The 56,600-nt window shown below is 66.3% G+C and carries 52 protein-coding genes (1 of these 52 only partly in view); 32 read left to right on the top strand and 20 right to left on the bottom strand.

Annotated elements, in window-relative coordinates:
- The first annotated feature begins 68 nt into the window (after nucleotides 1-68).
- The 5 genes from JTE92_RS10100 (at nucleotide 69) to JTE92_RS10080 (ending at nucleotide 4,462) form a co-directional block, all read left to right on the top strand.
- Nucleotides 69-944, top strand: a complete 876-nt coding sequence (locus tag JTE92_RS10100; RefSeq protein ID WP_116386908.1) for an HpcH/HpaI aldolase/citrate lyase family protein — start codon at nucleotides 69-71, stop codon at nucleotides 942-944.
- 25 nt (nucleotides 945-969) lie between these two features.
- Nucleotides 970-1,431, top strand: a complete 462-nt coding sequence (locus JTE92_RS10095; protein WP_042877232.1) for a MaoC family dehydratase — start codon at nucleotides 970-972, stop codon at nucleotides 1,429-1,431.
- 24 nt (nucleotides 1,432-1,455) lie between these two features.
- A complete protein-coding gene (locus JTE92_RS10090; protein ID WP_063237239.1) occupies nucleotides 1,456-2,622 on the top strand; it encodes an acyl-CoA dehydrogenase family protein in 1,167 nt (388 codons plus the stop codon).
- 141 nt (nucleotides 2,623-2,763) lie between these two features.
- Complete coding sequence (locus JTE92_RS10085) at nucleotides 2,764-3,447, top strand: nitroreductase (protein WP_063237238.1); 684 nt, start codon at nucleotides 2,764-2,766, stop codon at nucleotides 3,445-3,447.
- Between the two features lie 211 nt (nucleotides 3,448-3,658).
- Nucleotides 3,659-4,462, top strand: coding sequence for an IclR family transcriptional regulator (locus JTE92_RS10080; protein WP_063237237.1), 804 nt, complete (start codon nucleotides 3,659-3,661; stop codon nucleotides 4,460-4,462).
- A 16-nt stretch (nucleotides 4,463-4,478) separates the two neighbouring features.
- Here JTE92_RS10080 and JTE92_RS10075 read toward each other — a convergent pair whose 3' ends face one another.
- A complete protein-coding gene (locus JTE92_RS10075; RefSeq protein ID WP_063237344.1) occupies nucleotides 4,479-5,252 on the bottom strand; it encodes an IclR family transcriptional regulator in 774 nt (257 codons plus the stop codon).
- A gap of 316 nt (nucleotides 5,253-5,568) precedes the next feature.
- Between JTE92_RS10075 and JTE92_RS10070 the strand changes: the two genes are divergently transcribed.
- The gene (locus JTE92_RS10070; protein ID WP_063237236.1) at nucleotides 5,569-9,609 is read left to right on the top strand and encodes a DUF748 domain-containing protein; all 4,041 of its coding nucleotides are present in this window, start codon (nucleotides 5,569-5,571) and stop codon (nucleotides 9,607-9,609) included.
- A 93-nt stretch (nucleotides 9,610-9,702) separates the two neighbouring features.
- Nucleotides 9,703-9,900 (top strand): rubredoxin, encoded by a 198-nt coding sequence (locus JTE92_RS10065; protein WP_029047538.1) that lies wholly within the window; start codon nucleotides 9,703-9,705, stop codon nucleotides 9,898-9,900.
- 34 nt (nucleotides 9,901-9,934) lie between these two features.
- Here the strand turns inward: JTE92_RS10065 and JTE92_RS10060 are convergent, their stop codons facing one another.
- Together JTE92_RS10060 and JTE92_RS10055 are read right to left on the bottom strand one after the other, a co-directional pair.
- Nucleotides 9,935-10,102, bottom strand: a complete 168-nt coding sequence (locus JTE92_RS10060; RefSeq protein ID WP_169834797.1) for a hypothetical protein — start codon at nucleotides 10,100-10,102, stop codon at nucleotides 9,935-9,937.
- Between the two features lie 70 nt (nucleotides 10,103-10,172).
- The gene (locus JTE92_RS10055; protein ID WP_063237235.1) at nucleotides 10,173-10,352 is read right to left on the bottom strand and encodes a hypothetical protein; all 180 of its coding nucleotides are present in this window, start codon (nucleotides 10,350-10,352) and stop codon (nucleotides 10,173-10,175) included.
- A 286-nt stretch (nucleotides 10,353-10,638) separates the two neighbouring features.
- On the opposite strand from JTE92_RS10055, the gene JTE92_RS10050 reads away from it, so the two are divergent.
- The 6 genes from JTE92_RS10050 (at nucleotide 10,639) to JTE92_RS10025 (ending at nucleotide 16,338) form a co-directional block, all read left to right on the top strand.
- A complete protein-coding gene (locus tag JTE92_RS10050; RefSeq protein ID WP_063237234.1) occupies nucleotides 10,639-11,142 on the top strand; it encodes a hypothetical protein in 504 nt (167 codons plus the stop codon).
- 316 nt (nucleotides 11,143-11,458) lie between these two features.
- Nucleotides 11,459-12,796: a cytochrome c oxidase subunit II gene (locus JTE92_RS10045; protein ID WP_063237233.1), complete on the top strand. Its 1,338-nt coding sequence runs from the start codon at nucleotides 11,459-11,461 to the stop codon at nucleotides 12,794-12,796.
- 10 nt (nucleotides 12,797-12,806) lie between these two features.
- Nucleotides 12,807-14,564, top strand: a complete 1,758-nt coding sequence (gene ctaD / locus JTE92_RS10040) for a cytochrome c oxidase subunit I (protein ID WP_063237232.1) — start codon at nucleotides 12,807-12,809, stop codon at nucleotides 14,562-14,564.
- Nucleotides 14,561-15,208: a cytochrome c oxidase subunit 3 family protein gene (locus JTE92_RS10035; protein ID WP_063237231.1), complete on the top strand. Its 648-nt coding sequence runs from the start codon at nucleotides 14,561-14,563 to the stop codon at nucleotides 15,206-15,208. The genes ctaD and JTE92_RS10035 overlap by 4 nt, the downstream gene beginning before the upstream one ends.
- Nucleotides 15,209-15,241: 33 nt before the next feature.
- Entirely contained in the window at nucleotides 15,242-15,943 is a 702-nt protein-coding gene (locus JTE92_RS10030; RefSeq protein ID WP_063237230.1) for a heme-copper oxidase subunit III family protein, read from the top strand.
- Nucleotides 15,944-15,951: 8 nt separating this feature from the next.
- On the top strand, nucleotides 15,952-16,338 hold the full coding sequence (locus JTE92_RS10025; protein ID WP_063237229.1) for a cytochrome C oxidase subunit IV family protein: 387 nt from the start codon (nucleotides 15,952-15,954) through the stop codon (nucleotides 16,336-16,338).
- Between the two features lie 77 nt (nucleotides 16,339-16,415).
- Here JTE92_RS10025 and JTE92_RS10020 read toward each other — a convergent pair whose 3' ends face one another.
- Nucleotides 16,416-17,855, bottom strand: a complete 1,440-nt coding sequence (locus JTE92_RS10020; protein WP_063237228.1) for an NAD-dependent succinate-semialdehyde dehydrogenase — start codon at nucleotides 17,853-17,855, stop codon at nucleotides 16,416-16,418.
- A gap of 816 nt (nucleotides 17,856-18,671) precedes the next feature.
- Between JTE92_RS10020 and JTE92_RS10015 the strand changes: the two genes are divergently transcribed.
- From JTE92_RS10015 to JTE92_RS10005, 3 genes are all read left to right on the top strand, one after another.
- Entirely contained in the window at nucleotides 18,672-19,133 is a 462-nt protein-coding gene (locus JTE92_RS10015; protein WP_063237227.1) for a tripartite tricarboxylate transporter TctB family protein, read from the top strand.
- A 13-nt stretch (nucleotides 19,134-19,146) separates the two neighbouring features.
- A complete protein-coding gene (locus tag JTE92_RS10010; RefSeq protein ID WP_063237226.1) occupies nucleotides 19,147-20,649 on the top strand; it encodes a tripartite tricarboxylate transporter permease in 1,503 nt (500 codons plus the stop codon).
- 217 nt (nucleotides 20,650-20,866) lie between these two features.
- Entirely contained in the window at nucleotides 20,867-21,175 is a 309-nt protein-coding gene (locus JTE92_RS10005) for a helix-turn-helix transcriptional regulator (RefSeq protein WP_063237225.1), read from the top strand.
- A gap of 20 nt (nucleotides 21,176-21,195) precedes the next feature.
- Here the strand turns inward: JTE92_RS10005 and JTE92_RS10000 are convergent, their stop codons facing one another.
- Nucleotides 21,196-21,564 carry a VOC family protein gene (locus tag JTE92_RS10000; protein ID WP_063237224.1) on the bottom strand — a complete coding sequence of 123 codons (369 nt, stop codon included), beginning with the start codon at nucleotides 21,562-21,564 and terminating at the stop codon, nucleotides 21,196-21,198.
- A gap of 227 nt (nucleotides 21,565-21,791) precedes the next feature.
- Nucleotides 21,792-22,571 carry a DUF4397 domain-containing protein gene (locus JTE92_RS09995; RefSeq protein WP_063237223.1) on the bottom strand — a complete coding sequence of 260 codons (780 nt, stop codon included), beginning with the start codon at nucleotides 22,569-22,571 and terminating at the stop codon, nucleotides 21,792-21,794.
- A gap of 632 nt (nucleotides 22,572-23,203) precedes the next feature.
- Between JTE92_RS09995 and JTE92_RS09990 the strand changes: the two genes are divergently transcribed.
- The 3 genes from JTE92_RS09990 to JTE92_RS09980 all read left to right on the top strand — a co-directional run bounded on the left by JTE92_RS09990 (nucleotide 23,204) and on the right by JTE92_RS09980 (nucleotide 28,069).
- Nucleotides 23,204-24,448: a putative bifunctional diguanylate cyclase/phosphodiesterase gene (locus JTE92_RS09990; protein WP_063237222.1), complete on the top strand. Its 1,245-nt coding sequence runs from the start codon at nucleotides 23,204-23,206 to the stop codon at nucleotides 24,446-24,448.
- A 256-nt stretch (nucleotides 24,449-24,704) separates the two neighbouring features.
- Entirely contained in the window at nucleotides 24,705-27,416 is a 2,712-nt protein-coding gene (locus JTE92_RS09985) for a DUF6600 domain-containing protein (protein ID WP_232353423.1), read from the top strand.
- Between the two features lie 71 nt (nucleotides 27,417-27,487).
- A complete protein-coding gene (locus JTE92_RS09980; protein WP_063237220.1) occupies nucleotides 27,488-28,069 on the top strand; it encodes a J domain-containing protein in 582 nt (193 codons plus the stop codon).
- 135 nt (nucleotides 28,070-28,204) lie between these two features.
- Here the strand turns inward: JTE92_RS09980 and JTE92_RS09975 are convergent, their stop codons facing one another.
- The 12 genes from JTE92_RS09975 to JTE92_RS09920 form a co-directional block, all read right to left on the bottom strand.
- Entirely contained in the window at nucleotides 28,205-29,386 is a 1,182-nt protein-coding gene (locus tag JTE92_RS09975; protein WP_063237219.1) for an ABC transporter substrate-binding protein, read from the bottom strand.
- A gap of 210 nt (nucleotides 29,387-29,596) precedes the next feature.
- Nucleotides 29,597-30,304 (bottom strand): ABC transporter ATP-binding protein, encoded by a 708-nt coding sequence (locus JTE92_RS09970; RefSeq protein WP_063237216.1) that lies wholly within the window; start codon nucleotides 30,302-30,304, stop codon nucleotides 29,597-29,599.
- Nucleotides 30,291-31,055: an ABC transporter ATP-binding protein gene (locus JTE92_RS09965; protein ID WP_063237215.1), complete on the bottom strand. Its 765-nt coding sequence runs from the start codon at nucleotides 31,053-31,055 to the stop codon at nucleotides 30,291-30,293. The genes JTE92_RS09970 and JTE92_RS09965 overlap by 14 nt, the downstream gene beginning before the upstream one ends.
- Nucleotides 31,048-32,085 carry a branched-chain amino acid ABC transporter permease gene (locus tag JTE92_RS09960; protein ID WP_063237214.1) on the bottom strand — a complete coding sequence of 346 codons (1,038 nt, stop codon included), beginning with the start codon at nucleotides 32,083-32,085 and terminating at the stop codon, nucleotides 31,048-31,050. Before JTE92_RS09960 ends, JTE92_RS09965 begins: the two co-directional genes overlap by 8 nt.
- Before the next feature lie 13 nt (nucleotides 32,086-32,098).
- Nucleotides 32,099-32,962 carry a branched-chain amino acid ABC transporter permease gene (locus JTE92_RS09955; RefSeq protein ID WP_063237213.1) on the bottom strand — a complete coding sequence of 288 codons (864 nt, stop codon included), beginning with the start codon at nucleotides 32,960-32,962 and terminating at the stop codon, nucleotides 32,099-32,101.
- A 118-nt stretch (nucleotides 32,963-33,080) separates the two neighbouring features.
- Nucleotides 33,081-33,218 carry a hypothetical protein gene (locus JTE92_RS09950; protein WP_157096905.1) on the bottom strand — a complete coding sequence of 46 codons (138 nt, stop codon included), beginning with the start codon at nucleotides 33,216-33,218 and terminating at the stop codon, nucleotides 33,081-33,083.
- Between the two features lie 298 nt (nucleotides 33,219-33,516).
- Nucleotides 33,517-34,509, bottom strand: a complete 993-nt coding sequence (locus tag JTE92_RS09945; protein ID WP_063237218.1) for a tripartite tricarboxylate transporter substrate binding protein — start codon at nucleotides 34,507-34,509, stop codon at nucleotides 33,517-33,519.
- A gap of 100 nt (nucleotides 34,510-34,609) precedes the next feature.
- Nucleotides 34,610-38,179: an indolepyruvate ferredoxin oxidoreductase family protein gene (locus JTE92_RS09940; protein ID WP_063237212.1), complete on the bottom strand. Its 3,570-nt coding sequence runs from the start codon at nucleotides 38,177-38,179 to the stop codon at nucleotides 34,610-34,612.
- Nucleotides 38,180-38,272: 93 nt separating this feature from the next.
- Nucleotides 38,273-39,316: an Ldh family oxidoreductase gene (locus JTE92_RS09935; RefSeq protein WP_063237211.1), complete on the bottom strand. Its 1,044-nt coding sequence runs from the start codon at nucleotides 39,314-39,316 to the stop codon at nucleotides 38,273-38,275.
- Complete coding sequence (locus JTE92_RS09930; protein WP_063237210.1) at nucleotides 39,313-40,017, bottom strand: GntR family transcriptional regulator; 705 nt, start codon at nucleotides 40,015-40,017, stop codon at nucleotides 39,313-39,315. Before JTE92_RS09930 ends, JTE92_RS09935 begins: the two co-directional genes overlap by 4 nt.
- A 6-nt stretch (nucleotides 40,018-40,023) precedes the next feature.
- Nucleotides 40,024-41,187, bottom strand: a complete 1,164-nt coding sequence (locus JTE92_RS09925) for a UxaA family hydrolase (protein ID WP_063237209.1) — start codon at nucleotides 41,185-41,187, stop codon at nucleotides 40,024-40,026.
- Between the two features lie 6 nt (nucleotides 41,188-41,193).
- Nucleotides 41,194-41,484 carry a UxaA family hydrolase gene (locus tag JTE92_RS09920; protein WP_063237208.1) on the bottom strand — a complete coding sequence of 97 codons (291 nt, stop codon included), beginning with the start codon at nucleotides 41,482-41,484 and terminating at the stop codon, nucleotides 41,194-41,196.
- Between the two features lie 218 nt (nucleotides 41,485-41,702).
- Between JTE92_RS09920 and JTE92_RS09915 the strand changes: the two genes are divergently transcribed.
- From JTE92_RS09915 to JTE92_RS09885, 7 genes are all read left to right on the top strand, one after another.
- Nucleotides 41,703-42,164, top strand: a complete 462-nt coding sequence (locus JTE92_RS09915; protein ID WP_063237207.1) for a hypothetical protein — start codon at nucleotides 41,703-41,705, stop codon at nucleotides 42,162-42,164.
- Nucleotides 42,154-42,519 carry a hypothetical protein gene (locus JTE92_RS09910; RefSeq protein WP_063237206.1) on the top strand — a complete coding sequence of 122 codons (366 nt, stop codon included), beginning with the start codon at nucleotides 42,154-42,156 and terminating at the stop codon, nucleotides 42,517-42,519. Before JTE92_RS09915 ends, JTE92_RS09910 begins: the two co-directional genes overlap by 11 nt.
- Nucleotides 42,520-42,610: 91 nt before the next feature.
- Complete coding sequence (locus tag JTE92_RS09905) at nucleotides 42,611-43,582, top strand: zinc-binding dehydrogenase (RefSeq protein WP_063237205.1); 972 nt, start codon at nucleotides 42,611-42,613, stop codon at nucleotides 43,580-43,582.
- A 34-nt stretch (nucleotides 43,583-43,616) separates the two neighbouring features.
- Nucleotides 43,617-44,411, top strand: coding sequence for a TauD/TfdA dioxygenase family protein (locus JTE92_RS09900; RefSeq protein WP_063237204.1), 795 nt, complete (start codon nucleotides 43,617-43,619; stop codon nucleotides 44,409-44,411).
- A gap of 53 nt (nucleotides 44,412-44,464) precedes the next feature.
- A complete protein-coding gene (locus JTE92_RS09895) occupies nucleotides 44,465-45,583 on the top strand; it encodes a Re/Si-specific NAD(P)(+) transhydrogenase subunit alpha (RefSeq protein WP_063237217.1) in 1,119 nt (372 codons plus the stop codon).
- A 15-nt stretch (nucleotides 45,584-45,598) separates the two neighbouring features.
- On the top strand, nucleotides 45,599-45,949 hold the full coding sequence (locus tag JTE92_RS09890; RefSeq protein WP_063237203.1) for an NAD(P) transhydrogenase subunit alpha part 2: 351 nt from the start codon (nucleotides 45,599-45,601) through the stop codon (nucleotides 45,947-45,949).
- Entirely contained in the window at nucleotides 45,946-47,415 is a 1,470-nt protein-coding gene (locus tag JTE92_RS09885; RefSeq protein ID WP_116386910.1) for an NAD(P)(+) transhydrogenase (Re/Si-specific) subunit beta, read from the top strand. Before JTE92_RS09890 ends, JTE92_RS09885 begins: the two co-directional genes overlap by 4 nt.
- Nucleotides 47,416-47,436: 21 nt before the next feature.
- Here the strand turns inward: JTE92_RS09885 and JTE92_RS09880 are convergent, their stop codons facing one another.
- On the bottom strand, nucleotides 47,437-48,252 hold the full coding sequence (locus tag JTE92_RS09880; protein WP_063242123.1) for an undecaprenyl-diphosphate phosphatase: 816 nt from the start codon (nucleotides 48,250-48,252) through the stop codon (nucleotides 47,437-47,439).
- A gap of 63 nt (nucleotides 48,253-48,315) precedes the next feature.
- Entirely contained in the window at nucleotides 48,316-49,212 is an 897-nt protein-coding gene (gene galU, locus JTE92_RS09875) for a UTP--glucose-1-phosphate uridylyltransferase GalU (protein WP_063242122.1), read from the bottom strand.
- Between the two features lie 720 nt (nucleotides 49,213-49,932).
- On the opposite strand from galU, the gene JTE92_RS09870 reads away from it, so the two are divergent.
- The 6 genes in view from JTE92_RS09870 to JTE92_RS09845 are tightly spaced (at most 48 nt apart) and all read left to right on the top strand, a layout consistent with a single transcriptional unit that may run on beyond the window.
- On the top strand, nucleotides 49,933-51,072 hold the full coding sequence (locus JTE92_RS09870; RefSeq protein WP_063242121.1) for a polysaccharide biosynthesis/export family protein: 1,140 nt from the start codon (nucleotides 49,933-49,935) through the stop codon (nucleotides 51,070-51,072).
- Entirely contained in the window at nucleotides 51,069-51,506 is a 438-nt protein-coding gene (locus tag JTE92_RS09865) for a low molecular weight protein-tyrosine-phosphatase (RefSeq protein WP_063242120.1), read from the top strand. Before JTE92_RS09870 ends, JTE92_RS09865 begins: the two co-directional genes overlap by 4 nt.
- Before the next feature lie 21 nt (nucleotides 51,507-51,527).
- The gene (locus JTE92_RS09860; protein WP_063242119.1) at nucleotides 51,528-53,762 is read left to right on the top strand and encodes a polysaccharide biosynthesis tyrosine autokinase; all 2,235 of its coding nucleotides are present in this window, start codon (nucleotides 51,528-51,530) and stop codon (nucleotides 53,760-53,762) included.
- A gap of 48 nt (nucleotides 53,763-53,810) precedes the next feature.
- Nucleotides 53,811-54,890 carry a hypothetical protein gene (locus tag JTE92_RS09855; protein WP_063242118.1) on the top strand — a complete coding sequence of 360 codons (1,080 nt, stop codon included), beginning with the start codon at nucleotides 53,811-53,813 and terminating at the stop codon, nucleotides 54,888-54,890.
- Nucleotides 54,853-56,082, top strand: coding sequence for a polysaccharide pyruvyl transferase family protein (locus JTE92_RS09850; protein ID WP_063242117.1), 1,230 nt, complete (start codon nucleotides 54,853-54,855; stop codon nucleotides 56,080-56,082). The genes JTE92_RS09855 and JTE92_RS09850 overlap by 38 nt, the downstream gene beginning before the upstream one ends.
- Nucleotides 56,082-56,600, top strand: the start of a protein-coding gene (locus JTE92_RS09845) for a lipopolysaccharide biosynthesis protein (protein WP_063242116.1). 681 nt of this gene lie beyond the right edge of the window; only the first 519 of its 1,200 coding nucleotides appear in the window; the start codon lies at nucleotides 56,082-56,084; the stop codon falls past the right edge of the window. The genes JTE92_RS09850 and JTE92_RS09845 overlap by 1 nt, the downstream gene beginning before the upstream one ends.

The following is a 56,600-nucleotide window of genomic DNA, read 5'->3' as shown; positions in this document are numbered from 1 at the left end:
TTTCGCCGTTTATCTAACGGTTGTAAGGCAGTAATCGTTACCAGGAGACGAGGATGAGTGTAAGTGCCATGAAACCGATACGATCCATGATGTTCGTGCCGGGCAACAAGCCAGACTGGATCGTGAAATCGGTGGCAGCCAGAGCGGATGCGCTGATCCTGGACCTTGAGGACAGCGTGCCGCCGGCCCAGAAAGTCGAGGCGCGTGAGATCGTCAAGTCCAAGCTGGACTGGCTGGCTGGGCAGAAGCCGCGCATCTGGGTGCGCATCAATCGCAGCGCGCATCTGTACGACTACGAAGACATCCTGGCCATCGTCCATCCGGTGGTAGAGGGCATCATGATCTCCAAGCCTTGCGGCCCCGAGGACATTCATACTGTCTCGTCCATGCTGGCCGAGGCCGAATACCGCGCCGGCCTGCCGGTGGGCCACACCCGGGTGATCCCGCTGCTGGAGACCGCCCGCTCGCTGCAATACGCCTACGAGATTGCCCAGCACGAGCGCGTGCCCGCCATCGTCGGCGCCACGGCCAAGAACGCCGATGTGGCCCGTGCCCTCAAGACCGTCTGGTCGCTCGAAGGGCGCGAGACCTTGTACCTGAAGTCGCGCATCGTCATGGCCGCACGCGCCGCGGGCAAGCTGCCCATCGGCGGAGTCTGGCAGCAGGTGCATGACCTCGAAGGGCTCAAGATCTCATCCGCCAATGACCGCCAGCTGGGCATGAGTGGCGAGCTGGTGCTGCATCCCTCCAACGTCGACATCGTCAACACGACCTACAGTCCCACCGAGGAGGAAGTGGCGTTCTACCAGGGAATGATCGATGCGCTGGAAAAGGCCCAGGCCGAGGGTCGCGCCTCGTGCGTCTATGACGGCGAGCACATCGACATCGCGCATGTGAAGACGGCACGCGAAATCATCGAGCTCGCACAATCGTTCAACAACTGATAGCGACCATCCAAGGAGATAGAAAATGGCAGGCCTATACTTCGAAGAATTCAAGCCCGGCATGGTGATCGAGCACGCCATCCGCCGCACCGTCACCGAGACCGACAACGTCCTGTTCTCGGCCATGACCTACAACTGCGCACCGCTGCACATCGACGCCGAATACAGCAAGAATACGTTCTACGGCCAGCGCCTGGTCAACAGCATGTTCCTGCTGGCGCTGGTGGCTGGCATCACGGTGTACGAGACCACGCTGGGCACCACGCTGGGCAACCTCGGCTTCGGCGAGATTGCTTTCCCCAAGCCCACCTTCCACGGCGACACCATCCGCGTCGAGACCGAAATCATCGAAACCCGGATTTCCAAAAGCCGCACGGACTCCGGCATCGTCACCTTCAAGCACGTTGCCAAAAACCAGCGCGACGAAATCGTCTGCACTGCCGTGCGCACCGGCCTGATGATGCTGCGCCCCGCCGACAAGGCCTGATCCGACACCTGCTGGAGTAAAGCGATGGATTACCAACTCAGCGCCGATCAGCTCGCCATTATTGATGCGGCAGAAAAGATCTGTGCGGACTTTCCGCTCGAGTACTGGCGGAACAAGGACAAGAACCACGAGTTCCCGCACGAGTTTTTCGAGGCTGTTGCCAGTGGCGGCTGGCTCGGGATCTGCATGCCGGAGGAGTTCGGCGGCGCGAACCTTGGCGTGACGGAAGCCGCGCTCTTCCTGCGTACCGTGGCCGAGTGCGGCGGGCAGGCGGGCGCGTCCACTATCCACATGAACATCTTCGGCTTGCAGCCGGTCGTGCATTTCGGCACGGATGCGCAGAAGAAGGCCTGGCTGCCGCCCTTCGTCCGTGGTGAACACAAGGCGTGTTTCGCCGTCACCGAGCCGGACACGGGGCTTGATACCACCAAGCTCAAGGTCGTGGCGAAGAAGCAGCCCGATGGCAACTACCTGATCTCGGGCAAGAAGGTCTTCATTTCGACCGCGCAGGTCGCCGACCACATGCTGATTCTCGCGCGCACCACGCCGGTCGAGGAGGTCAGGAAGCACGGCGAAGGGCTGAGCCTGTTCTACACCAAGCTCGACCGCAACTATGTGGAGATTCGGGAGATCGACAAACTTGGCCGTGCCGCTGTCGATACCAACGAGTTGTTCATCGACGATCTGCCGGTTTCCAAGGACTCGCTGATCGGTGAAGAGGGCAAGGGCCTGAAGTATATCTTCCACGGCATGAATGCGGAGCGCGTTTTCGTCGCCGCCGAGCAGGTCGGTATCGGCCGCGCGGTGCTCAAGCTTGCCACGCAATATGCCAAGGACCGTGTCGTCTTCGGTCGACAGATTGGCAAGAACCAGGGTGTCCAGCATCCGCTGGCGCGCAACTGGGCGGAGCTAGAGGCTGCCAACCACATGCTGCTCGCCGCTGCCGATCTCTACGACAAAGGGATCTCCTGCGGCTCGGAGGCCAACGCGGCCAAGCTGCTGGCATCCGAGGCCTGCATGAACGCTTGCCAGACCTCGATCCTCACGCATGGCGGCTTCGGCTACGCGAAGGAATATCACGTGGAACGATTCATGCGCGAAGCCTGGATCGGCTACATTGCGCCCGTCACCCCGCAGCTTATCCTGTCGAACATCGCCGAGCGCAAGCTCGGGCTGCCGAAGTCTTATTGACCAGTTCGTGGCCCACAACGTGTTGGGCCTGCGCAAGTCGCCCTGATGGGCCACGCCACCCTTCTCGTGTTCGGGGAAGGTTGGCGAGCATCGCCGGGGCCGCCGCCCGGCACGAACTAACTCCTGGAAGGACTGGTCCTCATGACCGCACACCATGCCGATATTGACGCGCTACGGCGCTTGATCTTCGGGCGCGCCACGTGCCGCGCCTATTTGCGCGAGCGGGTGCCGGAGGACGTGATCCGCAGCATCGTCGACGCGGCGCGCGGCACCGCCTCGTGGTGCAACACGCAACCCTGGGATCTGGTGATTACTTCGGACGAGAGCACTGAAAAGTTCAGGAATGCGCTGATGGAGCAGGTGCGGCAGCACCCCGAACTGGACTCTGACTTTCCGTTTCCCGACGAATACCGGGGCGTCTACCTCGACCGTCGCCGCCAGGCCGGCTTTCAGCTCTATGAAGCGCTGGGGATTGGCCGCGGCGACAAGGAGCGGCGCGAAAGCCAGTCGTTCGAAAACTTCCGCCTGTTCGGTGCGCCGCATGTGGCGATCGTCACCGTGCCGGCGGAGCTGGGCGCGTATGGCGCTGTGGACGCGGGCGGCTTCGTCAGCGCCTTCCTGCTGTCAGCCCAGGCTCATGGCGTGGCCACCACGCCGCAGGCGGCCCTGGCCATGCAGTCCAGCTTCATCCGCAATTACTTTGCCATTCCGGAGGGACGCAAGGTGGTGTGCGGCATCTCCTTCGGCTACGCCGACAGGGCACACCCGGTGAATGGCTACCGCACCGAGCGAGCCCGGGTCGACGATATCCTGCGCCTGGTTTGAGGCGCGCGCCGAGCTCTCAGCGGGCGGGGGAGACTGGGCCGGCGTTAACCAGTGCCGGCCGCCCGGCACGCGGGGTGCTGGATCGCGGTTGGCGAATCGCCGCGTCGCGGAAGACAACTGGGCGCCTCGCCGCCAGCTGATTACGCTTGAGGCGTGACGGGAATAACGGCACGGTCCAATGAAGGCCGGGCCGGAAAAAATGGAGACAGCCATGGCAACCGTTCAAGCCGTGAAGCAATCGAACCGTGATCTCGACAAGGGTGACGTGCGGGTGGTGCCGCTGGCACGCGGCCTGGCCGTGCTGGCTGCATTCTGCGCTGAGCATCCGTGGCTGGGCAACCAGGAGATTGCCATGGAGACCGGTATTCCGGCGCCTACCGTGTCCCGGATGCTGCATTCCCTGGCAGCACTCGGCTATGTGCGCTACGACGAGAGCCGGCGCAAGTACCGGCTTGCGTCCGCCGCATTGACCCTAGGCTACGCGGCCGTCTCGGGCGACAGCGTGCAACGCGCCGCCCGCATCGAGATGCAGAAATTCGCCGACACCAGCGGTACCCATGTCATCCTGGGTGCGCGCGACCGGCTCGATGTCATTGTCAATGAATCGCAGGTTGGCAAGAACGTCTATCTCGACACGCACCTTGCCGCCGGGATCCGCGTGCCGATTGCTTCGTCCCCGATGGGCTGGGCGCTGCTCGCCGCATTGCCGGAACGGGAGCGTTTCTACCTCCAGAGCAACGTCGAGCGCAAGAGCGGCCGTGATTGGCCCGCGCTGCGCAGGCAGATGGCCGAGGGCATCTCACAACTCCACCAGTACGGCTTTTGCATGTCGCCTTGCGGTCGCGAGCTGGCTTCGGTTGCGGTACCTGTCAGCGTGCCGGGACATCCGTCAGTGGTGCTGGCCAGCGTTGGCCGCAGCGCGGGCATGAATCGCGCCAGGATGGAGCGGGAGTTGGGGCCGAGGCTCGCTGCGACGGCGCATGCCTTGGAGGAGCGCTTGAGCACGCATCACTGATGACGCGGATTGAGCGTCAGATCTGCGTATCAATATCCCGCAGCAGTTCGACAAGGTCGGCTGCTGCGGCCTTCAGCACAGGCGCGAGGCGTTCTGTGATGGCTGCCATGTCCGGCTCCAGCTCAACCGCGCCGCAGCTCAGCGACATCAGTGTGGCCGAACGTCCCACCGTGACAGGCAGGGCAATCCCGTAAGCATTGCGCTGATACTTGCCCAGGGAAGTACAGACCCCAAGCGTCTGCAGGTCCTGGAAGGCCGCAGCGATGCCGCGTTCGAGTTCGGCGATGCGCGCGCCGTCCGCGCGCTTGAGGGTTTCCAGGTATTCATGCCGGGCATCGGGGCGCAAGCCCCACAGCCAGGCGCGGCCGGTTGCCGTCCAACCCATCGGCAGCAGCGAGCCCACGCCGAGGCGCAGGGTCGCAATGCGCGAACTGGTTCGATGCGCGATATAGAGCATGTCGAGCTGATCGGGCACGGCAAGGGCAACCGACACATTGAGCTGGTTCGCCAGTTCCTGCAGGAAGGGATGCACGCGATCGGTGACCGGGTTGGTTTCCAGGTAGGTGTCCCCGATGTGGAGAGAAGCCGGGGCCAGCTCGAACTGCGTGCTGCCGGCAACGCGGCGCAGGAAGCCCAGCGCGATCAGGGTGGTGGTCAGCCGCGACACCGTCGCTTTTGGCAGACCGGTACGCTTGACGATCTCGCTGTTTGTGAGCGTCGTACGCTCGGCACGGAAGGCACGAAGCACATGAAGGCCCCGTTCCAAGGTCATCGTGATCTGTGCTGTCATGAATGGGTTCGCGTTGCGTGCGCTGTGTTTTCCATACCACTTGAACTGATAGTAGCGGCGGCAAACGCGCGGCTCAAATGCCGATTCGCGACCCGGCGATTGCCGGATCGCGATGTGGCGGATAACCCGCAGGCTCGCGGCAAAACGCTTCGCAAAGGCCATAAAGATGCCAGATCGGCATTTTTGGTGTTGACTGCGCAATCCCGATGTCTTTGCTTTGTCCGAAACCGTTGCCATAATGTCGGCAAAAAAGTGAAATCCGGGGCACAAAGAAGCGTGTAATGCCGGAGTATGGGGTCAGATCTCCTGGGACGACATGGAATTCAAGCAATCCATTCAGACAGCGGCCGCCACGCCGCGCGGCCGGCTGGCGACCCGCATTGCCGGCGGCGTGGTTGCCGCGCTCGCGGTGTTCGGGCTGGCGGGCTATTTTGGCGGACCGCCGCTGCTCAAATACCTGATCGAAAAGAACGCGACCGAAGCGCTCGGGCGCAAGGTCACGCTGGGCAAGGCGCATGTGCGGCCGTTCGAGCTGGCCGCCACGCTGTCTGACCTGACGATCTACGAGCGCGACGGCAAGACGCCTGCGCTGACCCTGGGCGAGGCCGAGGCCAATACTTCGCTGGCATCGCTGTGGCACCTGGCCCCGGTGGTGGACAACCTTCACGTCGACCGCCTTGCCGTGCGCGTGGCGCGCGGCGCCGACGGCCGCATGAGCATTGCGGATGTCCAGGAGAAGTTCGCGGCACTGCCGCCCAAGCCGGCCGATGCCAAGCCGGCGCGCTTTTCCGTCAACAATATTGCCGTGACCGGCAGCAGCATCAGCTATGACGACAAGCTGCTCGACACCAGTCTGCGCGTCGACCACCTGACGCTGACGCTGCCGTTCCTGTCCAACCTGCCGCATGATGTCGAGATTGTGACGCGGCCGACGCTCAGCGCGCAGGTCAACGGCACGCCGCTGGCGCTCGACGGTGAGGTGCTGCCCTTCGCCGATTCGCGCCAGACCCGGCTCAATGTCAACCTCGACGGGCTCGACGTGACGCGCTTCATGGCCTTCGCGCCGCTGCTGCGGGACGCCGAGGTCAAGTCCGGCAAGCTCGATACGCGCCTGACGGTGGCGTTCCGCCAGCAGAAGGACACGCAGGAAATACTGCTGATGGGCTCCGCCGTGCTGCGCGATGCCGATATCCGCACGCGCGCGGGCCAGCCGCTGCTGAAGAGCGGCCGGCTGGCGCTGGACATCGCCCGCATCGAGCCGCTGGCGCACCGGGCCCAGCTGCGCAGCGTGGAAATCGAAGGGCTGGGGGTGCAGGCCGTGCGGCGCGCCGACGGCACGCTGAACCTGGCGACGGCGTTCCTGCCGCAGGCGGCAAGCAAGTCGACCGACGGGGTGGCGCCAGCTCCGGCCCCGGCTCCGGCCGCGTCTGCGCCCGCCGCGCCTTCTTCCCCGCCTTCTTCCGCGCCTTCGTCCGCGCATTCGTCCGCGCCTTCCGCACAAGCCGCGCCGGCCGGCTCCGCGCCCAGGGAGCAGCCCTGGCGCTATGCGGTCGACCGCATCGTGGTGAAGCAGGCCAACTTCGGGTTTGAGGATGCGCTGGCGCCGTCGGGCCCGGGCAAGCTGGCGCTCGGCCCGCTTGACGCCGAGGTCAAGGGCTTTGCCGGCACCGAGGGCGACAAGCCGGCGCATATCGATGCCACCCTGACCGTGGCCGACGGCCAGACCCTGCACCATACCGGCGACCTGCTGCTGCGCGACGGCACGCTGGCCGGCACGCTCGAGACCACGGGACTGCGGCCGCAGGGGTTCGCCGCATGGTGGCCGCGCGAGCTGCGCAGCCAGTTCGGCGAGACCGCGGTCAATGCCGAGCTGCACTACCGCATGTCGTGGGCCGCCCCGCAGTTCCAGTTCGTGCTGGAAAAGTCCCGGGTGGAACTGGCGCCGCTCTATGTCGCCACGCGCGATCCGGTAGTGATGCCGGCCGCGCCCGCCGCCACGGCCGGCACTGGGAAGGACGCGTCGACACAGGCTCCGCAGCGCGCCAGCCGCCGTGCGCGCGAGCGCGCCGAGGCCGACCGTGCAGGCGCCAACCTGCCGCTGCTGCGTGCCGAGAAGCTGGTGCTCGACGATATCCAGCTCGATCTCGCTCGCCAGACCTTCGCGACCAGCCAGGTGACGCTGGCGCAGCCGCAGATCGCGACCACGCGCGACCATCGTGGCGAGCTGATCGAAATGGCGCGGCTGTGGGCCAGCGAATCGGCACAGCAGGCTCGCGCCACCCCGCGCAAGGCACCGGCCGCCGCAGCGAACGCCGCCCATGGCACCAATGGCAAGAACGGCAAGAACGGCAAGAACGGCAATGTTGCCGCAGGTGTCTGGCAAGCCAGGATCGGCAAGATCGCCATCGACGGCGGCAGCGCACGCGTGGCCGACTACCAGCCGGCCGAGGCCAACCGCGGCCGCCCCGTGGTGCACCAGTTCCGTAATATCGCGCTCAGCACCGGCGCCATTGCCTGGCCGCTGACGCCGGCGGCGGTGCCGGTGAAGCTGCATGCCGAATCCGGCCGCCGCGGCGTGATCGGCATCGACGGCACCGTCTTGCCCGCCATGCCGGCGAGCCGCCTGCAGCTGGACCTGCGCCAGGTCGAAATCGGGCCGCTGCAGCCGTACCTGGCCGACCGCCTCAACGCGGCGCTGCGCAGCGGCACGCTGACCGTCAAGGGCAAGCTCGACGTCGATGCCCCCACCGGCAAGCCGATCGCCGCGCACTTTGCCGGCAACGTGCTGGCCGGCAACGTGCGCACGGTCGACCGCGTCAGCGGCGAGGATTTCCTGCGCTGGCGCTCGCTCGCGCTGTCGGGCATCGACTTCGCGATGGACGAGAGCAAGGGGCCGATGCGTGTCAGCCTGGGCAATATCGCGCTGTCCGATTTCTACGCGCGCGTGATCCTGAACGCCAATGGCCGCCTGAACCTGCAGGACGTGATGGCCGGCGGCGCGGCCAGGGGCGAGGCGGCGCCGTCCACCAGCCTGACGCAGGCCAGCCCGGCCTCGGCGCCGGCAGCGCCGCCGGTGCAGGCCGGCGACACGCGCACCGCGCAGGTCGAGCAGAAGCCGGGCGGGCCCAAGCCGCAGATCCGCATCGGTGGCGTGTCGGTGAGCCAGGGCAACATCAATTTCTCGGACTTCTTCGTCAAGCCGAACTACACGGCCAACCTGACCGGCATGAAAGGCTCGGTGTCCAAGGTGTCGTCGGGCGATCCCGCGCCGGCCGACCTGGTGCTCGACGGCCGCATCGACGACGACGCGCCGGTCACCATCAGCGGCAAGATCAACCCGCTGGGCGAGCAGTTGTTCCTGGACATTGCCGCCAAGGCTTCGGGGGTCGAGCTGACGCGGCTGACGCCGTACGCCGCCAAGTACGCCGGCTACCCGATCACCAAGGGCAAGCTGACCGTCGACGTCGCCTACAAGATCGAGAACGGCAAGCTGGACGCGCGCAACCACCTGTTCCTCGACCAGCTCACCTTCGGCGAGCGCGTCGACAGCCCGGACGCCACCAAGCTGCCGGTGCTGCTGGCGGTGTCGCTGCTGAAGGACCGCAACGGCGTGATCGACGTGAACCTGCCCGTCTCCGGCTCGCTGTCGGACCCGGAGTTCAGCATCGGCGGCGTGATCGTGCGCGTGATCGTCAACCTGCTGACCAAGGCGATCACTTCGCCGTTCTCGCTGATCGCCTCGGCCTTCGGCGGCAGCGGCGAGGAACTCGGCTATGTCGAGTTCGCACCCGGCACGTCGACGCTGACGCCGGCGGCGAAGGACAAGATCGGCAAGCTCGGCCAGGCACTGAACGACCGGCCTTCGCTGCGGCTGGAAATCAGCGGCCGCATCGACCCGGCGACCGACGAGGCCGGCGCGCGCCGCACGTGGCTGGATGCGCGCGTGGCCGAGCAGAAGCGGCGCGACCTGCGCAACAGCGCGCAGGCCGGCACCGAGGCCGGCGATGACGAGTCGGGCGAGCAGGGCGCCGAGATCAAGGTGTCGAAGCAGGAGTACCCGAAGTACCTGGAAGAGGTCTACAAGCGCACCTCGATGAAGAAGCCGCGCAATTTCGTCGGCTTTGCCAAGTCCCTGCCCCCTGAGGAAATGGAGAAGCTGCTGATGGCCAACGCCACTGTCTCGGAGGCGGACCTGAGGCGGCTTGCCGAGCAGCGCGCGCTGGTGGTCAAGCAGTCGCTGGAGCGCGAAGGCAAGGTGCCGGAGAGCCGGCTGTTCCTGACCGCGCCCAGGCTCACCGCCGAGGGCATCAAGGACAAGGGGGCGCCGAACCGGGTGGACTTCTCGATCCGCCAGTAGCCCGATGGCCGGCGGCGCCCGTCACGGTGCCGCCGGCAAAAGACGGTATGATTCGGCCCGGACAATCCGTTACGACCGAATCAGGAGTGTGTTTTGCAGCAGGATCAACTGGAAGCCGCCGTCGCCTACAAGACCTGGGTGTGCGTGATCTGTGGCTGGGTGTACGACGAGGAACAAGGCTGGCCCGAAGACGGCATCGCCCCCGGCACGCGCTGGGAAGACATCCCCGACGACTGGCGCTGCCCGGAATGCGACGTCGGCAAGGGCGAGTTTGCGATGATCGAGCTGTAATGCAAGCGGCGCTTTGCAGCGCCGATATGCTGCACTAGCCATGCGGCCGCGATGGCGGCCGGCACAGTCCGGCGCGCTGCGGTGTGTGCGCGGCGCAGCGCCGGTAGCGCATCCGGTATGGGTGGCTGCAGCGCCAGAGCGCCAGCAGAACGGTGACAAGCAGCAGCGCCGCCATGATGGCGGCAAGCAGGCCGATCGACATGGCGGCCCTCCCTCTCGCGGATGCAGCGAAACGCCTGGTCCGGCCTGTGTGACTGGGCTCAGGGCCGGACTCAGATCAGCATCGGCAGCGCTTCCAGCACCAGCACCGCGACCAGCGCGCCGATCAGCGCTCCAATGGTCCGGCAACTGATACGCAGGTACTTGGCGGTCACCGGGATCGAGCCCATGGCGATCACGCCTACCAGCGCCATCGGAATCAGGAATACAAGATCATGCGCGGTGAAGTGCATGGCGGTCTCCTGTCTCTCTTTTGTGATTCCAGTATAGGCAGTGTGTGCGGCGCGCAAGCCAGCGCGCATCGGGATTGTCCCGTAGCGCGCACAGCAGGCCGGCGCCGCGGGTATCGGCACCGGCACATCCCGCACTGCAGGCGTTGCGCCACGCACGCAACGGACGTGTTTTTCGCCATGCCGGCGGCCTCATGGCAAGCGCGTGTCCTATGCTGATCAGAGACGCGGGGCCGATCCCATCCATGTCGAAGCCCCGCCGATTCGAGAGAGAGAGACGGAGGTGGCTATGGAACTTCACATGCGATCGCACCATTACGTGCGGCGCCTGCCGGACTGGACCGCGGCAGCGGTGTCGGGGCTGGCCGCGGGCGCGCTGCTGCTGGTGCTGGAACTGTTCTGGTCGTCGATGGTGTCGGGCATCAATCCGTGGGTGGCCACGCGCATGATCGCGGCGATCGTGATGGGCCCGGACGAGCTGCAGACGTCGCTGTTCAGCGTCGGCACCGTGGCAGCGGCACTGGTGATCCATTTCGTGCTGGGCGCGGTGCTGGGCATGATCCTGGCAGCGATCATCGCGCCGTTCACGCTGGACTCGAGCCTCGGCATGGCGATGCTGGCCGGCGCCGTGTTCGGGCTGGTCGTCTACTTCTTCAATTTCTATGTGATGACGCGCGCGTTCCCGTGGTTTGTCGAGGTGCGTGGCTGGCATACGTTCGTCGGCCACCTGATCTTCGGCGTGACCGCGGCGGCGTGCTACTGGAAGCTGGAAAGCAAGGACGTGTCGCACTGAGGCGACGACGCACTTAGCCGCAGTACTCAGCGGCCGCATCGAAACATTTTTAACCCGGGGATCGTGCCCGAACGGCACGGCAAGACGCATGCACGTTTCCAGCGCGCTTTGGCCACTACGCGGGTCCGCGCGCGACCACGGCGGCGGCATGGAACCGAAGGGTTCCTGCCGCCGCTTTTTCTTGGCGGATCGCTTGTGCATTGCGGCACGCATTAGCGCGCCATGTCGCCTTGCAGTGACCTGACGGCATGCACTAGTCTTATCTAACCCTGCGTGACTTCCGCATCCCTCGCCGCGCGCGAGGAGGAGGGTGGTTATGGCGTTGGCCATTGCACTCGTCGTCATCGTCGTCGCTTCGGTGCTCTTCCATTTCCTGAGCCCGTGGTGGGCGACCCCGCTGGCGTCCAACTGGAAGCAGATGGACGACACGCTGACCATTACCCTCGTCATCACCGGATTCTTTTTTGTCGTCATCAACCTCTTCGTCGGCTATATCATCTGGCGCTACCGGCACAATGCGCCGCATCCCAATGGCGGCACCGGCCACCGCGCCGCTTACCAGCCGGAAAACCGCAAGCTCGAATGGTGGCTGATCGGCGGCACCACCATTGGCGTGGTGGCGTTGCTGGCGCCGGGCCTGTTCGTCTACGCCGACTACGTGCGCCCGCCGCGCGAGGCGATGGTGCTGGAGGTGGTTGGCCAGCAATGGTCGTGGGCGTTCCGTTTTCCCGGCAAGAGCGGCGAGCTGGGTGCCTCCGACCCGCGCTTCATCACCGGTTCCAATCCACTCGGCCTTGACCCGGACGACCCGCGCGGACAGGACAACATCGTCATCGTGGGTCCCGAGGTACACCTGCCGCTGAACAAGCCGGTGAAAGTGCTGCTGCGCTCCAAGGACGTGCTGCATGATTTCTACGTGCCGCAGTTCCGCGCGCGCATGAACATGGTGCCGGGCATGGTGACGTCGTTCTGGTTCACGCCGACGCAAACGGGGCGCTTTGAAATCCTGTGCGCGCAGCTGTGCGGCGTGGGGCACTACAACATGCGCGGCATCGTGGTGGTGGACGAACCCGCCGCGTATGAAGCCTGGCTGGCGAAACAGCAGACCTTTGCCATGGCGCTGGCGAAGGCGGCGGCACCGCCGGCGGCTATGGCGGCCGCAGCGCCGGCTGCCGCCGGCGACGCCGGCATGGTGGAAAAGGGCCGCGCGCTGGCGCAAAGCAAGGGCTGCACCGCGTGCCACAGCATCGACGGCAACCCGAGCGTGGGCCCGACGTGGAAGGGCCTGTACGGCAAGACCGAAACCTTTGCCGACGGCAGCAGCGCGGCGGTCGACGACGCCTTCCTGCACAAGGAGATCATGGATCCGCACGCGCGCCTGGTGAAGGGCTTCGGTCCGGTCATGCCCAGGCTGCCGATGAGCGAAGACGAGGTTGCGGCGCTGATTGCGTATATCAAGTCGGCGGGGACCGGCGCTGCCGCGCCGGAAGCCGTGGCGCCGGGCGCGCCCGCTGCCGCCACCAGCGCGGCCACCACCGCCGCGGCGGGCACGGCGGCACCCGCGCCGGCGCCGGGCGCTGCCTCCGGCACCTACTCGACATCGACTGCAGTGGCCGTGCCGCCTGACGCGGCACCCGCGCCGCCGCGCAAGTGAGGAGACCCGCATGGCTTACGCCGACGATGCCGCCCATCACGCGCCGCAGAGCTTCTGGACCCGCTACGTCTGGAGCCAGGACCACAAGGTGATCGCCGTGCAATACACCATCGTGGCGATCGTGGTCGGGCTGGTGGGCGTGGCGTTGTCCAACCTGATGCGGATGCAGCTGGGTTTCCCGGGGCGCTTCGAGTTTATCGACGTCAACCGTTATTACCAGTTCGTCACCATGCACGGCATGATCATGGTGATCTACCTGCTGACGGCGCTGTTCCTGGGCGGCTTCGGCAACTACCTGATCCCCTTGATGGTGGGCGCGCGCGACATGGTGTTCCCGTTCCTCAACATGCTCAGCTTCTGGGTCTACCTGCTGTCGGTGATCGTGCTGCTGGCCAGCTTCTTCGTGCCGGGCGGGCCTACCGGCGCGGGCTGGACGCTGTATCCGCCGCAGGCCATCCTGCCCGGCACCCCGGGGCATGACTGGGGCATCATCCTGATGCTGGTGTCGCTGGCGATCTTTATCGTCGCGGCGACGATGGGTGGCCTGAACTACGTCACCACGGTGCTGCAGGCACGCACCGAGGGCATGACGCTGCTGCGCATGCCGCTGTCGGTGTGGGGCATCTTCATGGCCACCATCCTTGCGCTGCTGGCATTCCCCGCGCTGTTCGTATCGGCGGTGATGATGCTGCTGGACAAGACCCTGGGCACCAGCTTCTTCATGCCGGCGATGGTGTCGATGGGCCAGCAGCTCGACTACAAGGGCGGCAGCCCGCTGCTGTTCCAGCACCTGTTCTGGTTCTTCGGCCACCCCGAGGTGTATATCGTCGCGCTGCCGGCCTTCGGCATCGTCTCCGACCTGGTCAGCGTGCACGCACGCAAGAGCATCTTCGGCTATCGCACCATGGTGTGGGCGATCCTGGCGATCGGCGTGCTGTCGGTGGTGGTGTGGGCGCACCATATGTTCGTCAGCGGCATGAATCCCTACTTCGGCTTCTTCTTTGCCACCACCACGCTGGTCATCGCCGTGCCCACGGCGATCAAGGTCTACAACTGGGTCATCACGCTGTGGCGCGGCGACATCCATTTCTCGGTGCCGATGCTGTTCGCGATCGCGTTTATCAGCACCTTTGTCATCGGCGGACTGACCGGGCTGTTCCTGGGCAATGTCAGCGTGGATATCCCGCTGTCGAACACGTATTTCGTGGTGGCGCACTTCCACATGGTGATGGGCGTGTCGCCGATCCTGGTGGTGTTCGGCGGCATCTACCACTGGTATCCCAAGGTCACGGGGCGCATGCTCAACGACACCATGGGCCGCGTGCATTTCTGGATCACCTTCATCGGCACCTACGCGATCTTCTTCCCGATGCACTACCTTGGCGTGCTGGGCATGCCGCGCCGCTACTACGCATGGGAGAACTACGCCTTCATCCCGGAATCCGCGCACGTGATGAACATGTACATCTCGGTGGCTGCCTTCGTGGTTGCCACGGCGCAGCTGCTCTTTGTCTATAACCTGGTGTGGAGCCTGCGCCGGGGCCAGAAGACCGACGGCAACCCGTGGCGCGCGGCCTCGCTGGAATGGCAGACACCGCAGACGCCGCCCGTGCACGGCAACTGGGGCCCGCACCTGCCGGTGGTGTACCGCTGGGCCTACGCCTACAGCGTGCCGGGCGCGCGCGAGGACTTCATCGCGCAGAACGCGCCGCCCGAAGAAGGCGGATCGGAGCCTGAACCCCACGCCAGCCGCGGAGCCATAGCATGAACGCCGACGCCGTCTACAAGGTCAGCCGCGACGACTTCGGTGGCAATCCCTCCGGCGAGAATGCCGCGCACCGCCACCCGCAGCGCCGCGCGCCGGCAAGCATCGGCCTGTGGGTGTTCATGGGCGTGGTGACATCGCTGTTTGCGCTGTTCCTGACCGCTTATGCGCTGCGCATGGACAGCCCGGACTGGCACCGCATCGCGCTGCCGTGGCAGGTGTGGCTGTCCACGGCACTGCTGGCCGCGGGCAGTGCGGCGATGGAGGTGGCGTCGCGCGCGGCGCGGCGCGGCCGCATGGGCGCGGCGCGGCTGGCGCTGCGCCTCGGCGGCCTGGGCGCCGCCGCCTTCGTGGTCTCGCAGCTGTGGGCCTGGCAGGCGCTGGGCGCGATGCAGGTGATGCCGGCCGGCAATCCGGCAGGCAGCTTCTTCTACCTGCTGACCGCCATGCATGGCCTGCATGTGCTGGGTGGCCTGGCCGGGTGGGGTTTCGCGGTGGCAGCGCGCGGCAGCGGCGGCAGCGCCGCGCTGCGCATGCGGCTGTGCGCGCGCTACTGGCATTTCCTGCTCGCCGTGTGGGCGGTATTGCTGGCCGCGCTGGGCTGGCTCACGCCCGAGCTGGTGCGCTATCTCTGCGGCACGGCCTAGGGCCCTGCGCACGCGGAAGAGGAGGAGAGCGGCATGTCAACGCAACTGTCTTCACCCTCGGCCACGCCGCCCGTGGCACCGCCGCCGGGCGGGCTGCGCGGCATGCTGGCCGACTGGTCATCGGACCAGCAGGCCTTCAAGGTGTCGTGGGGCAAGGCCATGATGTGGATCTTCCTGCTGTCCGATACCTTCGTCTTCAGCTGCTTCCTGACCGGCTACATGACGGTGCGGATGTCGACCACGGTGCCTTGGCCCAACCCCAGCGAAGTGTTCGCACTGCACGTGGGCGGCGCCGACATCCCGCTGCTGCTGATCGCCATCATGACCTTCGTGCTGATCACCAGCAGCGGCACCATGGCCATGGCGGTCAATTTCGCGTACCGGCGCCAGCGCCGCCAGTGCGCCACGCTGATGCTGGTGACGGCGCTGTTCGGGGCGCTGTTCGTCGGCATGCAGGCTTTCGAATGGACCAAGCTGATCGTCGAAGAGGGCGTGCGCCCGTGGGGCAACCCGATGGGCGCGGCGCAGTTCGGCTCGACCTTCTTCATGATCACCGGCTTCCACGGGCTGCACGTGTCGTGCGGCGTCATCTACCTGCTGGTAGTGGCCGTGCGCGTGCTGCGCGGGCGCTACGAAGCCACCGGCAATTACCAGATCGTCGAGATCGCCGGCCTGTACTGGCACTTCGTTGACCTGGTCTGGGTGTTTATCTTTGCGTTCTTCTATCTCTGGTGAGGGCGGCCATGGCATCGACTCCCGCAACCCCCACAGCCCCGGCAGCGCCTGAGCAGCCTTCCGGGCACGAGCCCGGCCATGCCGGCGCGCACACCGGCCAGCAGCATCCCATCGGGCTGTACCTGAAGATCTGGGCGCTGCTGTTCGTGCTGTCGACGCTGTCCTACCTGGTCGACTATTTCCATATCGCCGGCTACCTGCGCTGGACGCTGATCCTGGTGTTCATGTTCCTGAAGGCGGGGCTGATCGTGGCGGTGTTCATGCATATGGCATGGGAGCGCATGGCGCTGATCTGCGCCATCCTGGTGCCGCCGCTGTGCCTGCTGGTGCTGGTCTGGCTGATGGCGGAAGAAGCGAACTATACGTTCCTGACGCGCGGCAGCTTCTTCCGCTGACGGGGAGGCGCCGCCGGCACCGGGAGGGAGCCGGCGGCAGTCCGCCTTGTGCCTGCAGGACGTTCAGGCCTGGACGTTCAGACCTGGGTGATGAACTTGGTCACCAGGTAGCCATCGAACGTCTCCAGGCCCCCCTCGCTGCCGATGCCCGAGTCCTTGATGCCGCCGAACGGCGTCTCGGCCAGCGCCATGCCGAAGTGGTTGATGTTGACCATGCCCGCTTCCAGCCCGTTGGAAACTTCCGTGGCGGTCTTCAGCGAGTTGGTGAACACATACGAGGCCAGGCCGAAGGGCAGGCTGTTGGCGCGGCGCAGCACTTCGGCCGTGTCCTTGAAGCGCGTGACCGGTGCCACCGGGCCGAACGGCTCGTCGGTCATCAGGCGCGAATCGTCGGGCAGGTCGGTCACCACGGTCGGCGCGAAGAAGTAGCCCTTGTCGTTGCCGAGGGCGCTGATGCGCGAGCCGCCGGCCACCACCTTGCCGCCGCGCTGGCTGGCATCGTCCAGGAACTGCTCCATCGACAGCACGCGGCGCTCATGCGCCAGCGGACCCATCTGGGTACCGTCGTCCAGGCCGTTGCCGACCTTGATCGAGCCGATCACCTCGGTAAAGCGCGCCAGGAACTTGTCGTAGGCCTTTTCCTGGACGTAGAAGCGCGTCGGCGACACGCACACCTGACCGGCATTGCGCAGCTTGAAGCGCGCCAGCATCTCGGCGGCGGGCTCGATGTCGGCGTCGTCGAACACCAGCACCGGCGAATGGCCGCCCAGCTCCATGGTCACGCGCTTCATGTGCGCGCCGGCCAGCGCGGCCAGCTGCTTGCCCACCGGCACCGAGCCGGTAAACGAGATCTTGCGCACGATCGGCGATTCGATCAGGTAGGTCGAGACTTCGCTGGGCACGCCCCAGACGATGTTCAGCACCCCAGGGGGCAGGCCGGCATCATGGAACAGCTGGGCCAGCGCCACCACCGCACTGGGCGAGTCCTCCGGACCCTTCAGGATCAGCGTGCAGCCCGCGCCCACCGCAGCGACGATCTTGCGGATCGCCTGGTTGAACGGAAAGTTCCACGGCGTGAATGCGGCGCAGACGCCGATGGGCTCGCGCACCACGATCTGGCGCACATTGGGCTGGCGCGGCGGGATCACACGGCCGTAGATGCGGCGGCATTCCTCGGCGTGCCAGTCGGCATGCTCGGCGCAGACCATGATCTCGCCGATGGCTTCGGCCAGCGGCTTGCCCTGGTCCAGCGTGATATTGCGGCCGATATCCCTGGCGCGCTCGCGGGCCAGCTCGCCCACGCGGCGCAGGATCTTGCCGCGCTCCAGCGGCGAGGACTTCTTCCAGGTCTCGAATGCGCGCTGCGCAGCGGCGAGCGCGCGGTCCAGGTCGGCGCGGGTCGCGTGCGGCAGCTTGCCCAGCACTTCCTCGGTGGCCGGGTTGATGACGTCCTGCTCGCGCCTGTCGCCTCCCTTGATGAATTCACCGTCGATATAGAGGGCGAGATCCTGGTACATGCGTGTTCTCCTTGATGGCGTTCGATGGGCGAAGGGCAAGGCCGCGGCGGCGGCCGTCGGCGAAAGTGCAAGCTTACCGCGACTGGGGAGATCATGCAGCGGACGTTGCGCCGGGGGGCGGGCGCGTCGCTGCGCTCGCTTGGCGGGGCGCTATCGACGATGAACCCTCGGCCTGTCCCAGCCCGCCTGTTGGCTCCCCTCGCCCGCTTGCGGGAGAGGGAGCACACAATCGGCAATGCTTCCGACCCGCGCGCAGCGCAGCCATAGGCGTTTCTACCACGCCGCCTGCAGCAGGGGCCACCCACAGCTCTGGGCTCGTTCAACCATTGCATCAATTCCACGCCACGGTAGCGCACCACGGCGTCAGCGCAAAAAAACCCCCGATACCCCAAACCTGAAAGCCATTCGAAAGATCAACCTGCAATCCTGTCACCGCTGGCACTCCCTCCCAGCACACGCGCTGGCACACACAAGCGCGTCTTGACGGCCGCGCCTTGCCCTGATGCAAGCGCGCGCCGTCTTATTCGCCAGGCCAGCGCCTTCATGCCGCCTGCGCAACCACCATTTCCCATGCCGGCAGCAATGCGAAAAAATACATCACATCATGATGTATTAGGCGCTGGGTCATCAAAAACTCCCTTATTTCAAGGCACATCGGTAAATACCCCTAAACCAAGACAAATGAAAGGCCTCTGAAAGATCACCTCTTTAAGGTTCGATCCAACCGTCGGGGAGCATGCCCTTTGGCATGCCGCGCTGCGCCAGAGCCTGCGCACGTCCCGGCCCTGCATTTCATGAACTTTGAGGAGAATCGTTTTGCGCATACGCAGCCAAAAGGACTTTGCCTCCGGCCTGATGTTCATTCTGGTCGGTCTGGGCTTTTCCTGGGTCGCACGCGGCTATTCCATGGGAACGGCCGCAAAGATGGGACCCGGATATTTCCCCTTCCTGCTGGGCCTGGTGCTCGCCGTGCTGGGCGCGGTGGTGCTGCTGGGCTCGCTCTCGTCCAAGGGCGAGGAAGACCACCTTGCCCGCTGGGACCTGAAGACCCTGCTGTGGATCCTGGGTTCGGTCGTGCTGTTCGGCCTGCTGCTCAAGCCGCTCGGCATGGTGCTGTCGGTGTTCGTGCTGGTGCTGGTGTCGTCGATGGCGAGCCATGAATTCAGCTGGAAGGGCGCGTTGCTCAACGGCGTAGTGCTGGTGCTGATCAGCCTCGGTGCCTTCGTCTACGGCATTAACCTGCAGATGCCGGTGTGGCCGGCTTTCCTGGGCAACTAAGGAGTCGCACACCATGGAATTGTTTGACCATCTTGCGCTGGGCTTTTCCACGGCCCTGTCGTTGCAGAACCTGGCCTACGCCTTCCTCGGCTGCGTGCTGGGCACCCTGATCGGCGTGCTGCCGGGCCTGGGGCCGCTGGCCACCATCGCCATGCTGCTGCCGATCACCTACACGCTGCCGCCGGTGGCCGCGCTGATCATGCTGGCCGGCATCTACTACGGCGCGCAGTACGGCGGTTCGACCACCGCCATCCTGGTGAACCTGCCGGGTGAATCGTCGTCGGTGGTGACAACCATCGACGGCTACCAGATGGCAAGACGAGGACGAGCGGGGGTGGCGCTTGCCACCGCCGGCCTGGGCTCGTTCTTCGCCGGTTGCGTGGCCACGCTGATCCTGGCGGCGTTTGCCACGCCGCTGTCGGAAATCGCGTTCAAGTTCGGTCCCGCCGAGTACTTCTCGCTGATGGTGCTGGGCCTGATTGGCGCCGTGGTGCTGGCCTCGGGCTCGCTGCCCAAGGCGATCTCGATGATCGTGCTGGGCCTGCTGCTGGGCCTGATCGGCACCGACGTGAACTCGGGCGCCGCGCGCTTCTCGTTTGACGTGCCGGAGCTGACCGACGGCATCGACTTCGTGGCACTGGCCATGGGCATGTTCGGCTTTGCGGAAATCATCGCCAACCTGGAGCAGAAGGAAGCCCGCGAGACCTTCACCAACAAGGTCACCAACCTGTTCCCGACCAGGGAAGACTTCAAGCGCATGATTCCCGCGGTGCTGCGCGGCACGGCGCTGGGTTCGGCGCTGGGCATCCTGCCCGGCGGCGGTGCGGCACTGGCTTCGTTCGCGGCCTACTCGCTGGAGAAGAAGACCTCCAAGTTCGCGCACGAGTTCGGCAAGGGCGCGATCGAAGGCGTGGCGGGTCCGGAATCGGCCAACAACGCCGCGGCGCAGACCTCGTTCATCCCGCTGCTGACGCTGGGCATTCCGCCCAACGCGGTGATGGCGCTGATGGTGGGCGCGATGACGATCCACAATATCCAGCCCGGCCCGCAGGTGATGACCAGCAACCCTGCGCTGTTCTGGGGCCTGATCGCCTCGATGTGGATCGGCAACCTGATGCTGATCATCCTGAACCTGCCGATGATCGGTATCTGGGTCAAGCTGCTGACCGTGCCGTACCGCTTCCTGTACCCGGCCATCCTGACGTTCTGCTGCATCGGCGTCTACTCGGTCAACAACCAGACCTTCGACGTGTTCATGGCCGCCGGCTTCGGCATCATCGGCTACCTGTTCCTGAAGCTCAAGTGCGAGCCGGCGCCGCTGCTGCTGGGCTTCGTGCTGGGGCCGATGATGGAAGAGAACTTCCGCCGCTCGCTGCTGCTGTCGCGTGGTGACTTCACCGTGTTCGTGACCCGCCCGCTGTCGGTCGGCCTGCTGATCGCGGCTGCCGCACTGGTGGCGGTGGTGGCCCTGCCGTCGATCAAGGCCAAGCGCGAAGAGGCGTTCCAGGAAGAATAGCGCCGCCGCGCTTCCCGGGAATGCGCCGTCGGAACGGTCCACCCCAGGCGGCGCATCACAACGCTAGCGTTTCGGGGTGCCTCTGTGCACCCCGTTTTACTTTGGCGCGGGCCGCAGGGCCCGCCATCACGACAAGAGAGTGCCCGACTGCGGCAGCAGTCATGGGCTGCGCATGATGATCAGGATTCCCGCACCATCGGGTGCGCCGACAGCGCCCATGAAACCGCCTACCTTTGACCGGTTTTTCTCACGCATCTATGTGCTCAAGCTGGTGCAGTCCAGCCCGGCTACCGTCCTCAACCTGGTCGAACGCCTGCGCGAACGGGGCATCGACAAGAACATCCGCTCGCTGCGGCCGGTGCTGCGCAGCCTGATGATGGCGCGTGCCATCACGGCCGAACTGGTCGAAGGCAGCGGTCGTGTCTACTGCATTACGGAGCGCGGACGTGCCGAACTGGAGCAGTACATCTCGCACCTTGCGGTGCTGAAGGCGGAGCTGGCGCCTGACGAGGGCGAGCCGGGCTGACGGGCGAGTCCTTCTGCTCGTCATTCCTTCGTAAAGATCTCCAGGAAATGCTTGCTCGGATCCTCGAAATAGATCCGGCGGCCGCCATCGTCAGTGCTGACTTCTTCCGGCCGGCGGCGGTATGGGTCGGCCCAGTACCTCAGGTTGCGCTCGCGGATGCGGGCAAAGCTCCGGTCGAACTCGGCGTCGCTGAGCAGGAAGGCATAGTGCTGCAGGGCAACATCGCCTTCGGCGTCCATGAAGTCCAGGGTGACACCGTTGTCGAGGCGGACGGCGAGAAATGGCCCGAACGGCACTGCCGCGGGACGCCCGAGAATCTCGCAGAGGAAGTCGGCGGAGACCTTCTTGTCGTGGGAAAACACGATGGTGTGATTGAGCTGGATAGCCATGTCGCAATCTCCCCAAAGCTGTGTGCACCGAGCGGCGCGTCCAGATGCCGCGACGGATATCCACGCCACGCGCGTCCCTCGCCGATAGCGTACAGGTTTGGCGGCAGGATGTCGCCCGAAAGAAAAACAGGCCGGTCCAGTGGACCGGCCTGCCGCGCATACCCGTGCTCGCGGCACGGGCAGGATCATGCTTGCCGCGCTATTGCGGGATCGTTATTGCGGGACCGTTATTGCGTGACCAGCTCCAGGCCGGCCTGCGATTCGTCGTTGCCGCGCGCAACCAGCACCTTGATCTTGCCTGGCACCGTCGCGCCGATGCCGTCGGCCGGAATGGTGGTGATCAGCCAGTCGGCGTTGTTGTCCAGCGTCAGCGCGCCGGAGTCGAAGATCACGGTCTTGGTCCCCGCCGTGGTGATGCGCAGGCGATAGGTGCCGCCGTCCATGTCGACGGAGTCAACGCCGGAGGCCGGCGATGCCTGCTTGTACCCCACGTTGCTGAAGTTCGGGCCGACCGAGTTGATGTCGATCGCCGGCATGGTCAGGTAGATGTCGACGTTCTGCGCATTGAACGAAGCATTCAGCGTCCGCACGCGCGCCTTGTTCGACAGCAGGCCCTTTTCGAACGGATCGTCGATCAGCAGCACTTCGGCAGCGGTCGCGCCTGGCAGTGCGACCACGGTGTACTTGTGGCCGGTGGCGGCTACCACGGTCGCGCGGCCGAGTTCGGTCTGCGTGCCCGCCGAATTGAACGAGATCAGCTGGTTGCCGGTTTCAACATTGAAGTAGGTCGAGACAAACTTGTACGGCTTGTTGGTGAAACTGGTCAGCGCTCCGTTCTGCAGGATGTCGACGTTGGGACCGCCGGTGATCGCATGGATCGCGCGGATGGTCGGCTTGCTCAGGCCGACACGATCATCGATGCCGTCATCGCCGCCGCCGCAGGCCGACAGGACTGCCGTTGCGGCCAGCACGAGGCCGAGGATAAGACTGGTCTTGGATCGGAACATGGGTCACCTCTTACCGTTGGAATCAGAGACGAGCTGGTCCATGCCGCGGGGCGGGTGCGCCGGTAGCGTGGCCAGTTGGCTTTCTGCATGGGTTGCAGGCGCGGCGAACGCGCGTGCCGTGATGCCACGATAGGCAATGACGCGTGGTGCGAGACAGGCGCGCGGTTCCGAATTCCCTGTCGGAGGATTCCCACAAGAAATGGTGCCTGCATGCGGGGTAGCGCGGCAAAGCGTGACTGGGCATGGGCTGGCGGCGGCGGGCCGGAGCGCATGCGTGCGCGGTGTGCCGGCGGTCGGTGTGTAACCGGTTGTTGCAGCGGGCGGCGTTTCGTCGCTAAGGTTGGCTTTCTGGGACCGCCTCGGTGGCGGACGGAGCGCTGCCAGTGCCGGACAGCCCGTGCCGGTCGGCCCAGCATGGCTGGCATCGCGGCGGCGGGCCGGGCCTGGTGCGCGGTAGGGTACTGCAAGCCGGCTGCCGGTTCAACGCGCACGGCGCGGTGGGCTCGCCAGCGTTGCGCCGCTGCATTGGGGTTCCGGCAGCCGGCGGGAACTTCTTGATTTTTTCCAAGTTTTCGTCACACTTGCTAAATTGCTAGCGGGTAACAATGTCGACAATTACAGATGGGGCAGGGATGGTGGCCAAGTCCGGCGCGAGGGCGACTGGCGCCTCGCCAGGCTCGGATCTCGATCCGCTGACCGGCGTTGACAATCGCCAGGGGTTTCTGAAGCGGCTGGAGGCACGCCTGCAGGCAGAGGCGGTGCCCCGCTGCGCATTGCTGCTGATCGGCATCGACGATTTCCGTGCCTTCAACGATATGCACGGGCATGCCGAGGGCGACGTCATCCTGCAGCGCGTGGCCCGGCGCCTGCGCGACGCATCGCCGCGCGATGCCGCCATCGGGCGCGTCGGCAGCGATGAGTTCGGCGTGCTGCTGCCTTCCATTTCCGATCCCACGCTGGTCCGGCATATTGGCGCGGCGATCCTGTCAATGCTGTCTTCCCCGCATGAGCACGCCGGGCGCCGCGATCATGTGCTGGCCAGCATCGGCGCGTGCGTGATCCCCGCCGCCGGCGAGCAGGGCTCGGACGTCCTCGCCGCCGCCAGCCTGTCGCTGGTCCAGGCCCTGCACGAAGCCTACGCGCAGCGCCAGTTCGAGCTGCTGTACCAGCCGCAGGTCGACCTGCGCGACGGCCGCATCTGCGGCGCAGAGGCGCTGATGCGCTGGCGCCATCCGGCCCGCGGCCTGGTCGTGCCGGGGCTGTTCATCGATGCGCTGGCCGCCAGCAGCATCGCCAGCGACGTCGGCATGTGGCTGCTGCAGACCGCATGCGCGCAGGCGCGCTCGTGGTCGCTGGCGTTTCCGCGGCCGCCGCGCGTGGCCATCAACCTGTTTGCCGCGCAGCTGTCCGAAAGCCGCCTTCTGACCGAGGTGCGCCACGTGCTGCGCGCGCTGGAGCTGGCGCCGGATTGCCTGGAGATCGAGATCACCGAGACCATCGCGCTGCAACAGGGCGACGAGGTCGCGGACCAGTTGCAGGCACTGCGCCGCGATGGGGTGACGCTGACCTGCGACGATTTCGGCACCGGCTATGCGTCGCTGAGCTTCCTCAAGTCGTTCCCGGTGGACCGGCTCAAGATCGACCAGTCCTTTATCCGCAATGTCACCCAGGATCCGGTCGATGCCGCGATCGTGCGCTCGGTGATCAACGTGGGCAAGAGCCTGCACATCGGCGTGGTTGCCGAGGGCGTCGAGACCACCGAGCAGCGCGACTTCCTGCTGGCCAACGACTGCTACGAGGCCCAGGGCTACCTGTACGGCCGGCCGATGCCGGCCGACCGGCTGACCGAACTGCTGCGTCAGCAGCAAGGCGGCTAGCCGCCGACCGGCCGGATCTGCCCAGGAGTTGTTTCCACCTTTGACGGCGGCAGCGCCGTTGCGCACCCCCCGGCGAGCGCCATCTGCCCGCTTGCCCGCCCCGTGCCTGCCTCGTGCCGGTCCGCCCGGCGCGCCCCCTTGCCGCATGGCGAAATACAAGCTTACAAAGTGCGACGGCCAGGCCATGCCGCCGACGTTCCCGGCAATGTATCGTGACAACAGGATGGCGCTCCGCCATTGGCTTTCCCCTGAGTCCATGCCCGATTCCGTTCACCGCCACGATACCCGCCCGACTGCCGGCCGGACTGCCCGCCGGACTGCCGGCCCGCGCCGGCCCGCCGTGATCACGCTCTCCGCGCTCGCCGCCGCGGCGGCCCTGGCGGTGGCGGCGGCTGCACTGGCCCAGGTGCCGGCACCCGGCCAGCCTTACCTGGATGCGCCCATGGCCGACGCCCCGGTCGCGCAGGCCGATCCGTCCGCCCGCATCGCCACGCTCACCGCGGTCGAAGGCAACCTGAGCTTTGCGCCGGCCGGTTCGGACCAGTGGGCCGCCACCGGCCTGAACCGCCCGGTCACTACCGGCGACCGGCTGTGGATGGACACCGGCGGCCGCGCCGAGCTGCATGCCGGCACCGTCGCCATGCGCATGGGCGGTGCCACCGCGGCCAGCATCCTGAACCTGGACGACGACACCACGCAGGTCAAGCTGACGCAGGGCACGCTGCAGGTGCGCGTGCGCGCGCTGCCGCAGGACCAGACCGTCGAGATCGATACGCCCAACCTGGCCTTCGTGCCGCGCGAGCCGGGCGACTACCGGCTCGACGTGGCCCCGGACGGCAGCACCACCACGGTGACGATGCGGCATGGCAGCGCCGTGGTCTACGGCGACAGCCGCTCGATCGAACTGCAGCGCGGCGACCGCATGCGCTTTGCCGGCACCGACCTGGCCGACGCCGGCGGCGGCCCCGTTGCCGAAGACGGCTTCGACCGCTGGACCGCGGCACGTGACGCGCGCGAAGACGCGTCGCCGTCGGCGCGCTACCTGCCGCGCGAAATGCCCGGCTACGCGGCGCTGGACGACTACGGCGACTGGCAGGAAGAGCCCGCCTACGGCGCGGTCTGGTTCCCGCGCGTCGTCAGCGCGGGCTGGGCACCCTACAGCGTCGGCCACTGGGCGTGGATCGCGCCGTGGGGCTGGACCTGGATCGACGATGCGCCATGGGGCTTCGCTCCCTCGCATTACGGGCGCTGGGCCTATGTGGGCTCGCGCTGGGGCTGGGTGCCGGGCCCGCGTATGCGGCCGTGCTACTCGCCGGCGGTGGTCGCCTTTGTCGGCGGCGGCAGCGGACATGGCTGGAGCAGCGTGCACGTGGGCGGCGGTCCCGGCGTGGCGTGGTACCCGCTGGGTCCGCGCGACGCCTACCGGCCGGCGTACCGCGCCAGTCCCAGCTATGTCGCGCGCATCAACCGCGTCACCGTCAACAACTTCATGAGGGGCGACCGGGGGCGGCCCGCGCCTTATGCCAACCGCAACGTGCCTGGCGCCATTACCGGCATGCCGGCGCGCAATTTCGTCGAGGGACGCCCGGTGCGCGGCATGCATCGCGCCGAATGGCGCAACCTGCCGGCCGGCGAGGCTCGCGGTGGCCCGCCGGTGGCGCCGGTCAAGAGCAGCCTGGTCGGCGCCGCGCCGAGGCGGCAGCTGCCGCCGCAGGCGCGCCCGGGCTTCGAGCGCCAGGCGATCGCGGCGCGCCCGCCGGGACGGCCGGCCACCGATGACCTGGCCCGGCGCTTCGCCCGCGAGGGCGGTGTCGTCCCGGGGGCGGGTCCGGCATGGCGCGGCGCGCCGGAGCAACGGCCGGGACGCCCCGGACGCCCGGGGCGCGAGGCGCAGCCCATGCCAGACGTGCGCATGAGCCAGGCAGCCCTGGCCGCGCGCGAGCAGCCGCCGCGCGCCGGTCGCGCGGACCCGCCTCAGGGCCCGCTTCAGGGCCCGGACGGCTGGCGCGGCAATGGCCGTGGACAGAGCTCGCGTCCCGACGACGCGCGCGGGTTCGCCGGCCAGCCCGATGCGCAACGCCAGGCGCAGGCCATGCAGCGCGAACAGCAGCAGGCGCGCGAATTGCAGCGCCAGCAGCAGGAGGCGATGGCGCGGCGCCAGCAGGAACAGCAGCGCGCGCAGCAACGCCAGTGGGCAGACGGGCAGGATCGCCCCGATCCGGCGCGGCAGTCGCAAGACATGCAGCGCCAGCGCTTCGAGCAGCAACGGCAGATGCAGGAGGCGCAACAGCGCCAGGCCCAGGACGCCCAGCAGCGCCAGATGCAGGAAAGCCGCCAGCGCCAGGCGCAGGACGCGCAGCGCCAGCAGATGGAGCAGCAGCGCCAGGCCCGGGACGCGCAGCGCCAGCAGATGGAGCAGCAGCGCCAGGCCCGGGACGCGCAGCGCCAGCAGATGGAGCAGCAGCGCCAGGCCCGGGACGCGCAGCGCCAGCAGGTGGACCAGCAGCGCCAGGCCGCCGAGCAGCAGCGTCAGCAGGTGGAGCGCCAGCGCCAGATGGCCGAGCAGCAGCGGCAGGGGCAGGAGATGCAGCGCCAGCGCTTCGAGCAGCAACGGCAGATGCAAGAGGCCCAGCAGCGCCAGGCGCAGGAAGCCCAGCAGCGGCAGGCGCAGGCCGCCCAGCGTCAGCAGATGGAACAGCAGCGCCAGATGCAGGAGCAGCACCGGCAGGCGCAGGAGCAGCAACGCCAGCAGGCCATGCAGCGCCAGCAGGCAGAGCAGCAGCAACGCGCCGCGCAGGCGCAGCAGCGGCAGATGCAGGAGCAGCAGCGCCACCAGCAGGAACAGCAGCGGCAGATGCAGGACCGCCAGCGCCAGCAGATGGAGCAGCAGCGCCAGCAACAGCAGCGCGCGCAGCACGACCGTGGGCAGATGGAGGCACGTAACCGCGACGGCGACCGCCGCCAGTAGCGGCGATGCCCCCGATGGGCCGGCGCGCCGTGCTAGCATGAACGCCAGCCCAGCAGCGCCCCCATCGCCCCATGACCACTCTTTACGCGACCTTAGGCGTGCAAGCCGACGCCACCCTTGACGAGATCAAGCAGGCGTACCGGCGCGCCGCAATGAAATGGCATCCGGACCGCAACCTCGGCCGCGAGGCCGAGGCGCACGCGGCCTTCCAGGAAATCCGCGACGCCTACGCGATCCTGTCCGACGCCGAACAGCGCCAGATCTACGACGAAGTATTCGAGCGCGAGATGCGCCGCTGGCAGGTGGAGCAGGAAGCACAGGAAGAGCAGGAGCGCGCCGCGCAGCGCGAGGCCCAGCGCGTTGCGCAGGAACAGTACGAGAAGATGGTCGCCATCGCCATGCGCTTTGCCGATGACGGCCACAACCGCGATGTCCTGTTTGGCGTGCTGCTCGGCCGGGATTGCGAGGCGGAGCTGGCGGCTCGCATTGCCGACAGCGTTTCGGCCTTGCAGGCATCGCGGCAGGCCAGCGCGGCTGCCGCGCAAGCGCCCGAGCCGGCAGCAGCATCAGGCCACGACACCCCGGAGCGCCACAGGCGCCATCCCGGTGCCTTCGATTCGTTCTGGCACGGCCTGTTCGGCGTTCGCTCGTAGCAGCGCGCAGACGGGCGGGCCATCGGCTCGCCCTGTGTCTCAAACGTGCTGATTGGGTACTCCCTCTCCCGCTTGCGGGAGAGGGAGCAAACAGCCGCAGGGCTTTTCCGGCGCGGCTGGCATTACTCAGTCAGCTTACTTGGCCAGCTCCGACAATCGCACCTGCGAGATCTTGCCGTTCTGTACCCAGCCCACCACGGTATCGGCCATCGAGCCACCCTTGGCGTCGATGCCGTCGACCTCATTGGGATTGACCTCCCTGGCCAGCCCCTTCACCGCGTCGGGCATCTTTGCGCGGATTGCCGTGGCATCGCTGGTGGTGCCCGCCAGCTTCATGGCGCCGGCCAGCGCATAGACCATGGTGTAGTTCAGCGACATCTCGGTGGTCGCGTCGCGCCCGCCATGCAGCTTCTTGTACTTGGCATTGAACGCCTGCGCCGCCGGGCGGTTGTCGTTGACCAGCGGCAGCACGCCGATCGAGCCTTCCAGCATCGACAGCCCGTTGGTGACCCTGGCCATCTCGTCCATCTTGGCCTGGTCCATCACGATAAAGCCGCCCTTGAAGCCCAGTTCGCGCGCCTGCTTGACCACCAGCGCGGTCGGCTCGGACGGACCGCCGACGAACATCACGTCCGGTTTCTCGCTGATGGCGCGCGACACGCCGCTGTAGAAGTCGGTCGCCTTGGTGTACGACATCGGGTTGTTGGCCACCACCTTGCCGCCGGCCGATTCCCAGGCCGGCACGAAGGCCTGCACCCACGCCTTGGCATAGTCGTGATCCGCCGGCGTCAGCGCCACGTTCTTGCCGTAGCGCTTCATCTGCGCCTTGATGAACGGCTCGATATAGCCGGTATAGGCCGGCGGGATGCGGATGGTCAGCTTGTTGCCGGCATCGGTGATGCGTGGCACGCTGGAATAGGCCATCACCATGAATTTTTCCTGCTCGTTGAAGGCCTGCAGCGCGAAGATGCCGCCCGAGTGCGGCACGAAGACCGCCGCGGTCTTGTGCTGCTGCACCAGCCGGCGGCCGTTGATGGCGGCTTCGGCGGGCGAGTACTTGTCATCCAGCGCCACCACTTCCAGCTTGACCTTCTTGCCCTTGACCTCAAGGCCCGCGGCGTTGATCTCGTCCACGGCCATCTGCACGCCCGACAGCACGTTCTTGCCGTACAGCGCGGCACCGCCGGAGAGCGGGCCGGTGTAGCCGATCTTGACGACTTCCTGCGCCAGCGCGGCGCCGGAAGCCACGATGGTGGACATGGCGGCCACGGCGGTGGCGGCCAGCGGGAAGATACGGCGCATGATGTTGCTTTGCATTGCTATGTCTCCTGGATGTACTGCGCTTGTTATGTCTGCTGTCCCTTGACGACCGCTTGGTTTGCTCCCCTCTCCCGCTTGCGGGAGAGGGGCAGGGGGTGAGGGCAGGCAGTGGCTATGCCGACGTATTCACTTCGTCGCTACGCCCGGCCCTCACCCCAACCCTCTCCCGCAAGCGGGAGAGGGAGTACACAATCGGTAGTTCCTGTGCTACCCCCCGATATACGCCTTCCGAATCCCCTCGTCCCTCAACAACGTATCCCGATCCCCCTCCATCACGATCTTCCCGCTCTCGATCACATACGCGCGATGCGCGATCCCCAGCGCCGCGTACGCGTTCTGCTCCGCCAGCAGCACCGTGGTGCCGGCCCGGTTGATGCGCTGGATGATCTCGAACATCTGCCTGACCACCAGCGGCGCCAGTCCCAGCGACGGCTCGTCCAGCAGCAGCGCGCGCGGCCGGCTCATCAGCGCGCGGCCCAGTGCGACCATCTGCTGCTGGCCGCCCGACAGCGAGCCGGCCGGGTCATCCTTCTTCTGCCTCAGGATCGGAAAGAGCTCATAAACCTCCTCCAGCGTCTTGCGGATCCCGGCCCCATCGCGCCGATGCACATACGCGCCCAGCACCAGGTTCTTCTCCACGCTCATCGCCGGGAACAGCTTGCGTCCCTCCGGGCAATGCACCAGCCCCGCCTGCACGATCTGCGACGGCTTCATGCCCGACAGCTCGCGCCCGTCGAAGCGCATGCTGCCGCCGCTGATGCGGTGGATCGCGCTCATGGCCAGGAAGATCGAGCTCTTGCCGGCACCGTTGGCGCCCAGCAGCACCACCAGCTCGCCGGCGCCGGCGTGCAGCGTGATGTTGTCCAGTGCGCGGAAGCTGCCGTACGACAGCGAGACGCGTTCAAGCTGCAACATGGTCGGCTCCCAGGTAGGCCTCGATGACATGCGGATCCTGCTGGATCTGCGCGGGCGTGCCTTCGGCGATCTTCTCGCCGTAGTTCAGCACCATGATCTTGTCGGCCAGCCGCATGATCATGTCCATCTTGTGTTCGATCAGGCAGACGGTCTTGCCATGCCGCACCATCTTGCGGATCAGCTCGGCCAGGCCGACGGTTTCTTCCGGATTCACGCCGCCCGCCGGCTCGTCGAGCAGCAGCAGCTCCGGGTCGGTCGCCAGCGCCAGCGCGAAGGCCACGCGCTTGCGCGCTTCCTGCGTGATATCAGCGGCGACCTCATGCGCCAGGTGCGACAGGCCGACGAAGTCGAGCGCGGCCTCGGCCTTGTCGCGGCACAGGCGCTCTTCCTCGCGCTGCCGGCGCGTGTTGAACAGCACGTCGCCAAGCCCCGAGCGCGTGCGCAGCCGGTGGCCGACGATCAGGTTGTCCAGCACCGTGGCGCGGTCGAACAGCGCGGTTGCCTGGAAGGTGCGCGCCACGCCGAGGCGCGCGATCTGGTCGGCGCGCAGGCCGGCCACGTCCTGGCCCTTGAACAGGATCTGCCCGGAGGACGGCGCATGCGTGCCAGCTACCAGGTTGAAGAAGGTGGTCTTGCCGGCGCCGTTGGGGCCGATGATGGCGTTGATGTGGCCCTGCTCGAAGGTCACCGAGACATCGTGCACCGCGGTCAGGCCGCCGAATTTCTTGGTCAGGTTGCGGATCTCAAGCATGGTCGGCTCCGGCGCGGGTGGTCGGGACAGCGTTGTTGCCGGCAGCGGCGGGTTGCGCGGGCCGCGCGGGTACAGCGCGGCGTGCGGCGGCGGCCTTGCGCGCCTGCTTCTTCAGGAAAGAACCCACGATGCCGTCCGGCACGAAGATGATCAGCAGGATCAGCACCGGGCCGAACACCAGCATGCGGTAGTCCTGCATGAACTGCAGCGACTGCGTGATCCACGGCACCAGCACCGCGCCCAGCAGGGGCCCGAACAGGGTGCCGATGCCGCCCACCAGCATCGACATCACCATGTCGAAGGTCAGGTCGGTGCGGGCGATGTCCGGTCCCAGGAAGCGCACCTGGCCGGCGTACAGCGCGCCGGCAAGACCGGCGTAACCCACCGACAGCACGAACGACAGCACCTTGGTGCGCATCAGGTTGATGCCCAGCGCTTCGGCCAGCGCGTCGCTGTTGCGCACGGCCATGAAGCTGCGGCCCAGCAGCGAGGTGACGATCCGGTGCATCAGGAACGTACCCACCGCCAGGAAGAACAGCACCAGGTAGTACTGCGCCTGCACGCTGTCGAAGGCGAGCGGCCCGATCGATGCCGGCACCGGGATGCCGATCAGCCCCACGGTGCCGTGCGTCAGGCTTTCCCACTTCTCGATCACCAGGTAGATGATGTAGCCGATGCACATGGTGAAGATCGAGAAGTAATGGCCCTTCAGCCGCAGCGACACCACGCCGACCACGTAGCCCAGCACCATGCAGACCACGCCGGCCAGCACGAAGGCGAGCCAGAACGGCACCTGGTGATCCACGGTCAGGATGCCCAGCGTGTAGGCGCCGATCGCCATGAAGCCGCCGTGCGCGAGGTTCAGCTGGCCGGTGTAGCCGGTGATCAGGTTGAGCCCGAGCGTGGCGATGGCATAGATGAAGGCCAGCGTCATCACGGTCAGGTAGTAGCTGTTGGGCGTGACCAGCGGGAACGCGATGGCGAGAGCCAGCAGCAGCATCCAGCCGGTCTTTCCTTGCAGTGCTTTCATGTTGTGCCCCTCCTCAGGCTGCCTTGCCGGCAAACAGGCCCTGCGGCCGGATCGACAGGATCACCACCAGCAGCACGAAGGCGATGATGTCCTTGTAGTCGGTGGAAACGTAGAAGCCGCCGAAGCTCTCGGCCATGCCGATGATCAGCCCGCCGACGATGGCGCCGGGGATGCTGCCCATGCCGCCCAGGATGATGATGACGAAGGCCTTGGTGATCACCAGGTTGCCCATGCTCGGGTAGACCAGGTTGATCGGCGCGTACAGCGTGGCGGCGATCGCGGCCAGTGCGCCGGAGATGGCGAAGACCAGCAGCGTGACGCGCGTCGCGTCGATGCCGACCAGCGCGGCGCCGTCGCGGTTCTGCGCCATCGCCATGATGGTGGCGCCGGTCATGGTGCGCGTGAGGAACAGGTGCAGCAGCACCATCAGCGCAAACGCGGCGCCGATGATCAGCAGGCGCTGCAGCGGCGCGGTCAGGCCGAAGATATCGACGATCTGCCCGTACGGTGTCGGCATGCGATGGAAGTCCGCGCCCCACAGCGCCTGCGCGCCGGCCTCCAGGAACAGCAGGATGCCGATGGCCGCGATCATGTCGTGCAGCTCGGGCGCGTTGCGCAGCGGATGGAACACCAGCCGGTCGGCCAGCATCGACAGCACCGCCACCACCAGCGCGGCGCCGACCATGGCCAGCCAGTAGTTCACGCCCAGCGCCGTCATCAGGTAGTACGACACGTAGGCGCCGGCCATGTAGAACGCGCCGTGCGCGAAATTGGGCACGTGCAGGATGCCGTAGACCAGGGTCAGGCCAAGCGCCACCAGGCTGTAGACGCCACCCAGCGTCAGGCCGTTGAGTATCTGTTGAAGGAACAATGCCACGGGGTTACCTCATGCGGTTCGCGAATCGGAAATCCAGGCACGCGCCGGCAAGTTGCCGCGCGTGATCCCTCGTGGCAGCGCCAGGCGCTGCCACGCAAGAATTCGGGGCGTGTGGGGATCAGGTGCGCGGCGTGCGCGCCGTGCGCGCCAGATGGCGGGCGCCGGCGCCTGGCTGGCGCGGGCCGGTCGGCGTGGCCGGGATCGCGCCGTGACGGTCACGGGGCGGATGCGCGGACGCGGGGTGCGGATACTGCATGGGCTGTCTCCTGTGCGATGCGGCAACGTGGCCGCCCGGCTTGCCGGGCGCCGCTGTGCCATCGGCGGCAGCGAAGCCCGGTGACGAGGTGTCGGGAAATATTCCCGCACGATCGTTCGTTTTCACCGACTTTTGCACAGGCTTCGCGGCATCGTCAAGGAAACCGGCTGACAATTCCGCACGGCGAAATAGCGACAGCGAAACCCTCGGGTAAGCCCCAATCGGTACGGCGCCGGAAGCGTCGTCCCGATTGCGGAGGCAGGCAGGATGGGGAATGCGAGCGGGCGATGGTGGTCGCTTACTCCAGGCGGAACCCGGTCTGCTTGATCGCCAGCGCCCACTTCTTCTGCTCGGCGGCCATGAAGGAAGCGAACTGGTCCGGCGAGCTCTGCGCGGCCGGGTCATAGCCCTTGCTGGCCAGCTGCTGGCGCACGCCGGGCGCGTTCAGCGCCTTGTCGATTTCCTTGCCGAGCAGGGCAACGATGTCCTTGGGCGTGCCGGCCGGCGCCACCAGGCCATACCATTCGCTGGCCTCGATGCCCGGGAAGCCGGCCTCCGCCATGGTCGGCACGTCGGGGAACAGCGGCAGGCGCTGCTTGCTCGCCACGGCAATGGCCTTGAGCTGGCCGCCCTTGACGAATGGCATCACCGCCGGCACGCCGTGGAACATCATGTGGATATGCCCGCCCGCCATGTCGGTCAGCGCCTGCGGGCCACCCTTGTAGGGGGCGTGCACGACGTTGACATGGGCGCTTTCCTTGAATACCTCGCTGACCACGTTCTGCTGCGTGCCCGGCCCGACCGAGGCATAGCTGAGCTTGCCGGGCTCCGCCCTGGCGCGCTCCACCAGTTCCTTGACCGATCCGGCCACCGACGGGTTGACCACCAGCATGTAGGGCGAGCTTGCCATCAGGCCCAGCGGCGCGAAGTCCTTGCCCAGGTCGAACGGCAGGTTCTTGTGCAGGCTGGCATTGATCGCCATCGGCGCGCTGGCGACCAGCAGCGTGTAGCCGTCGGGTGCCGCCTTCGCGCCCATGCCGGCGCCGATATTGCCGGTGGCGCCGGGCCGGTTGTCGACGATCACCTGCTGGCCCAGGCTGGCGCTCATCTTCTCGGCCACCGTGCGCGTGACGGCGTCGACACCGCCGCCCGCGGGCCAGGGCACGATGATGCGGATCGGGCGGTTGGGATATCCGCCCTGCGCCAGCGCGCCGGTGGCGCAGGCGGCAAGTGAGGTGGCAAGTGCAATCGCGCCCAGGGCACGGCCAAAGCGGTTCAGTACGGTCGTCATCATCGTTGTCTCCTCGCTGTTTCTCTGGCGGGATCCGCGGCCGCAGCGGCCAGGGCCCGTTCGCTGTCTTCAGTCTGTCGTGGATGCCGTTTGCGTTTGCCTATGCCGCCGCGCTGGTCCGGGCCGGAGCCTGCGTGCCGCCCGCGCGCCACTGCGCCATCAACCGCTCCCAGCGCGTGCGCGTGGCGGCGAGGTTGCGCGCCTTGACGTGGCCGTAGCCGCGGATCTCCTGCGGCAGCCGCGCGATCTCCAGTGCCAGTTCGAGGTTGTGCGCGGAAAGTGCCGGCAGCAAGGCTTCGATGCTGCGCCGGTATTCGCCGATCAGCGCGCGTTCCTGCTTGCGTTCCTGCGTGTAGCCGAAGGGATCGAACGGCGTGCCGCGCAGGCCCCTGAGGCGGGCCAGCACGCCGAAGGCGTGGCGCATCCATGGGCCGTAAGCCCCCTTGACCGGCTCGCCGTCCCCGTTCCTGCGCGCCAGCAGCGGCGGCGCGAGGTGGTGCACCAGGCGGACCTTGCCTTCGAACATCGACGCGATCTGCTCGCGGAAGGCGGCGCCGGTGTGCAGGCGCGCCACCTCATATTCGTCTTTATAGGCCATCAGCTTGAACAGCGAGCGGGCCACGGCTTCGCCGAGGCGGGTGCCTCCGAGCACCGATTCCGCTGCGCTGACGCGGCTGACGAACGACTCGTATTGCGCCGCATAAGCCCGGTTCTGGTAGCCGGCCAGGAACCCGGCGTGCTTGCGCACCAGTTCCGCCAGCGGCACCTTGCGCACGAACTGGATCACCTGCGAGCCGGCCGGCTGCGACGGCAGCTTCGATATGTCGTGCGCGCACAGGCGCCCCCATTCGAACGCCGCCTTGTTGCTGTCCACCTGCACGCCGTTGAGCTCGATGGCCCGCATCAGCGCCGCGTGCGACAGCGGCAGCTTGCCTTGCTGCCAGGCATAGCCGAGCAGCAGCAGGTTGGCGAAGATCGACTGGCCCAGCAACTGCTTCGCGACCTGCTCGGCGTCGAAGCTGGCCAGTTGTCCTTCGCCGACGGCGCGCGCGATGCGCGCCACCGCCTCGTCGGCCTGCGGATCCCAGTCGGGGTTGCGCACGAATGCCGCGGTGGGGGTCAGGTGGCTGTTCAGCACCACATAGGTCCGTGCCGACATCGCCGCCAGCGATGCCTTGCCGGCTGCGACCACGGTGTCGCAGGCGATCACCAGGTCGGCCATGCCCAGGTCGACGCGGCTGGCATGCAGCGCGTCGGGGCTGGCGGCGATCTGGATATGGCTCCAGGTGGCGCCGCCCATCTGTGCCATGCCGGTCGCGTCTTGCGTGATCACGCCCTTGCCTTCCAGGTGCGCGGCCATGCCGAGCACGGCGCCGATGGTGACGATGCCGGTGCCGCCGATGCCCGCCACCACGATGCGCTGCGGCTTGCCGGCGTCCGGCAGCGCGGGCATCGGGATCGCCGGCGGCGTGGCCTTGCCGCCGGCGGACGGCGCGGGCTTCTTCAGCCGGCCGCCTTCGACCGTGACAAAGCTCGGGCAAAAGCCCTTGGTGCAGGAGAAGTCCTTGTTGCAGGTGTCCTGGTTGACCTTGCGCTTGCGCCCGAAATCGGTTTCCACCGGCTGCACCGCCAGGCAATTGCTCTGCACCGAGCAGTCGCCGCAGCCTTCGCACACCAGCTCGTTGATGACCACGCGCCGCGCCGGGTCGGCCATGGTGCCGCGCTTGCGCTCGCGGCGCTTCTTGGTGGCGCAGGCCTGGTCGTAGATGATCGCGGTCACGCCAGCCACCTCGCGCAGCTCGCGCTGCACGGTGTCCAGCTCGTCGCGGTGGCGCACGGTGACGCCGGCCGCGAGGTTGCCGACACCCTTGTACTTGCCCGGCTCGTCCGTCACCACCACGATCCGGCGCGCGCCCTCGGCGGCCAGTTCGCGCGTCATTGCCGGCACGTCGAGCTGGCCGTCGACCGGCTGGCCGCCGGTCATGGCCACGGCGCTGTTGAACAGGATCTTGTAGGTCAGGTTCACGCCGGCGTGGATCGACTGGCGCACCGCCAGCAGGCCGGAGTGGTTGTAGGTGCCGTCGCCCAGGTTGGCGAACATGTGCGCGCGCTTGCTGAAGGGCGCCTGGCCCATCCAGTGCACGCCTTCGCCGCCCATCTGCGACCACGAGGTGGTGGACCGGTCCATCCACACCACCATGCCATGGCAGCCGATGCCGGCGGTCGCCACCGAGCCCTCCGGGACGCGCGTGCTGGTGTTGTGCGGACAGCCGGGGCAGAACCACGGCAGGCGGTCGGTGGCGCGGCTGTCGCCCTGCGCGGTGGCGCGTTCGGCGGCGGCGATCTCCTGCAGGCGCTGGTCCATGCGCGCGGCCACGTCGGCCGGCACGCCCAGTGCCTTCAGCCGCAGCGCGATGGCCTTGGCCACCAGCGCCGGCGACAGGTCGGCCTTGGCGCGCAGCAGCCAGTCGTCGGCGGGCTTGCGGTGGCTCCACTCGCCGCCGTTGCTGCCGGTGCCGTCGCTGTGGTGGTACTTGCCGAACACGGCAGGGCGCGCCGCGGGCGGGTAGTGGTACAACTCGTCCTTAAGCTGCTGCTCGATCACGGGCCGTTTTTCCTCGACCACCAGCACCTCGCGCAGGCCGCGCGCGAATTCGCGCACGCTGTCCGGCTCCAGCGGCCACACCACGCTGACCTTGTGCAGGCGGATGCCGAGGGCGCGGCAGGCGGCATCGTCCAGCCCCAGGTCCAGCAGCGCCTGGCGCGTGTCGCTATAGGCCTTGCCGCTGGTGATGATGCCCAGCCGGTCATCGGGACCCTCGATCACATTGCGGTTGAGGCGGTTGGCGCGCACATAGGCCAGCGCCGCCGGCCACTTGAACTCCATCATGCGCGCCTCGGCCGCAAGCGGGTCGTCGGGCCAGCGGATATGCAGGCCGCCGCCGGGCTGCATGAAATCCTCCGGCAGCACGATGCGCACGCGGTCGGCGTCGGTGACCACCGAGGCGCCCGATTCCACCACTTCCTGCACTGTCTTCATGCCCGACCATAGCCCGCTGAAGCGGCTCATGGCAAAGGCATGCACGCCCAGGTCGAGGATGTCCTGCACGTTGGCCGGGAAGAACACCGGCAGCCCGCACGCCATGAAGGTGTGGTCGCTCTGGTGCGCCAGCGTGCTGCTCTTGGACACGTGGTCGTCGCCCGCCAGCGCGATCACGCCGCCCAGCGGCGCGGTGCCGGCCAGGTTGGCGTGCTTGAGCGCGTCGCCGCTGCGGTCCACGCCGGGGCCCTTGCCGTACCAGATGCCGAACACGCCGTCGAACTTCTTGCTGGCGGCATCGAACTCCAGCTGCTGCGAGCCCCACACCGCGGTGACGCCGAGCTCTTCATTGACGCCAGGCTTGAACACCACGTCGCTGGCGGCCAGGTGCGCGCGCGCCTGCCACAGCGCCTGGTCATAGCTGCCCAGCGGCGAGCCGCGATAGCCGGAGATAAAGCCGGCGGTGTTGTGGCCGGCCGCGGCATCGCGCCGGCGCTGCAGCAGCGGCAGGCGCACCAGGGCCTGGACGCCGCTCATATAGGCACGGCCGGACTCCAGCGCGTACTTGTCATCGATCGACGCAGCGACCAGGGCCTCGCGGGCCGCATCGGGGGGGATGGGGGCATTCATGTTGGCGGTTTCTCAGGCAAGCAGGGTTGAACGGGGCCTGCCGGTGTGCGCATGGCACCCGGATCTGTAAGCAAAACGGAGGAAGGAAACCGGTTACCCGGGCAGGGGGATGCCCAGCGCCTGGCCGAGCGTGTCCAGCTCCCGCGCGACGGCATCGGGCAATGCGATGCCGTGCTCGCGCCCTTCGCGTTCGAGCACGTCGCCGCGATGGCCGGGCAGGCGCGCGTCGGCGCCGCCGGCGGCAAGGTAGTTGCCGGTCCATTGCGCCATATAGTCGGCAAAGAGCTGCTGGCCGGCGAAGGCCTCGGGTTTGACCAGCCAGACAAAGCCGCCCTGGCGGCCGACCGCGCCGGCACCGGCGACGGTATTGCGGGCTGGCGACAGCGAGTCCGCGGTGGCGGCCATGGCGCCGGCCAGGCATTCCACCATCATGGCGATGCCGATGCCCTTGTGCCCGCCCATGGGCAGCAGCGAGCCCTCCAGCGCGCGCCCGGCATCGGTGGTGGGCTGGCCGTCGGCATCGAGCGCCCAGCCTTCCGGGATGGGTTGGCCTGCGCGCGCGGCCAGCAGGATATGGCCGCGCGCGGCGACGCTGCAGGCCACGTCGAACACGATCGGCGCCGCACCCGGCAGCGGGCAGCCGAAAGCGATGGGGTTGTGGCCCAGCGCCGGGCGGGCAAAGCCTTCCATGCCCAGCATCGGCGGAGTGCGTTGCCCGACCATGCAGAAGGCGCCGGCCTCGGCGGCCTGCAGGGCGGGCAGGCCAAGCGCGCCCAGGTGGCCGCACGACTGCACCGCGACCAGCACGCTGGCGCTGTGCCCGAGCGCCTGCAAGCCTAGCCGCACCGCGTGCGGCGCCGCCACCTGGCCCATGGCGCCATCGGCATCGAGCACGATCCCGCCCGGGAAGGCGCGATGCGACATCCGCGGACGCGGGTTGAAGTCGCCCGCGCGCAGGCGCTCGACGTAGGACGGCACCCGGGTCAGGCCATGAGTCTTGTAGCCGCGCAGTTCGCTGCGCACCAGCGCGGCGGCGGCCTCGTGCGCATGGCCGGACGCCACGCCGCACGCTTCGAAGATGGCCGCGGTCCAGTGCGTGAGCTGGTCTGCAGTACGTGGGATGGGACGTGTCGTCACGTTGACTTCTCCCTGACAATCATCAGGCGCTCCGAGAACGGGGCGGCATAGACCGACTGGTAGTAGAGGGGCTGGTCGCGCAGCGTGTAGCCGCGCAGTTCCATGATGAAGGCCGGCGCGTCGGCTTCCAGCCCGATCTCGCGCGCGGCCGTGGCGGGGGCCGGCCCGAAGCGGATCCACTGGTCCACGCGCAGCGTCGGCAGCGACAGGCGCTGGCCGATCAGCTCGCGCAGGTTCTTCTCCAGCGCCTCGCGGTCGAGGCCGCCAAGCTGGGCGAAGTCTTCCTCGCGCAGCCAGAACTCGCTGTACAGGTCCAGGCGCCCGCCCACGTTGATGACGCGCTCGATGCGCACATAGCCATCGCCGCCGAGGAATTCCGACCACGGCCCTTGGCGCTTGATGCGCTTGACCGAGCGTGCGTGGACGTAGGAGGGCAGCTCATTGCCCTGCTCATCGCGAAAGCGCAGGTAGCGCACGTCGGCCGGCGCCACCCGGGTGCCCGAGACAAAGGTGCCGCGGCCCTGCTCGCGCGTGATCAGCCCCGAGTGCGTCAGCCGCGCCAGCGCCTTCTGCACCGTGCCCACGCTGACCCCGTGGAAGGTGGCCAGCTCGCCCTCGGAGGGCAGCCGGTCGCCTTCGCGCAGGGCGCCTGACTCGATGGAGCGGATGATGGCGTCGGAGACGCTGCTAAGTTTGGTCATGGTTGTTCACAGGCTCAGGGCGAATCGACTGATCGCGGTCTCCCGGATATCGAGCACCTCGCTGGTCAGCCGCGTGCCGGATGCGACCTCGATCGCATAGCCGTACAGCTGCTCGCCGAGGTCAGGGATCTTGTCCCCGTGCTGCAGGACGCCGCTGACGTCGAAGTCAATATTGTCGGCCATGGTGTGCAGGGTATTGACGTTGCCGCACACCTTGACCGTCGGTGCCACCATGCTGCCGATCGGATTGCCCACCCCCGTGCCGAAGAAGGTCAGCTGGCATCCGCCGGCAGCCAGCGCAGTGAGATTTTCCACTGCCGCGGCCGGTGCGTCCATGAAATGCAGGCCCTTCTTCTGCGGCGCCTCGCCGTAGCGCAGCACGCCCACCAGCGGGCTGGTGCCGGCCTTGGCCATCGCGCCCAGCGCCTTTTCCTCGACCGTGGTCAGGCCGCCGCGCTTGTTGTCGGGCGAGGGCTGGTCCTCGCGCATGTCCACGCCGCGCGAGATCGCCAGGTTTTCCATGTTGCGCACCGCGGTGACGAAGGCCTCGCGTACGCGGCCATCGGCGGCGCGCTCGGCAAACAGGTGCTCGGCGCCGATGAACTCGGAGGTCTCGGAGATGATCACGGTGCCGCCCTCCGCCACCACCATGTCCGCCATGCGGCCGATCACGGGGTTGCAGCTCAGCCCGGAGGTGGTGTCCGAGCCGCCGCACTCCACGCCGATCACCAGCGACGACACCGGGCACGGCACGCGCCGCGCCCGCGACGCCGCCAGCGACAGCTGCGCGGCCTTGCGCGTGCCGTCGGCAAGGCATGCGACCGTGCCGTCGGGCTGCAGGTGCACGCGTTCGACCGGCTTGCCGGTGGTGCGGATGCGGCGCGCAACTTCCTCGGTCGACGACTCTTCCAGGCCGACCAGCAGCACCGCCGCGATATTCGGATTGCGGCCCAGCCCGGCGAGCGACTCGAAGGCGAAGTCCAGGTCGGCGCCGAACTGCCCGCGCACGAACAGCGTCGTCACCGGGATGCAGCCGCCCACGGTGCGGGCGATGGTCCGGGTCACCGGGTTGCAGTTGTCCATCACGGAGACCACCGCGACCCAGTTGCGCACGCCGACCGCGCCGTTTTCGCGCGGGTAGCCGAGGAAGGTTGTTGCGAGGGAGGTCATTGCGCTTTACCCCTTGTGCAGGTCGCCGCGCGCACGCGCCGACTCGATGTTGTGGACATGCATGTGTTCGCCGGCGCGCACCGCGCGGCTGGCGCGGCCGATGACCTGGCCGTACTTGACGATGGTGGCGCCCGGCGCCGTATCGGCGATGCAGACCTTGTGGCCGAACGGCACGTCCTGCAGCAGCACCAGCCTGCCCGTGCGCTCGCCTTCCAGCGCGCAGGCCTCGCCGGCGGCACCGGCGTCCAGCAGGGTGGCCACGTTGTCGGCCGGGTTTAGTACGATGGCTCGCGGCATTGATCAACTCCTGTATAGGTGTTGAGGCCAAATGTAGGGAATCCAGTAGTGCAAGGTCAAGGATAAAGGTGGTTTATACGAGAAAACCACTACTTCATCGATGAAAGTCCTATATAGAAGTTTGTTGACATCGGCATGGGCGCTGTCTATCGTCATGACAACGGCCGACGATGTCGGCGCCGGCACATCGGGGCAGCGAATCCACGGAGAAGACAGGTATGAAGGTTCCGTCACACACGGAGAAGATCGGCAGGCTGCAAGCGCTGCGTGCGCGGCTGGATCCACTGCAGGACTTCGGCCTGTGGTTCTGGGCTGGCATGACTGCCGGCACCCATGCCGTGAACGCGGCACTGCACCACGCCGGCATCACGCAGGACGAAGACAGGTTCCCGACGCAGCCGGGCGTCTACCTGGTGCCACAGCCGGACGGCAGCCTCAGGCCGGCGTTCGGCCCGCTGGGCGACGTGCTCCATGTCGGCCGGCCGAAAGTGGAGGCACCGGTGCCTGACGACATCGCCGCGATGATGGTGGCGATGGAAGAGATCGAGCATTACCGCGATCCCTGCCTGCGCGAGGGCCTGGCGCCCACCGCGGCGATCGCCGGGGATTGCGATGCGGCGCTGCGCCGCTGCCTGGCACTGCTGGCAGTGCGCCTGGAGGGAGCAAGGGATGGATATTGAAGGGCACATCGCGATGGCGCGAAGCATTGAAGCCTCGCTGCTCAGGTGCACCAGCGCCGACTACGAGATGCGGATCGAAGGCGCGATGCTGGCCGGCACGCACTGGCTCAACGCGCTGCTGCACAAGCTTGGCACCACGCCGCCGCAAGCGGACGTGTTTCACAGCTACCTGCTGACGGTCAATGAATTCCGCCGGCTGGCGGTGGCGGCGGAACGGCCGCTGCAGGCGCTGGCGGCGATCGAAGACAGCCGCGTGCCGTTTGTGCGCGGCAACCACCCCGGCGGCGAAGCGGCCGCCGAGCGCGCGCTGGAGCTGCTGTCGCTGATCCGGGCGACGGCGCTTGGCAGCGCATAAGGAAGCGCATAAGGCAGCGCATAGTGCAGCGCATGGGGCATCACAGTATCAAAGGCAAGCAACACGTTGCGAGACGGGAAAGGAGACAACAGTGAAGGCAGTCCGCGTAGTGCCGGGCCCGGAGGGCGGCACGGTCGAAGTGCAGGATATCCCGGTGCCGGTGGCGGCGGCGGGGCAGGTGCTGGTCCGGGTGCGCGCCGCCGGCCTGAACCGGGGCGAGATCAACCAGGCGAAGGAATTGCGCACGGGCAATACCATCACCGCCGGCGTCGAGTTTGCCGGCGAGGTGGCCGACGTCGGCGCGGGCGTCAGCGGCTGGCGCAAGGGCGACCGCGTGATGGGTCATGGCCGCGGCTGCCAGGCCGAGTACGTGGTGGCCGAGCCGCTGGCGCTGATGCCGGTGCCGGACGGGCTGTCATGGATCGATGCCGCGGCGTTCCCCAATGTCTTTATCACGGCGCATGATGCGCTGGTCACCAACGGCCGGCTGGTGGCGGGCGAATCGGTGCTGGTCAACGGTGCCTCGGGTGGCGTGGCGATGGCGGCGATCCAGATCGCCTCGCTGATGGGCGCGCGCCCGGTGATCGCGTCGTCGCGCTCGGCGGCCAAGCTCGACAAGGTCAGCCAGTTCGGCGTGGACGTGGGCATCGATGCCTCGCGCGACGACCAGGTCGCGGCGGTCATGGCAGCCACCGGCGACAAGGGCGTCGACATCATCATCGACACGGTCGGCGGCCCGCTGTTCGAAGCCAACATGCAGAGCCTGGCGGTCAAGGGCCGGCTGGTGAATATCGCGCGGCTGGGTTCCGCGACCGCGCAGATCGACCTGACGCAGCTCTGGCTCAAGCGCCTGCAGCTGATCGGCGTGACCTTCCGCACCCGCACCGAACAGGAGCGGCTGGAGTGCATCCAGGCCTGCGCGCGCGACATGCTGCCGTTCCTGCGCGCGGGGCGCGTGCGCCTGCCGGTCGACCGGACCTTTGCCATGAACGATATCGCCGCCGCGCATGCCTACATGAAGCAGGAGCAGCACGTGGGCAAGATCGTGCTGCTTGCAGACTGATTCCACAGAAAAGACGAGAAGACGAGGAGACATGATGACCATCCAGATCCAGCCGCTGACCGGTTCCGTCGGTGCCGCCGTGACCGGCGTCGACCTGAACCAGCCGCTCGACGATGCCAGCTTCGACATCCTGCAGCGCGCATTCCTGGAATACGGTGTGCTGGTATTCCGCGGCCAGCACCTGCAGCCCGCGGCGCAGGTCGCCTTCGCGCGGCGCTGGGGCAAGCCGGTGCAGGGCAATCCGCTGCTCAAGGGCCTGACCGAGTTTCCGGAACTGGCCCAGGTGACCAAGATTCCCAAGGAGACTGCGTCCACCGAGGCCTGGCATTCGGACTCGATCTACACCGAGGTGCCGCCCAAGATCTCGATCCTGTCGGCGGTCACCATCCCGGTGGGCGGCGACACCATGTGGTGCAACCAGTACGTGTCCTACGAGCGGCTGTCGCCGGCGATGCAGCGCATGATCGAAGGGCTGCGCTGCCGCTTCTCCGGCGCGCGGCTGGCCAAAATGACCGGCTCCGACAAGGTTCCCACCGCCGTGCATCCGATCGTGCGCACCCACCCGGAAACCGGCCGCAAGGCGCTGTACGTGGGCCACCCCGATACCGCGCAATGCATCGAGGGCATGACCGCGGCGGAGAGCCGGCCGCTGCTCGACTTCCTCTACGAGCATTCGGTGTCGCCCGACAACGTCTACCGCCATATGTGGCAGCAGGGCGACGTGGTGATGTGGGACAACCGCTGCACCATGCACTATGCGGTGCACGACTACGGCAATGCCGAACGTATCCTGAACCGCGTAACGCTGGAAGGCGAAGTGCCGCGCTGAGCCGCAACGCCACAGACCGGCGCCGCCATGCGGCGCCAATCCGGAGAATGAAGATGCTGATAGGGATCCCGACTGAGTCGCGGGCGGGGGAGGCGCGTGTTGCCGCGACGCCGGAGACCGTAAAGAAATACGTGGCGCAAGGCCACAAGGTGGTCGTACAGGCCGGCGCCGGCGTGCGCGCCAGCCAGCCCGACGGCGCGTATGAAGCGGTCGGCGCCACCATCGGCACCGCGGCCGAAGCGCTGGGAGCGCAACTGGTGCTCAAGGTGCGCGCGCCTGAGCCGGCCGAGCTTGCCCAGATGAAGCCCGGGGCGGTGCTGGTGGGCATGCTCAATCCCTTCGATGCCGAGAACAACGCGCGCATGGCGGCAGCCAACGTGACCGCGTTCGCGCTCGAGGCCGCGCCGCGCACCACGCGCGCGCAGAGCATGGACGTGCTCTCGTCGCAGGCCAACATCGCCGGCTACAAGGCCGTGCTGGTGGCCGCGCACCACTACCAGCGCTTCATGCCGATGCTGATGACCGCCGCCGGCACCGTCAAGGCCGCGCGCGTGCTGATCCTGGGCGCCGGCGTGGCCGGCCTGCAGGCGATCGCCACCGCCAAGCGCCTGGGCGCGGTGATCGAAGCCTCCGACGTGCGCCCCGCGGTCAAGGAGCAGATCGAGTCGCTCGGCGGCAAGTTCCTCGACGTGCCGTTCCTGACCGACGAAGAGCGCGAGATCGCGCAGGGCGTGGGCGGCTATGCGCGCCCGATGCCGCCGGACTGGATGAAGCGCCAGGCCGAGCTGGTGCACCAGCGCGCGATCCAGGCCGACATCGTCATCACCACCGCACTGATCCCGGGCCGCAAGGCGCCGGTGCTGCTGCAGGAAGCGACCGTGCAGCAGATGAAGCCGGGCTCGGTGGTGGTCGACCTGGCTGCAGCCCAGGGCGGCAACTGCCCGCTGACGGTGGCCGACGAAGTGGTCGAGCGCAACGGCGTCATCATCATCGGCCATACCAACCTGGCCAGCATGGTGGCGGCCGACGCCTCGGCGCTCTACGCCCGCAACGTGCTGGATTTCCTCAAGCTTATCCTCGACAAGGAGGGCAGGCTTGCGATCGACACCGAGGATGACATCGTCGCTGCCTGCCTGGTGGCGGGACGCAAGGAAGCGGCGCTGGCCGGATGATTCAAGGAGAAGCAAATGGAAATGGTTAGCCACACGGTGATCAACCTGATCATCTTTGTCCTGGCGATCTACGTGGGCTACCACGTGGTCTGGACCGTCACGCCCGCGCTGCATACGCCGCTGATGGCGGTGACCAATGCGATCTCGGCCATCATCATCGTCGGCGCGATGCTGGCCGCCGGCCTGACCGAAGGCAATGTCGGCCGGGCCATGGGCACGCTGGCCGTGGCGCTGGCGGCGGTCAATGTGTTCGGCGGCTTCCTGGTCACGCAGCGGATGCTGGAAATGTTCCGCAAGAAGGCACCCAGGACACAGGCGCACGGCAGCGCGCAGGCGGACGGAAAGCTGGCGGAGGTGGCGCGATGAATGGCCTGTCGATGAATCTGGTGACGCTGTCTTACCTGGGCGCGTCGGTGTGCTTTATCCAGGCGTTGAAGGGGCTGTCGCACCCGACCACGGCACGGCGCGGCAATGCCTTCGGCATGGCGGGCATGCTGGTGGCAGCGCTGACCACGGTGGCGCTGATCCTGAAGCTGAAGAACGAAGTGCTGGCGGGCGCGGGCGAAGCCGGCAACACCGGCAGCGGACTGGCATTGATTTTGGCCGCGCTGGTGGTGGGCGGCGGCATCGGCGCCTACGTGGCCAGGAAGGTGCAGATGACCAAGATGCCCGAGCTGGTGGCGGCAATGCACTCGCTGATCGGTCTCGCGGCGGTGTTCATCGCGGTGGCCGCGGTCGCGGAGCCGGCCGCGTTCGGCATCACGCCGGCAGGCTCGCACCTGATCCCGCTGGGCAACCGGATCGAGCTGTTCATCGGCTGCTTCGTCGGCGCCATCACTTTCTCCGGTTCGGTGATCGCCTTCGGCAAGCTGGCCGGACGCTACAAGTTCCGCCTGTTCCAGGGCGCGCCGGTGGTATTCCCTGGCCAGCACTGGCTCAACCTGCTGCTGGCGGTGGCGATGGTCGGCTTCGGCATCGCCTTCTTCCTGACACAGGCGTGGGAGCCGTTCCTGGTCATGCTGGCGATCGCCTTCGTGCTGGGCGTGCTGATCATCATCCCGATCGGCGGCGCCGACATGCCGGTGGTGGTGTCGATGCTGAACTCGTACTCGGGCTGGGCGGCCGCCGGCATCGGCTTCTCGCTGAACAACCCGATGCTGATCATCGCCGGCTCGCTGGTGGGCTCCTCCGGTGCCATTCTCTCGTACATCATGTGCCGCGCGATGAACCGCTCGTTCTTCAACGTGATCCTTGGGGGTTTTGGCAGCGACGCCGCCGCCGCGAGCGATCCGGCGGGGCAGGCCCAGCGCAACGTGAAATCGGGTTCGGCCGACGATGCCGCCTTCCTGATGGGCAATGCGGAGACGGTCATCATCGTGCCGGGCTACGGCCTGGCGGTCGCGCGTGCGCAGCATGCGCTCAAGGAACTCACCGAAGCGCTCACGGAGAAGGGCGTGACCGTGAAGTACGCGATCCACCCGGTGGCCGGGCGCATGCCGGGCCACATGAACGTGCTGCTGGCCGAGGCCGAAGTGCCGTACGACCAGGTCTTCGAGATGGAAGACATCAACAGCGAGTTCGGCCAGGCCGACGTGGTGCTGGTGCTGGGCGCCAACGACGTGGTCAACCCGGCGGCCAAGACCGATCCCAAGTCGCCGATCGCCGGCATGCCGATCCTGGAGGCGTACAAGGCCAAGACCATCATCGTCAACAAGCGCTCGATGGCGGCCGGCTACGCGGGGCTGGACAACGAGCTGTTCTACATGGACAAGACCATGATGGTGTTCGGCGACGCCAAGAAGGTGGTCGAGGATATGGTCAAGGCAGCATGATCATTGGCGTACAGCCCCGGCTCAAAGTGAGGGGGCCGCGGTCACGACAGCGATCAGCAGACCAAGCGCGATGCGATACCAGGCAAACACGCGCAGCGAATGCCGCGCTACCAGGCGGATCATCGCATTGACAACGAACAGGGCCGAGATGAAGGCCGCAGTGAAGCCTGCGGCAATGGCCCAGAGATCCTCCATGCCGAGCAAGTGATAGTGCCGCATGGCGTCGTAGGAGGCGGCGCCCAGCATGGTGGGAATCGCCAGGAAAAAGGAGAACTCGGTCGCGGCTTGCCGCGACACGCCGGACAGCATGCCTCCGACGATGGTGGCTCCCGAGCGCGAGGTGCCGGGAATCATGGCCATGCACTGCGCCAGGCCGATACCGATGGCTTGCTTCCAGCCGAAATCTTCGATGGTTTGAATGCGAGGGATTGCCCTGCGCCGCTCGACCCAGAGGATGATCAGGCCACCGACGATCAATGCCGCCGCGATGACAGCGGGGTCGAAAAGCCGGTGCTTGATGGGCCCGATGAACAGCGCGCCGATGACCGCTGCGGGCAGAAAGGCGACCAGTACCGCAGTGGCAAAGCGCAGCGCTTCCGGATCCCCCCGGACGACTCCCTGGCACAGATGCATGATCTTGGCACGGAACAGCCAGCAGACGGCCAGGATTGCGCCGAGCTGGATCACCACATGGAATACGCGTGTCTCATCGGATTCGAAGTCGATCCAGCCTCCGATCAGAATCAGGTGTCCTGTGCTTGATACGGGCAGGAATTCCGTCAAGCCCTCGATGATGCCGAGAAGGAATGCCTTGCCCAGGTGGATCCAGTCAATCATGTGGCTGCTACCTCTTTGGTTGCCTTGCTATTCGGAAGGGGGGCAAAGTCGCAGGTACCCTTTTCAGGCAATCAAGCTGTCAGTCAGATGATGGCCACGCGCTTCCAGGTAGCTGCGGAAGTTCGCGCCGGCTTCGTGGTGCTTGAGCGCAAACTCGACGGTTGCCTTCAGGTAGCCAAGCTTGCTGCCGCAGTCATAGCGCGTGCCCTGGTAGCGATAGGCCAGCACCTGCTCCTGGCCCAGCAGCGACTGGATCGCGTCGGTCAGCTGGAACTCGCCGCCAGCGCCGGGCTTCAGCTCGCGCAGGTGGTCGAAGATGCGCGGCGTCAGGATGTAGCGGCCGACCACGCCTAGGTTGGATGGCGCCTCTTCCGGCGCGGGCTTCTCGACAATGCCCGATACCTTGATCACGCCTTCGCTCCACTCGCGGCCATCGACCACGCCGTACGAACGGCTCTGTTCCGGCGAGATTTCCTCGACGCCGAGCACCGAGCAGTTGTAGTGGTTGTAGGCGTCCACCATCTGCTTCATCGCCGGCGGGTTGCCGTCGATCAGGTCATCGGCCAGCATGATCGCGAACGGCGTGTTGCCGACCAGCTTGGCCGCGCACAGCACCGCGTGCCCCAGGCCGAGCGCTTCGGACTGGCGCACGTAGAAGCACTCGACGTTGGCCGGCTTGATCGAGCGCACCACGTCCAGCAGGGCACGCTTGTTCTTGGCTTCGAGTTCCACCTCCAGTTCGAATGCCTTGTCGAAATGGTCCTCGATGGCGCGCTTGGAGCGGCCGGTGACGAAGATCATCTCGGTAATGCCGGCGGCCATCGCCTCTTCCACGGCGTACTGGATCAGCGGCTTGTCCACCACCGGCAGCATTTCCTTCGGACTGGCCTTGGTGGCGGGCAGGAAGCGGGTTCCCAGGCCCGCAACCGGGAAGACGGCTTTGGTAACGCGACTCGTCATTCTGGCTGCTCCCTTCTAAAGATTTGATAAGACTGACACGCGCCTGTCGTCTGACGGCAAAGAAAGAGGGTGTAGGCGCAACAGGGAATCGATCGCCTACACCCTTAAGCGGCAACGGGGTGCCACCGGGGATTGTGCTGCGTCGCAGCATCTACGGTACCCCCCAAGCGTTGGGACTGCCTGGACGCAAGGACGTGGTTGCAGGCCACAGGAGCGCCGGCCGGCGCCCGAGCATTCAGAGCTTTCCCCACCTCAGTGTGGGGCCCACCGAAGCGGGGTAAGACGCGGTCTGCTCCCCATCAATAATCAAGGCCGGCAAGCACTGACCCGTTGCCGATCCCCTCGGGGTGTAGACCTTCGCTGCGTCCACACCCTCTTTTTTTTTCTTCCGATAACAGCTTCGGCGGCGTCCCTCCCAATTTCGTTTCCACTCTGATGGGGGGATCGGAAACTCGCTAAAAATGCCGGTTCCGCCTTGAAGATGTAGTCCCGCGAGCCATAAACTTCGCCGGTCATTTGCGAAATGACGCAGTGCAAAAGAGCGCACCTTCGCGCCGGGCAACACGAAGCTAACACCGCCAGGTTCAAGTCCGCAGGCAGTTCAACGAAGCGGAAAGGCACCGCGAGTGCCATGTCGAACAAGCGGATTCACCGCGACTCGGCCCGCCAGGGAGACGGCGGGCAATGCGGATCTTCTTGCAACAAGGGAATCATCGAGACGTGCTAAAGCTTTCAAGCAGCTTGAGGTTTGGCAGGGCCGCCATGTGGCTGGGGATCGTTCCGTTGCTGGCTTCCTGCGCGCTCGCGCCAGGAATGCGCTTCGACCCACAGCGCCCGCTTGATCCGGAGGATCCCGCGTCGGTGCCCAAGATCACGCAGATCACACCGGCGCTGGTGCGTACGCTAAAGGCCGCCGCACCCCCAGCGAACGCCGGGGTGGAGGAACTGTTCGCCGATCCGGAGTCCTATACCGTAGGCGTCGGCGACATTCTCTCGATCGTCGTGTGGGACCACCCGGAACTGGTGTTCCCGACGCAAACCTACTCGATTGGCGCAGCCTACGAGATCCCCAGCTACAGTGGCGCGGCCAACATACCGGGCTACGTCGTCAGTCCCGCGGGAACGATCCAGTTTCCTTATGCCGGTGTGATCAAGGTTCTCGGCCAGACCCCGGACCAGATCCGCGGGCAGCTGAGCACTCAGCTCAAGCCCGTCGTCACCATGCCGCAGGTCACCGTACGCGTGCTCGCCTTTCGCAGCAAGCGTGTCTACCTCGATGGCGAAGTCAAGACGCCTGGTCCGCAGAATATCGACGACGTGCCGATGACGCTGGTCGAAGCGCTCAACCGGGCCGGCGGCGTCAACGTCCTGACTGGCGATAACAGCCGCATTCGCATCTCGCGTGAGGGCAAGACATATTTCATCAGTCTGCCCGCGCTACTGCAGCAAGGCATCGACCCGGCCCGCATCCTGCTGCGCAACGGTGACATCGTGCGCGTGGAGCAACGCGAGGACAGCAAGGTATTCGTGACCGGTGAGGTCGTGAAGCCGTCTCCGGTGATGCCGCGAAACGGCCGGCTCACGCTCAGCGAAGCCATTGGTGAAGCTGGCGGCATGAACCCCAACTCTGCCAACGCCAGGGAGCTCTACGTGATCCGCAAGGCCCCGGATGGGCAAGCCGAGGTGTTCCACCTGGATGGCAAGTCCCCTGTCGCCTTTGCCCTGGCCGAAGCGTTCGAGTTGAAGCCAAGAGACGTTGTCTATGTGGACGCCGCAGGCGTGGTCCGCTGGAGCCGGGTGATCAACCAGCTGCTGCCGAGCGGAAACTTCTTTACGTCCACGGCAAACGCAGTCAAATGATCAAGACCGTACTCGTCGTCTGCATTGGCAATATCTGCCGCAGCCCGATGGCACAGGGCCTGCTCAGCCAGGCATTGCCCGAGGGCGACGTTGTCTCCGCCGGGCTGGGGGCGCTTGCCGGACAGGCTGCCGATCCCAATGCGGTGGATCTGCTGAGTCATCGGGGCGTGGACATTTCCGACCATCGGGCCCGGCAACTCAGTCACGTCATGGTCAGGCGCGCGGACCTGATACTCGTCATGAACAACGCCCAGCGGCAAGAGATTCAGCGCCTGCATCCCGCCACCACGGGACGGGTCTTCCGCCTGGGCGAACTGGGAAAGTTTGATGTACCCGATCCCTATCGCCAGCCGCGCCCGGCTTTCGAGAACGCGCTGCAGCTGATCCAGCGCGGTGTGGAAGCCTGGGTGCCTCGCATCCGGGCCCTGGGTTAATACGATACTGTCCTGCCTCCAATGAACCATTCCACTTACGCTCCTGCCGTGGCGCCCAGTCAATCGGAAGAGATCGCCCTCGTTCGCTATCTCGACGTGCTCGTGGCAAGCCGCTGGCTGATCGCGGCTATTGCCCTTGCCATTCTTATGCTGGGGGTGGCCTACGCGTTCCTGGCGCGGCCGGTGTACGAGGCGAACATCCTGGTGCAGGTCGAGGACAGCCAGAACAGTCCCAATGGCCTGCTGGGCGATGTGTCCTCACTGTTCGACGTCAAGACGCAGGCAACCGCGGAAATCGAGATCCTGCGCTCGCGAATGATCGTCGGCAAGGCCGTTGACAACCTGCGGCTCTATATCGATGCCAGGCCGAAGTATTTCCCGCTGGTCGGGCCGTGGATCGCGAGCCGGTCAAAGGGGCTCTCCGAGCCGGGCCTGCTCGGCATGGGTGGATATGCCTGGGGGGCGGAATCCATCGCGGTTTCCACCTTCGACGTACCCGAGGAGATGCAAGGCGAGACCTTCATGCTGGTGAGCCTGGGTGATGGCCGATACAGGCTGGAGCAGGGCAGCCTTGACAAGCCTATCGAGGGCCGTGTGGGGAAAACCGTCGAGGCCGAGCAAGGCATTGGCAAGATCCGTCTGCTGGTGAGCGCACTGAAGGCGAAGCCGGGCATTGCCTTCAGCCTTGTGCGCAACTCCCGCCTGAAGACGCTGGAGAAGTTGCAGCTGCAGCTGAATATCGCGGAGAAGGGCAAGCAGAGCGGCGTGATCGGTGCCTCGCTCGAAGGCAATGACGCCAGGCTGACCGCTGCCATCCTGAACGAGATCGGCGACGAGTACGTGGCACAGAACATCAATCGCAAGGCCGCGGAAGCGGAAAAATCCCTGATTTTCCTGAGCAACCTGCTGCCGCAACTGAAGAACGAACTCGAGCGCGCCGAAGTCAAGTACAACGCCATGCGCAATGAGCGGGGCACCTTCAATCTCAGCGAAGAGGGCAAGGCCTTCCTGCAGGAGAGTGTGACTTCCGAAACGTCGCTGCTCGAACTCAAGCAGAAGCGGGCCGAGTTGCTGACGCGCTTTGCGCCCGGTCATCCTTCCATGCAGGCCCTGGACCAGCAGATCGCCGTGCTCGGCGCCAAGGTGGGATCGATCGCCAACCGTGTGAAGGCCTTGCCCAATCTGGAGCAGGACACCTTGCGCCTGATGCGCGACGTCCAGGTCAACAATGACCTCTACGTCGGCATGCTGAACAACATGCAGCAACTCAAGCTGGTCAAGGCCGGCAAGGTCGGCAGCGTGCGCCTGGTGGACAGCTCGCCGGTTCCCGAGGAGCCGGTAAAGCCAAAGAAAGCCCTGGTGATCGTCCTGGCCGCGATGCTTGGCGTGCTGGCGGGCGCGGTGGCGGCCTTTGTCCGTAATGCCCTGTTCGGCGGGATTACCGATCCCAAGGACATCGAGGAACATACCGGTCTCAATGTGTATGCCACCGTTCCGCAGTCCGAGCACCAGATCAGCCTCAGCAAGGAAATCCATGCGCGCAAGCGGGGCCAGTATCTGCTGGCCGATCGCTTCCCGAACGAGCCATCGGTGGAAAGCCTGCGCAGCCTGCGGACCTCGCTGCAGTTTGCCATGCTGGATGCGGCCAACAACCGCGTGCTGCTTACCGGCGCGACCGCGGGGGTGGGCAAGTCCTTCGTCTCGGTCAACCTGGCGGCCCTGATGGCGTCGGGTGGCAAGCGTGTCTTGCTGGTGGACGCCGATATGCGCAAGGGCTACCTGAACCAGTATTTCGGCAAGGACCGGGAGCCCGGCTTGTCCGACGTGCTGGCCGGGAAGCTTGCGCTGGAAGACGTCATTCACCGCGAAGTCGTCCAGGGACTGGATTTCATTGGCACGGGGACGATACCTCCCAATCCCGCCGAGCTCATGCTCAATGAACGCATGGTCAAGCTGCTGGAAGGCCTCAGCGATCGCTATGACCTGCTCATGATCGACACGCCTCCGGTGCTGGCTGTCGCCGATGCCGCGATCCTGGCTGAGCGCTGCGGCACGGTCTTCCTGGTCACGCGCTTTGGCAAGAGTTCGATCGGGGAGATATCGGAGTGTGCCAAGCAACTTGGGCAAGTCAATGTGAGCGTGAAAGGGGTGATCTTCAATGGGCTGGATCCCAATGCCTTCCGCTATGGCTACGGTTCCAAGTATGGGCGCTACCGCTATGCCTACTATGGCTACTCCGATAGCGAGAAATCGTGAAGCCGTAACGCATTGGTCATCGTGGAAATCCGATAGCAAGAGATCGACATGCACGCCACGAAACTGAATCGCGACTGGGTGCTTGCGGAGCGGGGACTGGCCACCGTCGCCAGCACGCTGTTGAGCATGCTCTATCTGACGATCTTTTTTTTCGGCCGCGAATCGCTTCCCGAAAAGTGGGTGACAGATTCGAACAAGATGCTGGAATTCCTCGTGACCGGCTCGTCCAACTTCGACGATTCATTTGCCGCGACCGCGAGGGTGTTCTCCTTCTTCGGCCCGGAGTATGTGAACGTCGTCACCGCCAGCGTCGGCCTTGCCTACCTGATGGTGGCGTCGAGCCGCGTCGCGAGCCTGCGTGACCTGGCTGCGCGCTGGTTGTTCGTCCTGCCCTGCATGCTGCTGAACCTGCTCGCACCCGGCAAAGAGACTGTCGTGATCGCCATGTCGATCACCCTGGTTGCGTGCGGCATGTCCAGGGCGGTGTCGTCCCGTGGGCTCGTCGTGATGATCATCGTGCTCTACGGATGCTATGCCTTCTTTATCCGGAACTACTACGCGATGATCGTGGTGCTGGCGTTCGGCATCCGCGCGTCGGCCCGGCTGACACCGGCATGGAAGGCCGTGGTGGTGGCCTGCGTGCTGGGCGCGATCCTGGTGGCGCCCGCCGAGATCCTGTACATCCTGCAGTCGCCCCGGGATATCTCCAACAATTACGCACTGACTATCGGCAGCGACAACCGGACGATGATCTGGAACCTGTATCCGCCCACCTCGGGCGTGAACTTCATCGTCAATTACCTGTATGCGGCTGCGATGTTCGTCCTGCCGGTGATCAGCTTCCGCGCGCCGGTGGACCTTGCCATGATGCTGATGCACTTTGCGATCATCCGCGTAGCCCTGCGTGGCTTGTCCTCGGTGCCGCCGACGGGTGAAGACCAACGCAAGCGCCGCTGGTTTGCCACGCTGATTGTCGCGCATATCCTGGTGCAGTTCATATTCGAGCCGGACCTGGGAAGCTATGTCCGCCATCTCACCTCGGTCAGCCTGTTTCTCATTCCCTTGCTAACCTTGCCCTCGGCCAATCAAGATGAAGCACGTCGTCATATGCGCGGTGCCATACAGTGACAACCTCGGCGATGCCGTGATCGCCGAAACACTGGGCTTTCTCATCCATCAGGCCTTGCCGGATTGCCGCATCAGCTATCTCGACATCGCGGGCCGCACCCAGCTTGGTGAAAGCTCGCTGAAGAAGGGACGCCTGATGCGCATCTTCTCCAGGCTGCCTGGCTGGGCACGGGTTCCCGCGCTGACCCTTGCCATCTGGATGAAATACCGGCGTCAGTGGCGCGGCAGGTGGGCGCAGCAGCTGGCCGACGCGGATGTCGTCGTGATCGGGGGCGGCCAGCTGCTGTGCGATGTGGACCTCAATTTTCCGTTGAAGCTCTACCTCCTTTCCCGGTGCATCCAAAAGAATTCAATGGTCGCGCTGGTATCGGTAGGCGTGGCGGGCAAGTGGTCAAGGGCGGGCAAGTATCTGATCTCCAGGTTCTTCGAGCGGGCGGCGCCGCAATTCATTTCCGTGCGGGATGAGAGTTCCCGCCGCAATATCGTCGGCGTCACCGGAGGTGCTTGTTCCGACGTCTCCATCATTCCGGACCCGGCCATCCTGAGCTCGGCCCTTTATCCGGGCAAGGGGCCCGCAAGGCGCTGGGATGTGGGCATCTGTGTCTCGGATGTCGAATCGCTGCACTACAACGCGGATATCGGCACCGGCTCGGGCACCGGATCGGAACCGGGCCGGGGCCTTGCCATGTTCGTGGAGCTGGCGACCAGGCTGCGGCAGAGCGGGCAACGCGTCGTCCTGTTCACCAACGGCGCGGAGGAGGACAATATCGCTGCCGTTTCGGTCAGGGACAGGCTCGGCGTCGGCACTGTCGACTTCATCCTGCCGAAAACCCCGGCGGAACTCGCTTCGATCATTGCGGACTGCCACAGCATGGTTGGTCACCGCATGCACGCGAACATCATCGCCTTCAGTTTCGGCGTGCCGTCCGTGGGCATTGTCTGGGACAACAAGGTCGCCTCCTTCTTCAAGCTGAGCGGGCGCGGCGATTTCGCGGTGCGGCACACGGCTTGCGTTGACGACCTGATTGAACGGCTGGAGTACGCCCGATTCCTGGGGGCAGCGCAGTTCAAACGCTCGGCGCAGCTGGGGCACGACATTACGCAGGGCTTGTCCGTGCTATTCAGTCAGAAGCCCGCCATGCCAACCCCGTCGACATTCAAGGCGGCGCCTTCGCTGCAGGAGACGCGATAATGCGCCGCATGCTGTCGGCGCTTGGTGCGGTGCTCGAGCAGGCCGCCTATACGGCGGTGCAGTTCGGCATCAACGTGGCGCTGGCCCGGTCAATGGACGTCGCTGGCTATGGCCTGGTTGCGGTGGTGCTGTCGCTGGTTGTGTTTATCAATATCTTCTATGTTTCCTTCCTCCACGAGCCGGCGCTGATCGAGGGAATGAAGGTCCGCGTGCGCTTCTCGATGGAAGTTGCGGTGCTGACCGTGGTTCCGGTCACCGCGGGCTCGATCCTCTACCTGTACGGGCATGGCCTGAGCACGTCGGCATGTGCGGCGGCCGCCGTGCTGTTCGCCAGCTACACCGCGTACTGGGTGCTCAGGACCGTCGGCGCCAAGACGAGAGGCTATACGGGGCTGCTGGTCTGCCACACGCTGATCGGTGGCGGCGTTGCAATGATCGGCCTGGCATCCGGCACGCAGAAGGAGTCCGCGGTGATGCTGATGCTCGCCGCGTCGATCCTGCTCCCCACCTTGCTCGCG

The sequence above is a fragment of the Cupriavidus oxalaticus genome (assembly GCF_016894385.1).
Classification (GTDB): Bacteria; Pseudomonadota; Gammaproteobacteria; order Burkholderiales; family Burkholderiaceae; genus Cupriavidus; species Cupriavidus oxalaticus.
Note: the sequence above shows the minus strand (reverse complement) of the source record. Positions and strands in the feature narration are given on the sequence as shown.

Coding starts and splice junctions, on each gene's coding strand:
- JTE92_RS10100 (WP_116386908.1), top strand. CDS start 69: ATGAAACCGATACGATCCATGATGTTCGTGCCGGGCAACAAGCCAGAC.
- JTE92_RS10095 (WP_042877232.1), top strand. CDS start 970: ATGGCAGGCCTATACTTCGAAGAATTCAAGCCCGGCATGGTGATCGAG.
- JTE92_RS10090 (WP_063237239.1), top strand. CDS start 1,456: ATGGATTACCAACTCAGCGCCGATCAGCTCGCCATTATTGATGCGGCA.
- JTE92_RS10085 (WP_063237238.1), top strand. CDS start 2,764: ATGACCGCACACCATGCCGATATTGACGCGCTACGGCGCTTGATCTTC.
- JTE92_RS10080 (WP_063237237.1), top strand. CDS start 3,659: ATGGCAACCGTTCAAGCCGTGAAGCAATCGAACCGTGATCTCGACAAG.
- JTE92_RS10075 (WP_063237344.1), bottom strand. CDS start 5,252: ATGACAGCACAGATCACGATGACCTTGGAACGGGGCCTTCATGTGCTT.
- JTE92_RS10070 (WP_063237236.1), top strand. CDS start 5,569: ATGGAATTCAAGCAATCCATTCAGACAGCGGCCGCCACGCCGCGCGGC.
- JTE92_RS10060 (WP_169834797.1), bottom strand. CDS start 10,102: ATGTCGATCGGCCTGCTTGCCGCCATCATGGCGGCGCTGCTGCTTGTC.
- JTE92_RS10055 (WP_063237235.1), bottom strand. CDS start 10,352: ATGCACTTCACCGCGCATGATCTTGTATTCCTGATTCCGATGGCGCTG.
- JTE92_RS10050 (WP_063237234.1), top strand. CDS start 10,639: ATGGAACTTCACATGCGATCGCACCATTACGTGCGGCGCCTGCCGGAC.
- JTE92_RS10045 (WP_063237233.1), top strand. CDS start 11,459: ATGGCGTTGGCCATTGCACTCGTCGTCATCGTCGTCGCTTCGGTGCTC.
- ctaD (WP_063237232.1), top strand. CDS start 12,807: ATGGCTTACGCCGACGATGCCGCCCATCACGCGCCGCAGAGCTTCTGG.
- JTE92_RS10035 (WP_063237231.1), top strand. CDS start 14,561: ATGAACGCCGACGCCGTCTACAAGGTCAGCCGCGACGACTTCGGTGGC.
- JTE92_RS10030 (WP_063237230.1), top strand. CDS start 15,242: ATGTCAACGCAACTGTCTTCACCCTCGGCCACGCCGCCCGTGGCACCG.
- JTE92_RS10025 (WP_063237229.1), top strand. CDS start 15,952: ATGGCATCGACTCCCGCAACCCCCACAGCCCCGGCAGCGCCTGAGCAG.
- JTE92_RS10020 (WP_063237228.1), bottom strand. CDS start 17,855: ATGTACCAGGATCTCGCCCTCTATATCGACGGTGAATTCATCAAGGGA.
- JTE92_RS10010 (WP_063237226.1), top strand. CDS start 19,147: ATGGAATTGTTTGACCATCTTGCGCTGGGCTTTTCCACGGCCCTGTCG.
- JTE92_RS10005 (WP_063237225.1), top strand. CDS start 20,867: ATGAAACCGCCTACCTTTGACCGGTTTTTCTCACGCATCTATGTGCTC.
- JTE92_RS10000 (WP_063237224.1), bottom strand. CDS start 21,564: ATGGCTATCCAGCTCAATCACACCATCGTGTTTTCCCACGACAAGAAG.
- JTE92_RS09995 (WP_063237223.1), bottom strand. CDS start 22,571: ATGTTCCGATCCAAGACCAGTCTTATCCTCGGCCTCGTGCTGGCCGCA.
- JTE92_RS09990 (WP_063237222.1), top strand. CDS start 23,204: ATGGTGGCCAAGTCCGGCGCGAGGGCGACTGGCGCCTCGCCAGGCTCG.
- JTE92_RS09985 (WP_232353423.1), top strand. CDS start 24,705: ATGCCCGATTCCGTTCACCGCCACGATACCCGCCCGACTGCCGGCCGG.
- JTE92_RS09980 (WP_063237220.1), top strand. CDS start 27,488: ATGACCACTCTTTACGCGACCTTAGGCGTGCAAGCCGACGCCACCCTT.
- JTE92_RS09975 (WP_063237219.1), bottom strand. CDS start 29,386: ATGCAAAGCAACATCATGCGCCGTATCTTCCCGCTGGCCGCCACCGCC.
- JTE92_RS09970 (WP_063237216.1), bottom strand. CDS start 30,304: ATGTTGCAGCTTGAACGCGTCTCGCTGTCGTACGGCAGCTTCCGCGCA.
- JTE92_RS09965 (WP_063237215.1), bottom strand. CDS start 31,055: ATGCTTGAGATCCGCAACCTGACCAAGAAATTCGGCGGCCTGACCGCG.
- JTE92_RS09960 (WP_063237214.1), bottom strand. CDS start 32,085: ATGAAAGCACTGCAAGGAAAGACCGGCTGGATGCTGCTGCTGGCTCTC.
- JTE92_RS09950 (WP_157096905.1), bottom strand. CDS start 33,218: ATGCAGTATCCGCACCCCGCGTCCGCGCATCCGCCCCGTGACCGTCAC.
- JTE92_RS09945 (WP_063237218.1), bottom strand. CDS start 34,509: ATGACGACCGTACTGAACCGCTTTGGCCGTGCCCTGGGCGCGATTGCA.
- JTE92_RS09940 (WP_063237212.1), bottom strand. CDS start 38,179: ATGAATGCCCCCATCCCCCCCGATGCGGCCCGCGAGGCCCTGGTCGCT.
- JTE92_RS09930 (WP_063237210.1), bottom strand. CDS start 40,017: ATGACCAAACTTAGCAGCGTCTCCGACGCCATCATCCGCTCCATCGAG.
- JTE92_RS09925 (WP_063237209.1), bottom strand. CDS start 41,187: ATGACCTCCCTCGCAACAACCTTCCTCGGCTACCCGCGCGAAAACGGC.
- JTE92_RS09920 (WP_063237208.1), bottom strand. CDS start 41,484: ATGCCGCGAGCCATCGTACTAAACCCGGCCGACAACGTGGCCACCCTG.
- JTE92_RS09915 (WP_063237207.1), top strand. CDS start 41,703: ATGAAGGTTCCGTCACACACGGAGAAGATCGGCAGGCTGCAAGCGCTG.
- JTE92_RS09910 (WP_063237206.1), top strand. CDS start 42,154: ATGGATATTGAAGGGCACATCGCGATGGCGCGAAGCATTGAAGCCTCG.
- JTE92_RS09900 (WP_063237204.1), top strand. CDS start 43,617: ATGACCATCCAGATCCAGCCGCTGACCGGTTCCGTCGGTGCCGCCGTG.
- JTE92_RS09895 (WP_063237217.1), top strand. CDS start 44,465: ATGCTGATAGGGATCCCGACTGAGTCGCGGGCGGGGGAGGCGCGTGTT.
- JTE92_RS09890 (WP_063237203.1), top strand. CDS start 45,599: ATGGAAATGGTTAGCCACACGGTGATCAACCTGATCATCTTTGTCCTG.
- JTE92_RS09885 (WP_116386910.1), top strand. CDS start 45,946: ATGAATGGCCTGTCGATGAATCTGGTGACGCTGTCTTACCTGGGCGCG.
- JTE92_RS09880 (WP_063242123.1), bottom strand. CDS start 48,252: ATGATTGACTGGATCCACCTGGGCAAGGCATTCCTTCTCGGCATCATC.
- galU (WP_063242122.1), bottom strand. CDS start 49,212: ATGACGAGTCGCGTTACCAAAGCCGTCTTCCCGGTTGCGGGCCTGGGA.
- JTE92_RS09865 (WP_063242120.1), top strand. CDS start 51,069: ATGATCAAGACCGTACTCGTCGTCTGCATTGGCAATATCTGCCGCAGC.
- JTE92_RS09860 (WP_063242119.1), top strand. CDS start 51,528: ATGAACCATTCCACTTACGCTCCTGCCGTGGCGCCCAGTCAATCGGAA.
- JTE92_RS09855 (WP_063242118.1), top strand. CDS start 53,811: ATGCACGCCACGAAACTGAATCGCGACTGGGTGCTTGCGGAGCGGGGA.
- JTE92_RS09850 (WP_063242117.1), top strand. CDS start 54,853: ATGAAGCACGTCGTCATATGCGCGGTGCCATACAGTGACAACCTCGGC.